Here is a 53,600-nt window from a genome sequence, read left to right on the forward strand (position 1 = left end):
TAACCTTTTAAGAACATTTTCCACACCTAAAATGCTATTTCTGCGATAATAGCAACCGTTTCGTGACAGGAATCACGGAGTTTTTTGTCAAATATGAATTTCTCCAGATACGTAAATCTATGAGCCTTGTCGCGGTTAACACCCCCAAAAAGACTTTACTATTCAGGCAATACATATTGGCTAAGGAGCAGTGAAATGCGCGTTAACAATGGTTTGACCCCGCAAGAACTCGAGGCTTATGGTATCAGTGACGTACATGATATCGTTTACAACCCAAGCTACGACCTGCTGTATCAGGAAGAGCTCGATCCGAGCCTGACAGGTTATGAGCGCGGGGTGTTAACTAATCTGGGTGCCGTTGCCGTCGATACCGGGATCTTCACCGGTCGTTCACCAAAAGATAAGTATATCGTCCGTGACGATACCACTCGCGATACTTTCTGGTGGGCAGACAAAGGCAAAGGTAAGAACGACAACAAACCTCTCTCTCCGGAAACCTGGCAGCATCTGAAAGGCCTGGTGACCAAACAGCTTTCCGGCAAACGTCTGTTCGTTGTCGACGCCTTCTGTGGTGCGAACCCGGATACTCGTCTTTCCGTCCGTTTCATCACCGAAGTGGCCTGGCAGGCGCATTTTGTCAAAAACATGTTTATTCGCCCGAGCGATGAAGAGCTGGCAGGTTTCAAACCAGACTTTATCGTTATGAACGGCGCGAAGTGCACTAACCCGCAGTGGAAAGAACAGGGTCTGAACTCCGAAAACTTCGTGGCGTTTAACCTGACCGAGCGCATGCAGCTGATTGGCGGCACCTGGTACGGCGGCGAAATGAAGAAAGGGATGTTCTCAATGATGAACTACCTGCTGCCGCTGAAAGGTATCGCTTCTATGCACTGCTCCGCCAACGTTGGCGAGAAAGGCGATGTTGCGGTGTTCTTCGGCCTTTCCGGCACCGGTAAAACCACCCTTTCCACCGACCCGAAACGTCGCCTGATTGGCGATGACGAACACGGCTGGGACGATGACGGTGTGTTTAACTTTGAAGGCGGCTGCTACGCAAAAACTATCAAGCTGTCGAAAGAAGCGGAACCTGAAATCTACAACGCTATCCGTCGTGATGCGCTGCTGGAAAACGTCACCGTGCGTGAAGATGGCACTATCGACTTTGATGATGGTTCAAAAACCGAGAACACCCGCGTTTCTTATCCGATCTATCACATCGAAAACATCGTTAAGCCGGTGTCCAAAGCGGGCCACGCAACTAAAGTTATCTTCCTGACCGCAGACGCCTTTGGTGTGCTGCCGCCGGTTTCTCGTCTGACTGCCGATCAAACCCAGTACCACTTCCTCTCTGGCTTCACCGCCAAACTGGCTGGTACAGAGCGCGGCATCACCGAACCGACGCCAACCTTCTCCGCCTGCTTCGGCGCGGCATTCCTGTCGCTGCACCCGACGCAGTACGCAGAAGTGCTGGTGAAACGTATGCAGGCGGCAGGCGCGCAGGCGTATCTGGTTAACACCGGCTGGAACGGCACTGGCAAACGTATCTCCATTAAAGATACCCGCGCTATTATCGACGCCATCCTCAACGGTTCGCTGGATAACGCAGAAACCTTCACTCTGCCGATGTTTAACCTGGCGATCCCAACCGAACTGCCGGGCGTAGACACCAGGATCCTCGATCCGCGTAACACCTACGCCTCTCCGGAACAGTGGCAGGAAAAAGCTGAAACGCTGGCGAAACTGTTTATCGACAACTTCGATAAATACACCGACACCCCTGCGGGTGCCGCGCTGGTAGCGGCTGGTCCGAAGCTGTAATCAGCTGAAATCTCATTGACCCCTTATCCAAACGGATAAGGGGTTTTTTTATATCTAATTAGCTACCAATATGTACACGGTACACTTATAATTATCAATAAACCGCAGGATGCATTATGTTCACGTTTATTGAACTACAAGGATTTAGCAAACGCCGCCAGTTATTGTTACCTGATGATGAGTTCCGGGCTTTTCAGGAACTACTCATTCAAGATCCCACTGCCGGTGACATTATCGCAGGCACAGGCAGTTTTAGAAAAATTCGCTGGAACCGTTCTGGAATGGGGAAACGGGGTGGCATTCGGATAATTTATTACAACGTAACACGCAATGGCCGAATTTATCTGGCGTTGATTTATCCTAAAAATGAACAGGATGATTTAACAGAAGAACAAAGAAAGGCATTGAAACTATTGTCCGAGAAGCTGCTTTAATGTTGAAGCTCCACAAATTCCACCATGGCCGAAATGCCAACGGAGGCATTGAAAACAGATGAAAGACGAATTATTTGCTGATCTTCTTGCCAGCGCAGAAGAAATGGTACGCATCGAAAAGGGTGAAGAAGCGCCTGAACCAGAGCACGTCCATACTTTTAGCGAAATCGATGTAAAAGCGATCCGTGAAGCAACGGGTTTACGTCAGCAAGATTTTGCTGTCGCCGTAGGGGTAAGTTATGACCTGGTCAAAAGCTGGGAAACCAAACGCCGTCAACCTACCGGAGCACCCCGAAAATTGCTCCTGCTTTTGCAAGCGAATCCTTTCATTATCAATCAATTGAAAACAATCTAAAAACAGGAGGCACCTTCGCCTCCCGTTTTATTTACCCTTCTTTTGTCGCACCCTGCGCCCGCGTTACCGGCACAGGCAGCCAGGCGCGAATGGAAAGCCCGCCCCGTTCGCTGGTGCCAAGCTCCAGCATCCCGTTATGGTTATCCACGATACGCTGCACAATCGCCAGCCCTAATCCCGTGCCGCTAATGGTGCGCGCACTGTCGCCGCGAACAAACGGCTGGAACAGGTGCTTACGTTGTTCCGGCGCAATTCCCGGACCGTCATCTTCCACCTGGAACCAGGCGCGATTCGGCTCCGTTCCGCTGCTGACTTTGATCCAGCCATTGCCGTAACGGGCGGCGTTGACCACCATATTCGCCACCGCACGTTTGATCGACAGCGGGTGCATTTTCACCTCAATGCTGCCGGGGTAAAGCGCGGTTTCAATTTCCCGCTCATAGCCACTTTCGGCGGCAATCACCTCACCGAGCACTGCGTTGAGATCCGCCATTTCCATCGGCATCTCCTGCCCGGTGCGCAGGTAGTCGATAAACTGCTCAATGATGGCGTTGCACTCTTCGATATCTTTATTGATCGATTCTGCCAGGTAGCCATCCTGCTCGCTCATCATCTCGGTAGCCAGGCGAATGCGCGTCAGCGGCGTACGCAGATCATGACTTACCCCCGCCATCAGCAGCGTGCGATCATCCGCCAGTTGCTTAACACCAGCCGCCATATGGTTAAAGGCGCGGGTAACGGAACGCACCTCGGACGCGCCATATTCACGCAGCGGCGGCGGAATAATCCCTTTACCCACCTGCAAGGCTGCGTGTTCGAGATCGACCAACGGTCGGTTCTGGATACGGATAAACAGCCACGCCCCGCCTATCGCCAATAGCATAATCGCCAGCGTATAGCGGAACAGCGGGGAGAAATCGCCCTGATGAATTTCGGTCAGCGGCACGCGCACCCAGATATTGGGCGACAGCCAGGTTTTCAGCCAGACGACAGGAGAACTTTTGTTGACCTCAACGCGCACTTCCGTCGGGCCGCCCAGTTGCTGCGCCATCTGATGGCTTAAGAATTCATAGTGTTGTGCCCAACGCAGACCGGCCTCTTCGGCAGCTTCGTTGGAATAGAGAGAGATCCCCAGCTCACGGTAGATCTCCCGACGGAAAGCGGGAGGCACAACCAACTGCGTGCCGTCCTCCAGTTGTAGTTTGTCGGTCATCAACATACGCACTTCGTATGCGAGGACTTTATTAAACTGCTGGAGGCTCGGCAAAATCGCGAAGTTCAGTACCACCAGATAAGTCGTCACCAGGCTGACGAACAGCAAGGTGACGATGAGCAATAACGTACGGGCAAATGAACTTCGTGGCGAGAAGCGCAATCGCCTCATGCTTTAGAACCGTCCGGTACAAAGACGTAGCCCAGACCCCAGACGGTCTGAATGTAACGCGGATGCGCCGGATCTTCTTCCACCATGCGGCGCAGACGCGAAATCTGCACGTCGATGGAACGTTCCATTGCGGAGTATTCACGGCCACGGGCAAGGTTCATCAGCTTATCGCGGGAGAGCGGCTCACGCGGATGGCTGACCAATGCCTTCAGTACCGCAAACTCACCGCTGGTGAGCGGCATCGGCTCATCTTCGCGGAACATTTCACGCGTACCGAGGTTAAGTTTGAACTTACCGAAAGCAATTACCGCCTCTTCCTGTGACGGCGCGCCCGGCAGTTCGTTGGCCTGACGACGCAGCACCGCACGAATGCGGGCCAGCAGTTCACGCGGGTTAAACGGTTTTGGAATGTAGTCGTCAGCGCCAATCTCCAGGCCAACGATACGGTCCACTTCTTCCCCTTTCGCCGTCACCATAATGATCGGCATCGGGTTGCTCTGGCTACGAAGACGTCGGCAAATCGACAAGCCATCTTCACCAGGTAACATCAAATCCAGTACCATAAGATGGAAAGATTCACGAGTCAGCAGGCGATCCATCTGTTCTGCATTAGCGACGCTTCGAACCTGGAAGCCTTGTTCGGTGAGATAACGTTCCAGCAGCGCGCGCAGGCGCATATCGTCATCGACCACCAGAATCTTGTAGTTCTCTTGCATTGTTTGTACTCCCAAAGGTTCGCAACAATTTGTAAGCGTGTATTCTTAAAAAAGCTCACGTTCGTCACCAGCTAAATCTGGTATGAATTTCAGCCTAAATTGTTACAAAGCATATTAAACAGCAGCTTAAGTATACAATTTATTCGGCGAAACATTATTGATTCTGTTGATATGATCACGTTATACCCAATGTGCGCATTATCAAACAGACAAAGGGAATCAACGAGATGAAAACGCCCCTGGTTACCCGGGAAGGGTATGAAAAACTCAAACAAGAGCTTAATTATCTCTGGCGTGAAGAACGCCCGGAGGTCACAAAAAAGGTGACCTGGGCCGCAAGTCTGGGCGACCGCAGCGAAAATGCTGACTATCAGTATAATAAAAAGCGCCTGCGTGAAATCGACCGTCGCGTGCGCTATCTCACTAAATGCATGGAAAATCTCAAAATCGTCGATTACTCCCCGCAGCAGGAAGGCAAAGTCTTTTTTGGCGCGTGGGTGGAGATTGAAAACGACGATGGCGTGACTCACCGTTTCCGTATTGTCGGCTACGATGAAATTTTTGGCCGTAAAGATTACATCTCTATCGATTCCCCGATGGCTCGCGCATTGCTGAAAAAAGAGGTGGGCGACCTGGCGGTGGTCAATACCCCTGCCGGGGAAGCGAGCTGGTATGTTAATGCTATCGAGTACGTGAAACCGTAAGGAAGAGTCTTAACCTCCTGCCGATGGCTGGCATTTTTGCCAGCCAGTCCGTATAACTATCCCCTGATTTTTGATCCGAAAAGATGAACTCAAACCATGATGAATGATTCGTTCTGCCGCATTATTGCGGGTGAAATTCAGGCGCGCCCGGAACAGGTTGACGCTGCCGTTCGCCTGCTTGACGAAGGGAATACCGTGCCGTTTATCGCACGTTATCGTAAGGAAATCACCGGCGGTCTGGATGACACGCGGCTGCGTAATCTGGAAACGCGTCTGAGCTATCTGCGCGAGCTGGAAGAGAGACGTCAGGCGATCCTCAAGTCCATTTCCGAGCAAGGCAAACTCACTGACGAGCTGGCGAATGCCATCAACGCCACACTAAGCAAAACCGAACTCGAAGACCTCTACCTGCCCTACAAACCTAAACGCCGCACCCGCGGGCAAATCGCCATTGAAGCAGGGCTTGAGCCGTTGGCCGATCTGCTGTGGAGCGATCCGTCACACACGCCAGAAGTCGCCGCTGCACAATATGTTGATGCCGATAAAGGCGTGGCAGATACCAAAGCCGCGCTGGACGGCGCGCGCTATATCCTGATGGAACGGTTTGCCGAAGATGCCGCGCTGCTGGCGAAAGTGCGTGATTATCTGTGGAAGAACGCGCATTTGGTTTCTACGGTGGTGAGCGGTAAAGAAGAGGAAGGGGCGAAATTCCGCGACTATTTCGATCATCACGAACCGCTGTCCACGGTGCCTTCTCACCGCGCGTTGGCGATGTTCCGTGGGCGTAACGAAGGCGTACTTCAGCTTTCGCTGAATGCCGATCCACAGTTCGATGAGCCGCCGAAAGAGAGCTATTGCGAGCAAATCATCATGGATCACCTTGGCCTGCGCCTGAACAATGCCCCGGCGGATAGCTGGCGCAAAGGCGTGGTGAGCTGGACGTGGCGCATCAAGGTGCTGATGCATCTGGAAACCGAACTGATGGGCACCGTGCGCGAACGCGCGGAAGATGAAGCAATCAACGTCTTTGCCCGTAACCTGCACGATCTGCTGATGGCGGCCCCAGCCGGACTGCGTGCAACGATGGGCCTCGATCCGGGCCTGCGTACCGGGGTAAAAGTAGCGGTGGTCGATGCCACTGGCAAACTGGTGGCGACCGATACCATTTACCCGCACACCGGACAAGCCGCAAAAGCAGCGATGACCGTTGCCGCCCTGTGTGAAAAGCATAATGTTGAACTGGTGGCGATCGGCAACGGTACAGCTTCCCGCGAAACTGAGCGTTTCTATCTCGACGTGCAGAAGCAGTTCCCGAAAGTGACCGCGCAGAAAGTGATCGTCAGCGAAGCTGGCGCGTCGGTTTACTCGGCTTCCGAGCTGGCAGCGCAGGAGTTCCCGGATCTCGACGTTTCGCTGCGTGGCGCGGTGTCTATCGCCCGTCGTTTGCAGGATCCGCTAGCGGAGCTGGTGAAAATCGATCCGAAATCTATCGGCGTAGGTCAGTATCAGCATGACGTCAGCCAGACGCAGTTGGCCCGCAAACTGGATGCAGTAGTAGAAGACTGCGTAAACGCCGTTGGCGTCGATCTCAACACTGCTTCTGTTCCGCTGTTAACTCGCGTGGCGGGCCTGACGCGCATGATGGCGCAAAACATCGTTGCCTGGCGCGATGAGAACGGGCAGTTCCAGAACCGTCAGCAACTGTTAAAAGTGAGCCGTCTGGGGCCGAAAGCCTTCGAACAGTGTGCGGGCTTCTTGCGCATTAACCATGGTGATAACCCGCTGGACGCCTCTACCGTTCACCCGGAAGCCTATCCGGTGGTGGAACGCATTCTGGCGGCGACGCAGCAGGCACTGAAAGATCTGATGGGTAACAGCAGCGAGCTGCGTAACCTGAAAGCGTCTGACTTTACTGATGAGAAATTCGGTGTGCCGACAGTAACTGACATCATCAAAGAGCTGGAAAAACCAGGTCGCGATCCGCGTCCGGAATTTAAAACCGCTCAGTTTGCCGATGGCGTCGAGACAATGAACGACCTGCAACCGGGGATGATCCTCGAAGGTGCGGTGACCAACGTCACCAATTTTGGTGCTTTTGTTGATATTGGCGTACATCAGGACGGCCTGGTTCACATCTCTTCATTGTCGAACAAGTTTGTGGAAGATCCGCATACCGTGGTGAAAGCGGGCGATATTGTGAAGGTGAAAGTGCTGGAAGTGGATCTTCAGCGTAAACGTATCGCCCTGACTATGCGTCTGGACGAGCAGCCTGGCGAAACCAACGCTCGTCGCGGCGGCGGGAATGAACGTCCGCAAAACAACCGCCCGGCAGCCAAACCGCGTGGGCGTGAAGCGCAGCCTGCCGGTAACAGCGCGATGATGGATGCGCTGGCGGCGGCAATGGGCAAAAAACGTTAAACGCCCTGATAGACAAACGTAAACCTGCCAGATAAGGCGTTCACGCCGCATCTGGCAACGAACGCCTTGCCTGACATAAAAGTGCCGGAGAATATCTCCGGCCTTTTTATTCCACAACCAAACTCTCAATATACCCCGTTAATATTTATCACTTCATTAACAACTGAAACCTTAATTAAACATTAACCAGTCCTGGTAATTCGCTATTCGAATTATATTTTCGCTGCGATATAACCTTGAGCCACATCAACATTGAGTCAGATTATTATTCAAACCAACATTCGCACACATTTTAAGTATTGCTGATAGAAACCATTCTCATTATCATTGTGTTGTTGATTATTTAATCTCCCCTTTGTTGGCAAATCATCTGGTCTCATGTCGCTGTCAAACGCCCCATGAGGTAGTTATCCAGTTAATGAGAAACAAGTAGGCACCTATGCAATACACTCCAGATACTGCGTGGAAAATCACTGGCTTTTCCCGTGAAATCAGCCCGGCATATCGCCAAAAACTGCTTTCTCTTGGCATGTTACCTGGCTCCTCTTTTAATGTGGTGCGCATCGCTCCACTCGGCGACCCCATTCATATCGAAACCCGTCGTGTGAGCCTGGTATTACGCAAAAAAGATCTGGCCTTATTAGAAGTGGAAGCGGTTTCCTGTTAATACGGTGATAACAACAATGAAAAAATTAACCATTGGCTTAATTGGTAATCCAAATTCTGGCAAGACAACCTTATTTAACCAGCTCACTGGTGCACGTCAGCGTGTAGGTAACTGGGCTGGCGTTACCGTCGAACGTAAAGAAGGGCAATTCTCCACCACCGATCATCAGGTCACGCTGGTGGACCTGCCCGGCACCTATTCTCTGACCACCATCTCATCGCAGACCTCGCTCGATGAGCAAATCGCCTGTCACTATATTCTGAGTGGCGACGCCGACCTGCTGATTAACGTGGTGGATGCGTCTAACCTTGAGCGTAACCTGTACCTGACGCTGCAACTGCTGGAACTCGGCATTCCCTGCATCGTGGCACTGAACATGCTCGACATTGCCGAGAAGCAAAATATTCGTATTGAAATTGATGCTCTGTCGGCGCGTCTTGGCTGCCCGGTGATCCCGCTGGTTTCAACCCGTGGTCGCGGTATTGAAGCGCTCAAGCTGGCGATTGATCGCTATAAAGCTAACGAGAATGTGGAACTGGTGCATTACGCACAGCCGCTACTCAACGAAGCAGATTCACTGGCAAAAGTGATGCCTTCCGACATCCCGCTGAAACAACGTCGCTGGCTGGGCCTGCAAATGCTGGAAGGCGATATCTACAGCCGCGCCTACGCCGGTGAAGCGTCGCAGCATCTGGATGCCGCCCTCGCCCGTCTGCGTAATGAGATGGACGATCCGGCGCTGCACATTGCCGATGCGCGTTACCAGTGCATTGCTGCCATCTGTGATGTGGTAAGCAACACCCTGACGGCAGAACCCAGCCGTTTCACCACTGCGGTAGATAAAATCGTGCTCAACCGTTTCCTCGGTCTGCCGATTTTCCTCTTTGTGATGTACCTGATGTTCCTGCTGGCTATCAACATCGGCGGGGCGTTACAGCCGCTGTTTGATGTCGGTTCCGTGGCGCTGTTTGTGCATGGTATTCAGTGGATTGGCTACACGCTCCACTTCCCGGACTGGCTGACTATCTTCCTCGCCCAGGGCCTGGGTGGCGGTATTAACACAGTGCTGCCACTGGTGCCGCAGATCGGCATGATGTACCTGTTCCTCTCCTTCCTTGAGGACTCCGGCTATATGGCGCGTGCGGCGTTTGTGATGGACCGCCTGATGCAGGCGCTGGGCTTGCCGGGGAAATCCTTTGTACCGCTGATCGTCGGCTTCGGTTGTAACGTACCATCGGTAATGGGCGCACGTACGCTTGATGCACCGCGTGAACGCCTGATGACCATCATGATGGCACCGTTTATGTCCTGCGGCGCGCGTCTGGCTATCTTCGCAGTATTCGCGGCTGCCTTCTTCGGGCAGAACGGTGCGCTGGCGGTCTTCTCGCTGTATATGCTCGGTATTGTGATGGCGGTGCTGACTGGCCTGATGCTCAAGTACACCATCATGCGCGGTGAAGCGACGCCGTTTGTCATGGAGCTGCCGGTCTACCATGTACCACACGTTAAAAGCCTGATTATCCAGACCTGGCAGCGTCTGAAAGGCTTCGTTCTGCGTGCTGGTAAAGTGATTATCATCGTCAGCATTTTCCTGAGTGCTTTCAACAGCTTCTCTCTGAGCGGGAAAATCGTCGATAACATCAACGACTCGGCGCTGGCTTCCGTCAGCCGGGTGATCACCCCAGTCTTCAAGCCGATTGGCGTGCATGAAGATAACTGGCAGGCAACGGTTGGCCTGTTTACAGGCGCAATGGCGAAAGAAGTGGTGGTGGGTACGCTCAACACCCTCTACACCGCAGAAAATATTCAGGACGAAGAGTTCAATCCGGCGGAATTTAACCTCGGTGAAGAGCTGTTCAGTGCGGTAGATGAAACCTGGCAGAGCCTGAAAGACACCTTCAGCCTTAGCGTACTGATGAACCCGATTGAAGCGAGCAAAGGCGACGGCGAAATGGGTACCGGGGCGATGGGTGTGATGGATCAGAAATTCGGTAGCGCAGCTGCCGCATACAGCTACCTGATTTTCGTCCTGCTGTACGTACCGTGCATCTCGGTGATGGGTGCTATCGCCCGTGAATCAAGCCGTGGCTGGATGGGCTTCTCCATCCTGTGGGGGCTGAATATCGCTTACTCGCTGGCAACATTGTTCTATCAAGTCGCCAGCTACAGCCAGCATCCAACTTACAGCCTGGTGTGCATTCTGGCGGTTATCCTGTTTAACATCGTGGTTATCGGTTTGCTGCGTCGCGCGCGTAGCCGGGTGGATATCGAACTGCTGGCAACGCGCAAGTCGGTAAGCAGTTGCTGCGCAGCCAACACCACCGGTGATTGCCATTAATGGCTTCACTTATTCAGGTGCGTGATTTGCTGGCGTTACGGGGCCGTATGGAAGCGGCCCAGATAAGCCAGACATTGAACACCCCGCAGCCAATGATTAACGCCATGCTGCAACAGCTGGAAAGCATGGGCAAAGCCGTGCGGATTCAGGAAGAACCTGACGGCTGCCTCTCTGGCAATTGTAAAAGCTGCCCGGAAGGCAAAGCCTGCCTGCGCGAGTGGTGGGCGCTGCGTTAACCATACTCCATCACCTGTTTTGAAAAGCCCGGTATGCGTTTGCATCCGGGCTTTTTTGCGTGCGACTTTCCATAAAAATGTAACCCTTGCAGCACGGCGCAAGTTCCTCTGAAAGCGTCTCGCAGGGATGAAAACTCGCTAATGCACAGGTGTGGAGTGGCGCGTAGAGTCGCGGCATTCAAACAACAGGTGAAGGAACGCCATGAGCAAAAAGCAGAGTTCCACCCCACACGATGCGCTGTTCAAACTCTTTTTACGCCAACCGGAGACGGCGCGCGATTTTCTTGCGTTCCATTTACCGGCACCTATTCACGCGCTCTGTGATATGAAAACCCTCAAGCTGGAGTCGAGCAGCTTTATTGATGACGATCTGCGTGAAAGCTATTCCGACGTGCTGTGGTCGGTGAAAACGGAACAAGGACCAGGATACATCTATTGTCTGATTGAACATCAAAGCACCTCAAACAAACTGATCGCATTTCGCATGATGCGCTACGCCATTGCCGCAATGCAAAATCACCTGGATGCCGGATACAAAACCTTGCCGATGGTGGTGCCATTGTTGTTTTACCACGGTATTGAAAGCCCCTATCCCTATTCGCTGTGTTGGCTTGATTGTTTCGCCGATCCCAACCTGGCAAGGCAGCTTTATGCCTCTGCATTTCCGCTGATTGATGTCACCGTCATGCCTGATGATGAAATCATGCAGCACCGACGTATGGCACTGCTGGAGTTAATTCAAAAACATATTCGTCAACGCGACCTGATGGGGCTGGTAGAGCAAATGGCCTGCTTATTAAGTAGTGGATACGCTAATGACAGACAAATCAAAGGGCTGTTTAATTACATACTGCAAACTGGCGATGCGGTACGTTTTAACGATTTTATCGACGGTGTGGCCGAACGTTCACCGAAACACAAGGAGAGTTTAATGACTATTGCGGAAAGATTGCGGCAGGAGGGGTTTCAGAAAGGTATACGTACCAACGCCCTAAATATTGCCAAAACCATGCTGGATGCCGGAGTCTCTCTTGAGGACGTTTTGCGATTTACCAGCCTGACGGTTGAAGACCTTGCTGAAATAAATCATCAATAACGTAAAGGATGGTTTTAATGACAGATGCAGAAAGAGAATATCTTATTAGTTACCTGATTGGTTATTTATTGGGTCGACGCCTGGAAGCCCTGGATATCGCCAAAAGAATGCTGTAATCCGGAGTCCCTCTTGCGGACATCATGCGTTTTACCGGGGTGTCAGAAGAAGAGTTGGCTGCGGCGAGTCAGTAAAATTCTGTCTCGCCATTTCAAAAGCTGCCTACACCCTCTGCTTCAACGCCACCAGCACGTGACGAAACTCGACTGGATGCGAAATAAACGGCGCATGGGCCGCTTTGGCGAAAATGTACGACTCGCTGTGCGGCCAGAGTTTATCCAGCATCGGCACCACTTTGCGCGGCACCAGACCATCGAGATAACCATACAATCGCAAAAACGGCATGGACACGTTTTGCAGCGACTGACGGAGATCGACCGTTTTCAGGATTTCCAGCCCGCCATTAAGCACGTCAACCTCCGGCATCGGTAACGCCAGAACGGTTTTCTTCAGCGCCCGCGCATCCTGGCGGGCCGTTTCAGTACCCATGGTTTGTAACGCCAGGAACCGTTCCACTGTACGCTGAAAATCATCACTGAGTTGCTGCTGAAATCCCGCCAGCACGTCCGGTTTTATCCCCGGCCACTCGTCACGAGCACTAAAACAAGGTGACGACGCCACGGTGACCAGTGCCTGAACACGCTCGGGATGGGTTAACGCAATCTGGCTTGCCACCAGCCCGCCCAGACTCCAGCCTAACCAAATGGCTTTATCAGGTGCCTGTCGCAGCACGGCTTCGGCCATATCAGCAAGTGACATCGCACCAAATCCCCGACTGCGCCCGAAACCGGGCAGATCAACAAGGTGCAGCGTAAAATGCGAGCTAAGTTCCTCGTCAATGCAACGCCACACTTCGGCATTCAGTCCCCATCCGTGCAGCAGCACAAGATGAACATTCCCCTGACCTTTGGTCTGCCACCAGATGTTATTCATCCGCTATTGTTCTCTTTTGACTTACAAGGATGAACATATGCTAACAGTACCGGGATTATGCTGGCTATGCCGAATGCCACTGGCGTTAGGTCATTGGGGGATTTGTTCGGTCTGTTCACGCGCCGCCCGTACAGATAAAACGTTATGCCCACAATGTGGATTACCCGCCACACACACCCATCTTCCCTGCGGTCGCTGCCTGCATAAACCACCGCCCTGGCAAAGACTGGTCACGGTTGCCGACTATGCGCCGCCGTTAAGTCCGCTTATCCACCAGCTTAAGTTTTCCCGGCGCAGCGAAATCGCCAGCGCCCTGTCACGTCTGTTACTATTGGAAGTCTTACACGCTCGTCGCACCACCGGGTTGCAATTGCCGGATCGCATCATCAGCGTTCCGTTATGGCAGCGACGTCACTGGCGTCGGGGATTTAATCAGAGCGATTTGCTGTGTCAGCCGTTATCACGCTGGTTGCACTGCCGATGGGATAGCGAAGCCGTCACACGAACACGGGCCACTGCGACCCAGCATTTTCTCAGTGCCCGGCTGCGCAAGCGCAACCTGAAAAATGCCTTTCGCCTTGAATTGCCTGTGCAAGGTCGCCATATGGTGATTGTGGATGATGTCGTCACCACCGGAAGTACCGTCGCAGAGATTGCGCAGTTGCTTTTACGCAATGGTGCGGCGACTGTCCAGGTCTGGTGCCTTTGTCGAACCTTGTAGAGCCTCGATGATGGGCGTATTATAACCAACTAAAATAGTCAACTATTAGGCCATTACTATGATCCGTATTTCCGATGCTGCACAAGCGCACTTTGCCAAACTGCTGGCAAATCAGGAAGAAGGGACACAAATCCGCGTATTTGTGATTAACCCTGGCACGCCTAACGCTGAATGTGGCGTTTCTTATTGTCCGCCGGACGCTGTAGAAGCCACCGACACTGCCCTGAAATTTGACCTGCTGACCGCGTATGTTGATGAGTTAAGCGCTCCTTACCTGGAAGATGCAGAGATCGATTTTGTTACCGACCAGTTGGGTTCTCAGCTAACGCTGAAAGCGCCTAATGCCAAAATGCGTAAAGTAGCAGACGATGCACCGCTGATGGAGCGCGTGGAGTATATGCTGCAGTCGCAGATCAACCCACAGCTTGCTGGTCACGGTGGTCGCGTTTCGCTGATGGAAATCACCGAAGACGGTTACGCCATTCTGCAATTTGGCGGCGGCTGTAACGGTTGTTCCATGGTCGATGTGACGCTGAAAGAAGGGATCGAGAAGCAGCTGCTAAACGAATTCCCGGAGCTGAAAGGTGTGCGCGATCTCACCGAACACCAGCGCGGCGAACACTCCTACTACTAAGTTATCCCCTCTTTTGTAGATTGCCCGATGCGACGCTAAAGCGTCATTTCGGGCCTACGTTGAACATGTGCCAGACGTTGGCGCAGCATTGCTTTGGCAAATCCCTCTCTTCGTTTCCTCGCGATAATATGACCAACCTCTCATAATTTAAATTTACCCCGCTCTGGTGATTCTCAAACGCCAGATGTTACCCGTATCATTCACATGGGTACCAAACATACTCCTGACATCTGACTACAATAATTAGTTTTAGTGGGTATCAGTCGTGGTGCCGCAATATCTCTGTTCCCGATTGGGATAATTAGAGTTTGTCGTCAGAAAATTGACGTTACCCATAACAAATGAAAGGCCAGGTAAATCATGCCATTAGTCATTGTTGCTATCGGTGTAATCTTGTTGTTGCTCCTGATGATCCGCTTCAAAATGAACGGCTTCATCGCTCTCGTCCTCGTGGCGCTTGCTGTTGGATTAATGCAAGGAATGCCGCTGGATAAAGTTATTGGCTCCATCAAAGCCGGTGTCGGCGGGACGCTCGGTAGCCTTGCCCTGATCATGGGTTTTGGCGCAATGCTGGGCAAAATGCTGGCAGACTGTGGTGGCGCACAACGTATCGCCACCACGCTGATTGCTAAATTTGGTAAAAAACACATCCAGTGGGCGGTGGTACTGACCGGTTTTACCGTTGGTTTTGCCCTGTTCTATGAAGTGGGTTTCGTGCTGATGCTGCCGCTGGTGTTTACCATCGCGGCTTCCGCGAATATTCCACTGCTGTATGTTGGTGTACCAATGGCGGCTGCACTGTCTGTGACCCACGGCTTCCTGCCACCGCATCCGGGTCCGACTGCGATTGCCACCATTTTCAATGCCGATATGGGTAAAACTCTGCTGTACGGTACTATTCTGGCAATCCCGACCGTGATTCTCGCCGGTCCGGTTTACGCTCGCGTGCTGAAAGGTATCGATAAGCCGATCCCGGAAGGTCTGTACAGCGCGAAAACCTTCAGCGAAGAAGAGATGCCGAGTTTTGGCGTAAGCGTCTGGACCTCTCTGGTCCCGGTTGTGCTGATGGCGATGCGTGCGATTGCCGAAATGATCCTGCCGAAAGGTCACGCTTTCCTGCCGGTAGCGGAGTTCCTCGGTGACCCGGTAATGGCTACGCTGATTGCCGTACTGATTGCGATGTTCACCTTTGGTCTGAACCGTGGTCGTTCAATGGATCAGATTAACGACACGCTGGTTTCTTCCATCAAAATCATTGCGATGATGCTGTTGATTATCGGTGGTGGCGGTGCGTTCAAGCAGGTGCTGGTAGACAGCGGCGTGGACAAATACATTGCTTCCATGATGCACGAAACCAACATTTCTCCGCTGCTGATGGCCTGGTCGATTGCTGCCGTACTGCGTATCGCGCTGGGTTCCGCAACCGTTGCGGCAATCACTGCGGGTGGTATCGCGGCACCGCTGATTGCAACGACGGGTGTTAGCCCGGAGCTGATGGTTATTGCGGTTGGTTCCGGTAGTGTGATTTTCTCTCACGTGAACGATCCGGGCTTCTGGCTGTTCAAAGAGTACTTTAACCTGACTATCGGCGAGACCATCAAGTCCTGGTCGATGCTGGAAACCATTATCTCGGTGTGCGGTCTGGTAGGCTGTCTGCTGCTGAATATGGTGATTTGATAACACCGACTGCCGGATGCATCGCATCCGGCATCAACCGCACCCTACTACTTCTTCGCTGCCGCTCTGCGCCGTCTGTCCAAATCCTTCAGCAACTTGTTCACGCCATCATCGGCAAACATCGCCTCAAGCGTTGCAGAGAGCTTGCGCCGCCAGTTTTTATACTGGTAACTGGTGCCGGGAATATTTACCGGTTCCGCCATATCCAGCCAGTCTTCTGGCTGTAGCCCTAACAGGGCACTGTTACTGTCAGCGATATAACGTTGCAAACCACGATTCAGCGTCGGCGTCATCGACATCAACGATGCCTTATGCCCGGCACGTTTTGGCAGGCAACCATATTTATGCAGAGCATCCAGCAGTCCTTGCTTCGCCAGTTCGCGATCCTGATACAGACCGCGCAGTACCACTTCATCCGGATACAACCCCAGCGTTTTGCCCAGCGTTAGATCCCCGCTCTCCCAGTAGCCGCGTAGCGTAGGCAGGTCGTGTGTCGCCGCAACCGCCATCGACTGCTCTGGGTACGCTTTCGGTGAGCGGAATGTCTTCTCGTGGTCGTTTTCGAAATAGAGCACTTTGTAGGAGTACACACCGCTGCTGCGCAGCTTACCGACAATCTCTACCGGTACGGTACCGAGATCTTCACCAATCACCATGCAGCGATGACGTTTACTTTCGAGTGCCAGAATCGAGAGCAGATCATCCACCGGATAGTGTACATACGCGCCCTGATCCGCCGTCTCGCCATACGGTATCCACCACAAACGCAGCATCGACATCACATGGTCAATTCGTAATGCGCCGCAGTTTTGCATATTGGCACGCAACAGCTCGATAAACGGTTCATAGGCACGCGCGGTGATGATATGCGGGTCCATTGGCGGCAATCCCCAGTTCTGCCCCAACGGGCCGAGGATATCCGGCGGTGCGCCTACCGACGCTTTCAGGCAATACAGTTCACGGTCGCACCAGGTTTCCGCCCCACCTTCCGCTACGCCAACCGCCAGATCACGATACAAGCCAATCGGCATTTCATAGCCCTGGCTTATCTCCCAGCAGTCGGCAAACTGGCTGTAAGCCAGCCACTGCAACCAGAGATAAAAATCGACGTCATCACGATGTTCTTCGCAGAACTGGTGCACTTCTGGTGAATCCACGTTCTGATACATCTCTGGCCATGCAGGCCAGCCCCAGCGCATTTCGTCCTCTTTCACTTGCTGGGCATGTAGTGCGTCAAACGCCGCCTGCCAGAACAGGCTGTCGCCTTGCTCGGCAACAAACTGGCGAAACGCGGTCATCTGTTCATCATCACGTTGCGCGAAACCTTTCCACGCCATTCGTAATGCTGTCATTTTTAGGGCGGTAACCGTGGAGTAATCAACCCAGTCGGCATCCCGCGCCTGTTGCAGCGTCTGTTGCGTGGTCGGCAACTTCCACCAGGCCTGAGCCTCTTCGCTAAGATGGAAATCTTCGACGGCGTTAACGTCGATATAAATCACATTCAGCCAACGGCGAGAAGACGGGCTATACGGGCTGGCACTTTCCGGATTTGCCGGATAGAGCGCATGAATCGGGTTCAGACCGATGAACGACCCGCCACGTTTTGCCACATCCTCAAGCATCGCTTTGAGATCGCCAAAATCCCCAATACCCCAGTTTTTTTCCGATCGCAGCGTATAAAGCTGAACGCAGGCACCCCACAGCTTTTGTTTATTCAGCAACGCCTGCGGTTCGTAACAGCGTTTCGGTGCCACAATCACCCGGCAATGCGCGCGCTGGTCGTCCTGGGTGAGTGTCAGCGTGTGATAACCTTCCGGCAGCTTCGTCGGTAGATTGAACGCTTTGCCCCCCGTTACATGGCCTTTGTACTGCGTTCCTTCTTCGGTGGTCAGCAGCCAGCTATATTCGCCGCTGCCCTCCACCACCATCGGCATTTTTTTGCCGCTGGTATAAACCATGACATTCGGGACTGGCGTTACCGCCACTTTCGTGGCGGTACGTTGATGCATCGCGTCAAGCAAACGCCGTTTGGTTTCGGCGCTAATCGACTGCGGTTTACCGTGGGCATTGATGTAATTGGGGCTAATCCCCGCCGCCAGCGCGGCATTATCCAGACGTTTGCTTTCCATCGAGCTTCCTTAGCGTTTTGCCTGCCAGATACGAGCCTGATAATCGCGAATAGAGCGATCCGAGCTAAACATACCGCAGCGGGCGGTATTGAGGATCGCCGCGCGGGTCCAGGCCTCCTGGTCGCGGTACAGCACATCCACCTGCTTTTGTGCCTCTACATAAGCGGCGAAATCTGCCATCACCAGATACGGATCGCCGCCCTGTTTGCCGATACTGTGCAGCATCTGGTCGAAGGCATGCTTATCGCCGTCGCTGTATTTACCGCTTTCCAGCTCTTTCAATACTGCGTCCAGCACCTTATCTTTCTTCCGCCATTTCACCGGGTCGTAGCCTTTGGCCAGAATTGCCTTCACTTGTTCCACGGTATGACCAAAAATAAAGATATTTTCTTCACCGACTTTCTCAGCGATTTCAACGTTCGCACCATCCAGCGTACCGACAGTAAGCGCACCATTGAGCGCCAGTTTCATATTGCCGGTACCGGAAGCTTCTTTACCTGCCGTCGAAATTTGTTCGGAGATATCCGCCGCCGGGATCAGTTTTTCCGCCGCCGAAACACAATAATCCGGCAAGAACACCACCTTCAACTTGTCGCCAACCAGCGGATCGTTGTTGATCACGTCAGCCACTTTGTTGATCGCAAAGATAATGTTTTTCGCCAGGTAGTAGCCCGGTGCCGCTTTCGCGCCAAAGAGGAAGACGCGCGGTACGCGATCAGCCTGCGGGTTTTCACGAATTTCTTTGTACAACGCCAGAATATGCAGCAGATTCAGGTGCTGGCGTTTGTACTCATGCAGACGTTTGATCTGAATATCGAAAATCGCCTGTGGATTGATCTCAATACCGGTACGAACTTTCACAAACTCTGCCAGACGGACTTTATTCGCCTGCTTGATCTCGCGATATTGCTGACGGAATTTCGCATCATCAGCGAATTTTTCCAGATTGATCAGTTGATCGAGATCGTTAGCCCACTCTTTTTTCAGTGATTTATCCAACAGAGCCGCCAGTGCCGGGTTGCACTGTTTGATCCAGCGACGTGGGGTAATACCGTTGGTGACGTTATGGAATTTGTTCGGCCATAGCTGGTGATATTCCGGGAACAGATCTTTCACTACCAGATCCGAGTGCAGCGCCGCAACACCGTTTACCGCGAAACCGCCAACTACACACAGGTTCGCCATATGCACTTGTTTGTCGTGTACCACCGCCAGTTTGGCCCATACTTTCTCATCGCCCGGCCAGGTTTTTTCCACCAGCGTTTTAAAGCGTGTATTAATTTCGTTAATAATCTGCATGTGGCGCGGCAGTAAGCCTTTCACCAGTTTCACATCCCAGCGTTCCAGCGCTTCTGGCATCAGGGTATGGTTGGTGTAAGCGAATGTTTTGCTGGTAATGGCCCAGGCGTCATCCCAGCTCATCTGGTGCTCATCGATCAGCACGCGCAGCAGTTCTGGAATCGCGATAGTTGGGTGGGTATCGTTCAGCTGAATAACTTCATAATCCGCCAGTTCGTGCAGTTTACGCCCCGCCAGATGATGGCGACGCAAAATATCCGCTACCGAGCAGGCACACTGGAAGTATTGCTGCATCAGGCGCAGCTTTTTACCGGCAGTATGGTTGTCGTTTGGATAGAGAACTTTGGTCAGTTTTTCCGCGTTGATGCCCTGCTGTTCGGCACGCAGGAAATCACCGTCATTAAATTTAGTCAGATCAAACGGATGTGCATGCATCGCCTGCCACAGACGCAGCGGCTGCGCCACGCCATTACGATAGCCGACAACGGGGAGATCCCACGCTTGACCGGTAATGGTAAACTCCGGCTCCCAGCGTCCGTCTTTCGTCACTTTACCGCCAATCCCTACCTGCACATCCAGTGCTTCGTTGTGGCGGAACCACGGGTAGTTACTGCGATGCCAGTCATCCGGCGCTTCAACCTGTTTGCCATCGACAAAAGACTGGCGGAACAAACCATATTGATAGTTCAGACCGTAACCCGTCGCAGACTGACCGACAGTTGCCATTGAGTCGAGGAAGCACGCCGCCAGACGTCCCAGACCACCGTTACCCAGCGCCGGGTCAATCTCTTCTTCCAGCAAGTCAGTCAGGTTGATGTCATAAGCCTTCAACGAATCCTGTACATCCTGATACCAGCCGAGATTCAACAGGTTGTTGCCCGTCAGGCGACCAATCAAAAACTCCATTGAGATGTAGTTAACATGCCGCTGATTCGCCACCGGTTTGGCAAATGGCTGAGCACGCAGCATTTCGGCCAGTGCTTCGCTCACTGCCAGCCACCACTGACGAGGGGTCATTTCAGCCGCAGAATTTAAGCCATAACGCTGCCACTGACGTGAAAGCGCTTCCTGAAATTGCTTATCGTTAAAAATAGGTTGTGACATAGGAGTTCCACTTTTCTTAGATTTTCAACACAACGTTATCGCTAGTTTGCCAGGCTCGATGTTGACCTTCCTCATCCTGCGGGGGATTAGGCAGGGAGGAGTTGCGGGGATGAGCAAGGAAATGTGATCTCGACCACTTAAAGCTAGTGCAAACCACAGGATTAGCAGCAAATCAATGCCATACAGCGCAGAAAATCTGTATCTAAGTGCAAAAAATGGCCGTTGCGTATTTTCAAAAAGCGGAAGGTAACTCTATAAATTAAGTAAAGGAGTGAAACAGTTTCATAAGTAAAATATCAAGTGTGCTCCATCTCATTCTTAATAGATTTATTAAGATCATCTTTTTAGATGGCACTTTCATCAGGGATAAAGAAAAAACCCTTGCTTAAATGAAACTGATGAACATAAGGGAAATACCGTACAACCCAGCATTCACGCTGTATCAGCGTCGTTTTAGGTGAGTCATTAATAAAGATTTGGAATTGTGACAGAGTGCAAATTCAGACACATAAAAAAACGTCATCGCTTGCATTAGAAAGGTTTCTGGCCGACCTTATAACCATTAATTACGAAGCGCAAAAAAAATAATATTTCCTCATTTTCCACAGTGAAGTGATTAACTATGCTGATTCCGTCAAAATTAAGTCGTCCGGTTCGACTCGACCATACCGTGGTTCGTGAGCGCCTGCTGGCTAAACTTTCCGGCGCGAACAACTTCCGGCTGGCGCTGATCACAAGTCCTGCGGGCTACGGAAAGACCACGCTCATTTCCCAGTGGGCGGCAGGCAAAAACGATATCGGCTGGTACTCGCTGGATGAAGGTGATAACCAGCAAGAGCGTTTCGCCAGCTATCTCATTGCCGCCGTGCAGCAGGCAACCAACGGTCACTGTGCGATATGTGAGACGATGGCGCAAAAACGGCAATATGCCAGTCTGACGTCACTCTTCGCCCAGCTTTTCATTGAGCTGGCGGAATGGCATAGCCCACTTTATCTGGTCATCGATGACTATCATCTAATCACTAATCCAGTGATCCACGAGTCAATGCGCTTCTTTATTCGCCATCAACCAGAAAATCTCACCCTGGTGGTGTTGTCACGCAACCTTCCGCAACTGGGCATTGCCAATCTGCGTGTTCGTGACCAACTGCTGGAAATTGGCAGTCAGCAACTGGCATTTACCCATCAGGAAGCGAAGCAGTTTTTTGATTGCCGTCTGTCATCGCCGATTGAAGCCGCAGAAAGCAGTCGGATTTGTGATGACGTTTCCGGTTGGGCGACGGCACTGCAGCTAATCGCCCTCTCCGCCCGGCAGAATACCCACTCAGCCCATAAGTCGGCACGCCGCCTGGCGGGAATCAATGCCAGCCATCTTTCGGATTATCTGGTCGATGAGGTTTTGGATAACGTCGATCTCGCAACGCGCCATTTTCTGTTGAAAAGCGCCATTTTGCGCTCAATGAACGATGCACTCATCACCCGTGTGACCGGCGAAGAAAACGGGCAAATGCGCCTCGAAGAGATTGAGCGTCAGGGGCTGTTTTTACAGCGGATGGATGATACCGGCGAGTGGTTCTGCTATCACCCGCTGTTTGGTAACTTCCTGCGCCAGCGCTGCCAGTGGGAACTGGCGGCGGAGCTGCCGGAAATCCACCGTGCCGCCGCAGAAAGCTGGATGGCCCAGGGATTTCCCAGCGAAGCGATTCATCATGCGTTGGCGGCAGGCGATGCGCTGATGCTGCGCGATATTCTGCTTAATCACGCCTGGAGTCTGTTCAACCATAGCGAACTGTCGCTGCTGGAAGAGTCGCTTAAGGCCCTGCCGTGGGACAGTTTGCTGGAAAATCCGCAGTTAGTGTTATTGCAGGCGTGGCTGATGCAAAGCCAACATCGCTACGGCGAAGTTAACACCCTGCTAGCCCGTGCTGAACATGAAATCAAGGACATCAGAGAAGGCACCATGCACGCAGAATTTAACGCTCTGCGCGCCCAGGTAGCGATTAACGATGGTAATCCGGATGAAGCGGAACGGCTGGCAAAACTGGCACTGGAAGAACTGCCTCCGGGCTGGTTCTATAGCCGCATTGTAGCAACCTCAGTGCTGGGTGAAGTATTGCACTGCAAAGGCGAATTGACCCGTTCACTGGCGTTAATGCAGCAAACCGAACAGATGGCGCGCCAGCACGATGTCTGGCACTACGCCTTATGGAGTTTAATCCAGCAAAGTGAAATTCTGTTTGCCCAAGGGTTCCTGCAAACCGCGTGGGAAACGCAGGAAAAAGCGTTCCAGCTGATCAACGAGCAGCATCTGGAACAGCTGCCAATGCATGAGTTTCTGGTGCGCATTCGTGCGCAGCTGTTATGGGCCTGGGCGCGGCTGGATGAAGCCGAAGCGTCGGCGCGTAGCGGGATTGAAGTCTTGTCGTCTTATCAGCCACAGCAACAGCTTCAGTGCCTGGCAATGTTGATTCAATGCTCGCTGGCCCGTGGTGATTTAGATAACGCCCGTAGCCAGCTTAACCGTCTGGAAAACCTGCTGGGGAATGGCAAATATCACAGCGACTGGATCTCTAACGCCAACAAAGTCCGGGTGATTTACTGGCAAATGACCGGCGATAAAGCCGCCGCTGCCAACTGGTTGCGCCATACGGCTAAACCGGAGTTTGCGAACAACCACTTCCTGCAAGGTCAATGGCGCAACATTGCCCGTGCACAAATCTTGCTGGGCGAGTTTGAACCGGCAGAAATTGTTCTCGAAGAACTCAATGAAAACGCCCGCAGTCTGCGGTTGATGAGCGATCTCAACCGTAACCTGTTGCTGCTTAATCAACTGTACTGGCAGGCCGGACGTAAAAGTGACGCTCAGCGCGTGTTGCTGGACGCATTAAAACTGGCAAATCGCACCGGATTTATCAGCCATTTTGTGATTGAAGGCGAAGCGATGGCGCAACAACTGCGCCAGCTGATTCAACTCAATACGCTGCCGGAACTGGAACAGCATCGCGCACAGCGTATTCTGCGAGAAATCAATCAACATCATCGGCATAAATTCGCCCATTTCGATGAGAATTTCGTTGAACGTCTGCTAAATCATCCGGAAGTGCCAGAACTGATCCGCACCAGCCCGTTGACCCAACGTGAATGGCAGGTACTGGGGCTGATTTACTCCGGTTACAGCAACGAGCAAATTGCAGGCGAGCTGGAAGTGGCGGCAACCACCATCAAAACGCATATCCGCAATCTGTACCAAAAACTCGGTGTCGCCCACCGTCAGGCCGCGGTACAACACGCGCAGAAACTGCTGAAGATGATGGGATATGGGGTATGAGTTCAGCCGGATATTACGTCGGATCCGGCTTACATCTTTATATCATTCAATGCTCACCCGCGTTACGCCATCAGCCTCCACCAGACTAAACCGCACTGGCAAGAAACGCTCCACCACCGCGATATTGGTCAGCAGATGGCATGAGGGATGGGCGACCGTAAATTCTCCCGCGCCCGCCAGCGCCATCGGTAGCACCAGCTGGTCGGCGAGATATTCCCCCACTGCCGCCGGGCTTGCCAGGTAGCGTTTCACCTCTTTCACTAACTGCGCGGCTACCACTTCGGCACTGACGCGCTTTTCACCGACGACGAAAAAGCGTTCAGTGATATTTTCACTTTCGACTTCCAGCGAGACGGTATTACCCGGCCCCTGGTCGCGCGGCAGGCTATGAATATTCTGCTCATGCAGGGAAAAACTTGCCACCAGCGTAGCGATTTCACGCTCAGCAACATGCCTCGGCACGCCAGCTAATAGCACCTCTCCACGCATCTGCACAATGTTCCCGCGCTCGCCAAGTTGCAAGGTGTTAAACAATGCCACGGGCGAGACTTCCGCTGCCACCACCCCGCCTCCAGCAGGATAAAAACCGTGGCGTAATAATGTGGTTTGCTGATGAATGCCCATTTTCGCCAGCAGCGGCTCCAGCACCCGACAGATAAAATCCGCAGGCGGTGCCGACGGGTTATCGGTGCCACCGCTCACTTCAACACGCGAAGGTCCATCAGCAAACCACAGCGCGGGCAGCACCGTTTGCAGTACCAGCGTACAACTTCCGGCGCTACCGATAGCAAAGCGGTAATCGCCGCCGTGCACGGTACCTGGCCGGAAGACCAGACGCTGCGACCCTAGCTCCGCGCCTTCCACCGTTGCCCTACAAATTTCCGCAGCCGCTTTTACCGCGGTCAGATGCTGGCGCAACAGCCCCGGTTTCGCCCGCCCGGCACGAATGCCAGTGATGGTAAATGGCTGGCCAGTTATCATCGACAGGCTCAGCGCCGAGCGCAGGATCTGCCCGCCGCCTTCGCCCTGTGCGCCATCCAGCGCAATCATCCTTTTCATCATTTATCCTTTTACGCACACCACCTGACGCAGGGTATAGATAACTTCCACCAGATCGCTTTGTGCCGCCATCACCGCATCAATATCTTTATACGCCATCGGGATTTCGTCGATCACTTCGGCATCTTTACGGCATTCCACATGCGCGGTGGCACGAATTTGATCTTCCACGCTGAACAGTTTTTTCGCTTTGGTACGGCTCATTACCCGCCCGGCACCGTGGCTGCACGAACAGAACGATTCTTCATTTCCCAGCCCACGGACGATAAAGCTTTTCGCTCCCATCGACCCTGGAATAATTCCATATTGACCCGCACGCGCAGACACCGCGCCTTTACGCGTCACGTAGATCTCTTCACCAAAGTGCTGTTCTTTTTGCACATAGTTGTGATGACAGTTGATCTCTTCCATCGCCAGCGTTTGTGGCTGTCTTACCGTTTTCTGCGTAACGCTCTGCAACGCCGTTACCACGTTTTCCATCATCGCATCGCGGTTAAGGCTGGCAAAAAGCTGCGCCCAGGCCACGGCTTTCAGGTAATCATCAAAGTATTCCGTACCTTCCATAAAGTACGCCAGATCACGCGACGGCAACGTCTCAAGTTGGTCCTGCATCTCTTTTTGCGCCAGATCGATAAAGTAAGTCCCGATGGCGTTACCAATTCCGCGTGAACCGGAGTGCAGCATAATCCACACCTGGTCCGACTCATCAAGGCAGATTTCAATAAAGTGGTTACCCGTTCCCAGCGTTCCCAGGTGTTTATAGTTATTAGTGTTAAGGAAACGCGGATATTTTTGCGTTAACCACTGATAACCGACTTCCAGCTCAGTCCATTTCGCATCGACGTTAACAGGCGGGTTTTCCCATGCGCCTTTATCACGTTTACAACGGCCAGTAGTACGTCCGTGCGGCACGGCCGTTTCAATCGCCTGACGCAGCTCCGCCAGGTTTTCAGGCAGGTCTGCCGCCGTTAACGCGGTACGCAGCGCGTTCATTCCACAACCGATATCCACGCCCACCGCCGCCGGAATAATCGCCCCTTTGGTCGGGATCACGCTACCAATGGTGGAACCTTTACCCAGGTGTACATCAGGCATTACCGCAATATGTTTGAAAATAAACGGCATCTTCGCCGTATTAATAAGTTGCTGACGCGCATCGGCCTCTACCGGCACGCCTTTGGTCCACATTTTTACCGGGGCATTTTCAGTGGTCAGTAATTCGTAATTCATTTTGTTTTTCTCTTTTCGTTGTTTGCTGTCCTGATAATTGCAACCGTCGTGCCAGAAAATTAATTAAGCAGCTTAATTTTTTAATTCATTGTTTTTAATAGATTAAATCTTTACGTCCGTAAACGGAGATTTCCCGCAAAGCCAATTTACCGATAATGAAATATCGTCTTTTATAAGGATATCTAAGATGCGTAAAACAGTGGCTTTTGGTTTTGTCGGAACGGTGCTGGATTATGCCGGGCGCGGCAGTCAGCGCTGGTCAAAATGGCGTCCGACACTCTGTCTATGCCAGCAAGAATCGTTAGTTATCGATCGGCTGGAATTATTGCACGACGCCCGCTCGCGCTCGCTATTCGAAACGCTTAAACGCGATATCGCCAGCGTTTCGTCAGAAACAGAAGTGGTGGGCGTTGAGATAGAACTGCATAACCCGTGGGATTTCGAAGAGGTTTACGCCTGCCTGCATGATTTCGCCCGTGGTTACGCGTTCCAGCCAGAAAAAGAAGACTATTTAATTCACATCACCACCGGTACCCACGTCGCGCAGATTTGCTGGTTTCTGCTGGCAGAAGCGCGTTATCTACCCGCCCGGTTGATACAATCTTCACCACCGCGCAAAAAAGAACAACCGCGCGGCGCAGGTGAAGTGACGATTATCGATCTCGATTTAAGCCGTTATAACGCCATCGCCAGCCGCTTTGCCGAGGAACGCCAGCAAACCCTCGACTTCCTCAAATCCGGCATTGCCACACGCAACCCCCACTTCAACCGCATGATTGAGCAGATCGAAAAAGTGGCGATCAAATCCCGCGCACCGATCCTGCTTAACGGCCCAACCGGTGCGGGCAAGTCGTTTCTGGCACGACGCATCTTTGAATTGAAACAGGCGCGGCATCAGTTTAGCGGCGCATTTGTAGAAGTGAACTGCGCCACCCTGCGCGGCGATACCGCCATGTCGACGCTGTTTGGTCATGTGAAAGGCGCGTTCACCGGGGCGCGGGAATCTCGTGAAGGATTATTACGCAGCGCCAACGGTGGCATGTTGTTTCTTGATGAGATTGGCGAACTGGGCGCAGACGAACAGGCGATGTTGCTGAAAGCCATTGAAGAGAAAACCTTTTATCCGTTTGGCAGCGATCGCCAGGTGAGTAGCGACTTTCAGCTTATCGCCGGAACGGTGCGCGATTTGCGTCAGCTGGTTGCCGAAGGCAAATTCCGCGAAGATCTGTACGCGCGGATCAATCTCTGGACCTTCACCCTGCCGGGTCTACTCCAGCGCCAGGAAGATATTGAACCGAACCTGGATTATGAAGTGGAGCGCCACGCCTCACTCACTGGCGACAGCGTGCGTTTTAACACCGAAGCGCGGCGCGCCTGGCTGGCTTTTGCGACCTCTCCCCAGGCAACATGGCGCGGTAACTTTCGCGAACTTTCTGCCAGCGTCACGCGGATGGCAACCTTTGCCACTAGCGGACGCATCACTCGGGAAGTGGTGGAAGATGAGATAAACCGTCTGCGCTATAACTGGCAGGAGAGTCGCCCCTCCGCGATTACGGCGTTGCTGGGCGCAGAGGCAGAAAACATCGATCTCTTCGACCGTATGCAACTGGAACACGTTATCGCTATCTGCCGCCAGGCAAAGTCGCTTTCTGCTGCCGGACGACAGCTTTTTGATGTTTCGCGCCAGGGCAAAGCCAGCGTCAATGACGCGGATCGGCTACGCAAATACCTGGCGCGTTTTGGTCTGACGTGGGAAGCCGTGCAGGATCAGCACAGCTCCAGTTGAATATGATGGTCCGTCAGCACCTGCATCACGCTTACTGGCGGCGGGGCGTCGGTGTAGACGGCATCTACCATGCTGATACTGCCCATATTGACCATCGCGTTACGGCCAAATTTCGAGTGATCGACAACCAGCATAACGTGGCGCGAGTTCTCAATAATGGCGCGTTTGGTGCGAACTTCGTGGTAATCGAACTCCAGCAGCGAGCCGTCGCTATCGATGCCACTAATCCCCAGAATGCCGAAATCAAGGCGGAACTGGGAGATAAAATCGAGCGTCGCTTCGCCTATGATCCCACCATCGCGGCTACGTAATTCGCCACCGGCGAGAATAATGCGAAAATCTTCTTTTACCATCAACGTGTTAGCGACGTTGAGATTGTTGGTGACAATGCGCAAATTGCTGTGATTAAGCAGCGCGTGCGCCACCGCTTCCGGGGTGGTGCCGATATCGATAAACAGCGTCGAGCCGTTGGGGATTTGCTCCGCCACTTTGCGGGCAATACGCTCTTTTTCTTCGGTCTGGGTGGCTTTGCGATCGTGCCACGGCGTGTTAACCGAACTGGAAGGTAGCGCCGCGCCGCCATGATGGCGCAGGATCAGGTTTTGCTCCGCCAGCTCGTTGAGGTCGCGACGAATAGTCTGCGGGCTGACGGAGAAGTGCTCCACCAGTTCCTCGGTACTGACATAACCTTGCTGTTTAACCAGTTCGATAATACCGTTGTGACGTTGTGTTTGTTTCATTTATAAATCCCTGGAATTATTTTCGTTTTCGCGCATTGAGCGAATCAACAAAAGCCATCGCTAAACCCACGGCTAACCCGGCGATGTGTGCTCCGTTCGCCATCGACATCCCAAACAAATCAAACCATCCGGCGACAATCCAGATCAGCGCAAAGATAATTAACCCACGTTGCAGGTAAATGCCACTTTGCGGATCGCGTTCGCCACGTAGCCAGACGTAGCCCATCAGCGCATACACCACGCCAGAAAGCCCGCCAAACCACGGCCCGCTGAATTTTTGCTGCACATAGCCGCTTAACAGGGCGCTAATGAGAGTAATGACAATTAGCTTACCGCTACCGAGGCGTTTTTCCACCGCTCCGCCGAGATACCACCACCAGAGCAGGTTAAAGAGGATATGCATCAGCGAGAAGTGCATTAACGCGTGGGTGAAGTAACGCCAGAACTCAAATTTCAGTGTCGGATCGAATGGCCAGGCCAGCCATAACATCACTTCCTGATCGCCGAGAATTTGCATGGCAATAAACACCACCACGCAGGCGATCATCATCACCCAGGTTACCGGGCCTGCGCGTTCACGCAAGGCAGCAAAGAAAGGATAACGGCGATAATGCAGGCCACTGCCGGTATGGCCCGCCTGCCAGCTGGCCGCCAGATAACGCGGATCTGCCGGGTTTTCGAGAAAACGCACCAGCTCCGCCCGCACGCGCTCGGCCTGGGACTCATCCGCCAGCCAGACATCGCTTTGGTTATGTTGTTGAATCGTGAGGATAACACCCTGCGTCGCCATGTAATCAACAAACGCCTGCGCCACGCGGGGGTTAGCAAAAGAGGTAATCATCAACATCGTTGCTGTCGCTTATTCCACACAAAAGGGGACAGTATAAAGCGTTACGCGCCGTACGCCACCTCTGCGGGAAACTGACGCTGCCAGGCTTCAAAGCCGCCGTCAATGCTATAGACCACATCGTAGCCCTGTTGCAGCAGATACTGCGCCGCACCTTTGCTGCTATTGCCGTGGTAACACATCACCATCACCGGAGTGTCAAAGTCGTTATCACGCATAAACGCGCCCAGCGTGTCGTTAGTCAAATGGAAAGCCTGCACCGCATGCCCCATAGCGAAACTCTGTGGATCGCGAATATCGACCAGCACCGCCTCTTTTTCCTGCAACTTCTGGTGCGCGTCGGCAACGTTAATACATTCGAACTGATCCATGCGTCTCTCTTTCTTTACAAACAAGTGGGCAAATTTACCGCACAGTTTACGTCGAAGCGGCAGATAAACGCCATAATGTTATACATATCACTCTAAAATGTTTTTTCAATGTTACCTAAAGCGCGATTCTTTGCTAATATGTTCGATAACGAACATTTGTGAGCTTTAACGAAAGTGAATGAGGGCAGCATGGAAACCAAAGATCTGATTGTGATAGGTGGCGGCATCAATGGTGCTGGTATCGCGGCAGACGCCGCTGGACGCGGTTTATCCGTGCTGATGCTGGAGGCGCAGGATCTCGCTTGTGCGACCTCTTCCGCCAGTTCAAAACTCATTCACGGTGGCCTGCGCTACCTTGAGCACTATGAATTCCGCCTGGTCAGCGAGGCGCTGGCTGAACGTGAAGTGCTACTGAAAATGGCCCCGCATATCGCCTTCCCGATGCGTTTTCGCCTGCCGCATCGTCCGCATCTGCGCCCGGCGTGGATGATTCGGATTGGTCTGTTTATGTACGATCATCTGGGTAAACGCACCAGCCTACCGGGATCAACCGGTTTGCGTTTTGGCACAAATTCAGTATTAAAACCGGAAATTAAGCGCGGATTCGAATATTCCGACTGTTGGGTAGACGACGCTCGTCTGGTACTCGCCAACGCCCAGATGGTGGTGCGTAAAGGCGGTGAAGTGCTTACCCGTACTCGTGCCACTTCTGCTCGCCGCGAAAACGGCCTGTGGATTGTGGAAGCGGAAGATATCGATACCGGCAAAAAATATAGCTGGCAAGCGCGCGGCCTCGTGAACGCCACCGGCCCGTGGGTGAAACAGTTCTTCGACGAGGGGATGCATCTGCCTTCGCCTTATGGCATTCGCCTGATCAAAGGCAGCCATATTGTAGTGCCACGCGTACATACCCAGAAGCAAGCCTACATTCTGCAAAACGAAGATAAACGTATTGTGTTCGTGATCCCGTGGATGGACGAGTTTTCCATCATCGGCACCACCGATGTGGAATACAAAGGTGATCCGAAAGCCGTGAAGATTGAAGAGAGTGAAATCAATTACCTGCTGAAAGTGTATAACACGCACTTTAAAAAGCAGTTAAGCCGGGACGATATCGTCTGGACCTACTCCGGCGTGCGTCCGCTATGTGATGATGAGTCCGACTCGCCGCAGGCTATTACTCGTGATTACACGCTTGATATCCATGATGAAAACGGTAAAGCGCCGCTGCTGTCGGTATTCGGCGGTAAGCTGACCACCTACCGCAAACTGGCGGAACATGCGCTGGAAAAACTGACGCCGTATTATCAGGGCATTGGTCCGGCGTGGACGAAAGAGAGCGTGCTACCGGGCGGAGCCATTGAAGGCGACCGCGACGATTACGCCGCGCGTCTGCGCCGCCGTTACCCATTCCTGACCGAATCGCTGGCACGTCACTACGCGCGCACTTACGGCAGCAACAGCGAGCTTCTGCTCGGCAATGCCGGGGCGATAGGCGATCTCGGGGAAGATTTCGGACATGAGTTCTACGAAGCGGAGCTGAAATACCTGGTGGATCACGAATGGGTCCGCCGCGCCGACGATGCCCTGTGGCGTCGCACAAAACAAGGCATGTGGCTGAATGCGGAACAACAATCTCGTGTGAGTCAGTGGCTGGTGGAGTATACGCAGCAGAAGTTGTCGCTGGCTTCGTAAGGATGATGCCCGGTTGTGAAGTGCAACCGGGCTATTTGGATTCTTAGACTATTCATTGTAAATAATTGAATAACGGCCCCTGAGCTAAAATCGCCAAACTTAAGCACGTTACCCACTCACCCCACTTCTGCCTCTGGCTTCTATTTTTTCTGCACCAATGGCAATAATATCCCAATGCAAAACCAAGCTGTGCACTAATCGGGCCGACAAAATCAGTCCACGGCTGCGGCCAAAAAGGGGAAAAATTCAGGGGAGGCCAGACAAACGTAAGAAAGAAATTTCGGATATTTTCCTGCAACGCTGATTTCTCTGGAGAAATATAAAGAATGAAATTCGAGAGAATTAACCAGAAATAGACCGGAGAAAAGACCAGTCAGCAATGCAGTCTGTTTTTTAATTCAGGAGGCGTTCTGCGGGAGAATTGCCAACCGATGCCACCCATTACACTGAAAAAAAGTGCATATTCAACCATTAACTCAAGTTGTAATTCCTGAAGAGAAATACGCACAACCAGGAGCGGAAAGGAAAATATTATTTCTGCCAGAAAAGTTAACGTGAATATAAGTACGGCTAAGACAATAACCGTCGGCCATACCAATAATGGCACGATAACAAAACCGAGAATTACAGGGGGAATATAAAGCCGGAATTTAATCATTTTTATTTTCCTGGTGATTCGGATGATGCGTCATACATCGCGCATAAACACTCATCAATCATCCAGTCGTCTTCCCAGACCTGATAATGTGTGCCCTGTTCGGGCTGATTAAGCGGGTTCTCAATCGCCTGCCGCGCGCGTTCTTTCAGGATAGATTGATTATTACTAGCCCAAGTATTAGTTTGAGTGGTAATGGCTTTATCGATATCGTCCTGGTTATCTCTGATATAACCGTCACGATACGTATTCAATAAACAGGCAAGAGACGCTGCCGACCAAAAGCCGGGAACTGAAATAATGGCATCAAGCAATGGTGAAAGAGCGATATCGGCACGGAAAAACATTTCCAGCATGTACTGTAATTCGACAATTTCATCGCCGGATACCCAATCAGTCATATACTGGCAAGCAAATTGCTGCAATATTGCCCGTTCATCCTCACGCCAGTTTTCTTTACTGGCAAGATTTATACGCCGTAGAGAAAATACTTCGTGAATATTGTCAAATTGCCCCTGTGCAACAAACTCCAGTAAACGAGGAAGAAAATAACGAACCTCATCGCTGTTTTGCGGATCAGGTCCTGGACTACTATTCCAGGCATTGATTAAGGAATAAGGAATCGCTCGCAACGATGTATTCCGTAATGCTTTTTGTTCCTGTTGACTCAGGCAATATTCACAACAAACCACAAATTTCTGCGGCACCGGATAACGACGAAAAATATGATAAACCTGCTCAATTACTGCCTGCATAGCGGGGCTGGGTTGCATAATTACCCCCTCGCCCGCTGATCGTGCATAAACGGCTGATAGATAAAAAGGGCATTCGCCGCGTTCAGGAAAATATTAATGATATCCATATTGTAATCCTGCTTAATGCAACGTTTTATACAGCGGCACATATCCCACATCTTCTACCGGACTCTGCCCCTGCGGCGTTAAAAACCATTCGACCAGTTTTTGTGTTTCTGACGTTGTATTTTCTCTCGTCACCATAAATGCATCGACGATGTACGCATATTTGCCGTTGCGAATGTTTTCCGCCGTCGGTGTAATACCGTTAATCGCTAGCAATTTTATATTTTTATCAGCATTCATTTGCGTCGCGTAATAGCGGAAGGTATAGCCTATTGCGTTGTTTGTATTACGGTATTCGGCAACGACTTTAATCATTCCCTCCATCACGCTTGCCACTTCCGTTTCCTGCGGCGAGATCATGCGGACATTTTTCATGACCTGTGATTGCATCACTGTCTGGCTGCCAGAGTCTTCCGGGCGCTGCCAGGTCTGGATCTCCTGATCGTTACCGCCAACAGTACGCCAGTTGGTAATTGCACCACTGAAAATGTCACGCACCTGTTGTTCAGTCAGGGAATTAACCGGATTATCCGCATTGACGATGAAAACGAATGCTTCACGGGCAAAGGGGGTGTACAGCAAAGTGACACCAGATTCCTTTGCACGTTTTTTCTGCCCACCGGAAAGTTGCGCCACGAAAATAATATCAGCATCGCCCTTAACGATTTTGTTATATGCTTCTGGCGTACGAGAGTTATTCAGATAATCCCAAACGTGAAAATCCTCTGGTATTATGCTTAACGCATAAAAGGCAGAAGCTTAAATTGGGTACGCCGCCGTGGCACCATCGATTCGCGGCCAGTTTTGCGTAAACTGAATTTGCGGTTTGCCACGCAGCGGCGTCAGTCGATTATTGAGTTTATCGGGTCGCCAGGCCCAGATATCAATATTTTCACGTACACCAACACCAGGGTTTTGCTGCTTATATAAATGGGCCTGATACCCAGCGACAATACCAAGTAAGAGAAGTAGAAACAGGAGTAAGTTACGGCAACGTAGCCCGGACGTGCCGGTTAAAGGATGCCTTGTCGGCCAGCCGTATCCCAGCGAAAAACTGATATGCGTTCCAACGGGAATAATGACTATCCACCAGTACTCACCACCGAATAATGAGACTAACAAAACACCCAGCCAGGGAAGCATAAGATCTGCCAACCAACCTGAAACCATCTGGCGAAATTGATAATCTGCCAGATGTAGCGCGATTATCCAGCCAACCAGGATTAATAAAGCGGGAACTAAAAAAAGACATTGTCGCCAGGCGGCTATTTCTCTGTTTTCTGGTGCGCTATCACCCGCCCACACTCGCCCAGAGAAAAATAGCAGTAATGCGCCCAGCGTCAGCATAAAGACGTTGAGTAGAAGATAAATTGTTGGCGTAAAGAGTAAATTGCAAAACTCAAGAATAGCGGCAAGCCCGGCCCCCAGCATGGCAATAACCGCCGCCAAAAACTGCGCCAGAATGGGGATGCCGAAAAAAGTCATTACCAGCGAGGTCAAAATCCATTTTCTGTTTTGCATTATTCTTTCCATTCTTTCTGAATGGCGAAATTATACTCCCCGAGTCCCCTTGCCCCTTCTGGACACTTTTCCGAAATGATGGCGAAAAAAACGGGACCCTTTGGCCCCGTTCTATTTATTAGTGAAATTACAATCTCACCGGATCGATATGCCAGATATGATCAGCGTACTCTTTGATCGTACGGTCAGAAGAGAAGTAGCCCATATTGGCAATGTTTAGCATCGCTTTTGCGGTCCACTCTTCCTGACGCTCGTAGAGTTCGTCGACTTTATCCTGACAATCGACATAGCTGCGATAATCCGCCAGTACCTGGTAGTGATCGCCGAAGTTGATCAGCGAATCAACCAGATCGCGATAGCGACCCGGATCTTCCGGACTGAATACACCGCTGCCGATTTGCGTCAGCACCTGATGCAGCTCCTCATCTTTCTCGTAGTATTCACGCGGTTTGTAGCCCTGACGACGCAGTTCTTCCACTTCTTCCGCTGTATTACCAAAGATAAAGATATTGTCAGCACCGACATGATCCAGCATCTCGACATTCGCACCGTCCAGCGTACCGATGGTCAGCGCGCCGTTAAGCGCAAACTTCATGTTACTGGTGCCGGAAGCTTCCGTCCCCGCCAGCGAAATCTGTTCAGACAGATCGGCCGCCGGAATGATCAACTGCGCCAGGCTAACGCTGTAGTTCGGGATGAACACGACTTTCAGCTTGTCGCCAATCTGCGGATCGTTGTTGATCACTTTCGCTACGTCATTGATCAAATGAATAATGTGCTTCGCCATGTAATAGGCTGAAGCCGCCTTACCGCCAAAAATATTCACGCGCGGTACCCACTTCGCATCCGGGTCGGCCTTGATGCGGTTATAGCGGGTGATCACGTGCAACACATTCATCAATTGACGTTTGTATTCGTGAATACGTTTAATTTGCACATCGAACAGCGCTTTCGGATTTACCACCACATTCAGCTGCTGGGCGATATACTCCGCCAGACGCTTTTTGTTCTCCAGCTTCGCCTGATGCACAGCGTGATTAACCATTGGGAAATCACAGTGTTGTTGCAGCTCATTAAGCAGGCTAAGGTCGGTGCGCCAGTTACGGCCCAGGTGTTCGTCCAGCACGGCTGAAAGCGATGGGTTCGCAACCGCCAGCCAGCGACGCGGCGTCACACCGTTGGTGACGTTGGTGAAACGACCCGGGAAGATTTTCGCAAAGTCGGCAAACAACGATTGCACCATCAGGTTAGAGTGCAGTTCCGATACACCGTTAACTTTGTGGCTCACCACAACCGCCAGCCAGGCCATACGCACACGACGACCGTTGGATTCATCAATGATCGACGCCCGTCCCAGCAGATCGGTATCGTTCGGATACTGTTCCTGCAAGGTTTTCAGGAAATAGTCGTTAATTTCAAAGATGATCTGCAGATGACGCGGCAGAATTTTACCCAGCATATCAACCGGCCAGGTTTCCAACGCTTCGCTCATCAGCGTGTGGTTGGTGTAAGAGAAAACCTCGCAACAGACCCCAAACGCGTCGTCCCAACTAAATTGGTGCTCATCAATCAGCAGGCGCATCAACTCAGGAATCGACAGCACCGGATGGGTATCGTTGAGATGAATCGCGATTTTATCCGCCAGGTTATCGTAGGTTTTATGCAACTGATAATGGCGGCTTAAAATGTCCTGAATGGTCGAGGAAACCAGGAAGTATTCCTGACGCAGGCGCAGCTCACGCCCGGAGTAGGTGGAGTCGTCTGGATACAGTACGCGAGATACGTTCTCGGAGTGGTTTTTATCTTCCACTGCCGCGAAGTAGTCACCCTGGTTGAATTTACCGAGGTTAATTTCGCTACTGGCTTGCGCACTCCACAAACGCAGCGTGTTGGTCGCGTCAGTGTCGTAACCCGGGATAATCTGATCGTAAGCTACGCCCAGAATCTCTTCGGTTTCAATCCAGCGCGTTTTTTTACCTTCCTGCTGAATGCGACCGCCAAAACGGACTTTATAGCGCGTGTTGTGGCGTTTGAATTCCCACGGGTTACCGTATTCCAGCCAGTAGTCAGGTGACTCTTTCTGGCTACCGTTAACGATGTTCTGCTTGAACATACCGTAGTCATAGCGGATGCCGTAACCGCGCCCCGGCAACCCTAACGTCGCCAGAGAATCAAGGAAGCAAGCCGCCAGACGTCCCAGGCCACCATTACCGAGGCCCGGGTCATTTTCTTCATCAATCAGCTCTTCGAGATTTAACCCCATCGCTTCCAGTGCGCCCTGTACATCTTCGTAAATTCCTAGCGACAACATGGCGTTGGAAAGCGTACGGCCAATCAAAAACTCCATCGACAGGTAGTAAACCTGACGAGTTTCTTGCGACAACTGGGCACGGTTTGAACGTAACCAGCGCTCCACGAGACGATCGCGCACAGCAAATAACGTTGCGTTCAGCCATTCATGTTTATTGGCGACGACCGGGTCCTTTCCAATCGTAAACATCAGCTTGTAAGCGATAGAGTGCTTAAGAGCTTCTACGCTAAGCGTGGGCGATGAATATGTAAACGGAGCATTCATATAGGCGTTTCCTGAAAACTATTTCAAGCGATAGTAAAGCTCACGGTACGACTTCGCCGCGACCTGCCAGCTAAAATCCATTGCCATAGCCTGACGTTGCACAAACCGCCACAGTGAAGGACGGGACCACAGTACAAAAGCACGTCGAATAGCCCGTAACAGCGACCAGGCATTACTATCTTCAAAGACAAACCCACTGGCGACGCCATCTGCAAGGTTCTCAAGAGAACAGTCAGAAACCGTATCAGCAAGCCCACCGGTGCGCCGCACTAACGGCAGCGTACCGTACTTCAATCCATAAAGTTGCGTTAAGCCGCACGGTTCAAAACGGCTGGGCACCAGAATGACGTCCGCGCCGCCCATAATGCGATGCGAAAATGCTTCGTGATAGCCAATCTGAACGCCCACCTGGCCGGGGTATTCCGCTGCCGCCGCAAGGAAACCTTCCTGCAGCACAGGATCGCCCGCGCCGAGTAGCGCCAGTTGCCCGCCCTGCTCCAGAAGACCCGGTAAGGCCTCCAGCACCAGGTCGAGACCTTTCTGGCTGGTCAGACGGCTCACCACTGCAAAAAGCGGCACTTTATCGTCAACCTTAAGCCCCATTGCGATTTGTAACTGGCGCTTATTTTCCGCTTTATCTTCCAACGTATCGCGGGTGTAACGCGAGGCCAACAGTAAGTCCGTCTCTGGACTCCAGATTTTCTCGTCCACGCCGTTCAGTACGCCGGAAAGACGCCCTTCACGGTGACGCTGTTGCAACAGACCTTCCATACCGTAGGCAAACTGCGGTTCGGTGATCTCGCGAGCGTAGGTTGGACTGACTGCCGTAATGTGATCGGCATAGTACAGACCGGCCTTCAGAAAAGAGATTTGTCCGTTGAATTCCAGCCCATGAATATTAAAGAATGACCATGGCAATTGGATGTCATTCATGTGATGTGCATAAAACATGCCTTGATAGGCCAGGTTGTGCACAGTAAACACCGACTTCGCAGGACGCCCGCGCGCCGCCAGATACGCAGGCGCAAGGCCTGCATGCCAGTCGTGCGCATGCACCACATCAGGACGCCAGAATGGGTCAAGCCCGCTAGCCATTTCTGCCCCAACCCACCCCAGCAGCGCAAAACGCAATACGTTGTCGGTATAGGCAAATAAGTTGGTATCGTGATACGGGCTTCCCGGACGATCATAGAGATGCGGCGCGTCAATCAGGTAAATGCCAACCCCGTTGTAATGACCGAACAACAGCGTGATATGTCCGGCGAAGGTATCACGACGGGATACTACCTGCGCATCGGTCACGCCACGGCGAATATCGGGAAATGCAGGCAACAGTACGCGAGCGTCAACGCCATCTGCGATTTGTGCTGCGGGTAATGCCCCAATAACATCAGCCAGACCGCCGGTTTTAAGCAGCGGGAACATCTCTGAACATACATGTAAAACCTGCATTATCGCTCCTGTTTATGCCCTAACTTCCGTAGCATTTCGCGCGTTACCAGCACGATGCCTTCTTCTGAACGATAGAAACGACGTGCATCTTCCTCTGCGTTTTCACCAATCACCATGCCTTCCGGAATAACACAAGCACGATCGATGACGCAGCGGCGCAGACGGCACGAGCGACCTACCCATACTTCCGGTAACAATACGGCGGAATCAATGTTGCAGAATGAATTCACGCGAACGCGCGAGAACAGAACGGACTGCACCACCACCGAACCGGAGATCACACAACCGCCGGATACCAGTGAGTTAAGGGTCATCCCGTGGCTACCGGAGCGATCCTGCACGAATTTCGCTGGCGGTAATGATTCATTGTAGGTGCGAATTGGCCAATTGCGATCGTACATATCCAGTTCCGGCACCACAGAGGCCAGATCGAGGTTCGCTTTCCAGTAAGCTTCCAGCGTACCCACATCGCGCCAGTACGGCTCGGCATCCGGGTCGGATTGTACGCAAGAGAGCGGGAACGGGTGCGCATAGGCCAGACCGGCTTCGGTGATCTTGGGAATCAAATCTTTGCCAAAGTCGTGGCTGGAGTTCTCATCGCGATCGTCTTCTTCCAGCAGTTCATACAGATAGTCGGCGTCAAAGACGTAGATACCCATACTCGCCAGAGATTTGCTCGGATCGTTCGGCATTGACGGCGGGTTAGCTGGTTTTTCAACGAATTCGATAATTTTATCGTTCTCATCAACCGCCATAACGCCAAATGCGGAGGCTTCTTCAATCGGTACTGGCATACAAGCAACGGTGCAACGTGCGCCTTTTTCGACGTGGTCGATAAGCATACGCGAGTAGTCTTGCTTGTAGATATGGTCGCCCGCCAGGATCACCACGTATTCCGCTTTATAACGGCGGATAATGTCGAGGTTTTGGGTAACTGCATCTGCGGTGCCGCGATACCAGTTTTCCCCTTTCATTCTCTGCTGTGCTGGCAGCAGATCGACAAACTCGTTCATTTCTTCATTGAAGAATGACCAGCCGCGCTGAATGTGCTGCACCAGAGTGTGGGACTGGTACTGGGTGATCACGCCCATACGACGGATACCGGAGTTGATGCAGTTAGACAGCGCAAAGTCGATAATGCGGAACTTACCGCCGAAGTGTACGGCCGGTTTTGCTCGCTTATTGGTTAAATCCTTCAGGCGGGTACCACGTCCTCCCGCCAGTATCAGGGCAACAGATTTCAATGGCAGCTGGCGCGCCAACATTAAGTGATCGTTCTTCTCTAAACTAACCATGACTAACTCCTTTTTTATCATCTCTGGAACACACACAATCCGTGTGCAGGTCCCTGCCAGACAGCCGTAATCACTGGGTTATCCTCTCCAGCGAATGGGGGAATGGCGTGCCACTCCCCAGCAGGTAAAACAATCTCTGTTACCTCAAGCGTGGCGTTAATTGCGATCAAAAAGCGATCCGAGAGCAGAATTTGCAGCTGTTTCGGCCCGTTTTGCCACTCATCCGTGCTTAAAGGTTGAGCATATCGATTTAGCCAACGGACATTGCCGTCGCCTTCTTCCCACCAGCGATTCTCCACCAAAGCGGGAATGCGCTTGCGCAGATGGATTAACGCGGCGGTAAATGCGGTTAAACCACTGCTTGCCTGCGACCAGTCCAACCAGGTTAATTGGTTATCCTGACAGTAGGCATTGTTATTGCCATGCTGGCTGTGACCATGTTCGTCACCGGCCAGTAACATCGGCGTACCCTGGGAGAGCAACAACGTTGTTAACAGGGCGTGAATGCTGTCGCGACGCCGTTCAACCAGGTCAAGAGTACCGCCTAACCCTTCTTTACCATGATTGTTACTGTAATTGTTGTTGGTCCCGTCGCGATTTTCTTCTCCGTTTGCTTCATTGTGTTTATGGTTGAAGCAAACGCAGTCGCGAAGCGTAAAACCGTCATGCGCGGTGACGAGATTAATCGCGGCACTCGGCAGACGACCATTACGTTTAAAAACATCGCTGGAGGCAGCAAAACGCCCGGCAAACGCCCCCAGAGGCAAATCATAATGAAGCCAGAAACGACGGGCAGCATCGCGGAAATGATCGTTCCACTCGGCAAACAGCGGCGGGAAATTTCCCACCTGATAACCACCAGGAGCAATATCCCACGGTTCAGCAATTAACTTCACCTGCGAGAGCACCGGGCAGTTCTGGATAGCGGTAAACAACGGCGCATCCTGACGGAACTCTGGCGTACGGCCCATGACTGCCGCCAGATCAAAGCGGAAACCATCGACGTGGCAGGTTTCTACCCAATAACGCAGGCAGGCGCTGGCATAATCCACCACCGCCGGATGACTCAAATTGAGCGTGTTGCCACAACCGGTCCAGTTGTGATAATCGCCGTCTTCTCTTATCCAATAATAGCTACGGTTGTCGATCCCACGCAGAGAGAATAACGGGCCGTCGAGGTCCAGTTCCGCACTATGGTTGAGCACGATATCAAGAATGACTTCGATACCCGCTTTATGCAGTGCTTTGATTGCATCGCGAAACTCATCCAGCGCCGTTTCTGGGGAGCAGGCATACGCCGGATGCAGCGCAAACATCGCCACCGGGTTATAACCCCAGTAGTTACTTAGACCCATACGTTGCAGGCGTGGTTCGCTGGCAAACTGCGCCACCGGCAGCAGTTCCAGCGCGGTAATGCCCAACTGTTTCAAATAGTTGATCATCACCGGATGCCCCAGGGCTTTATAAGTGCCACGGATCTCGACCGGGATCTCCGGGTGCAGGTACGTTAATCCTTTGACATGGGCTTCATAAATGATGGTACTGCCCCACGGCGTGCGCGGCGGAGCATCATCCTCCCAGTCATAGTGATCAACCACCACTACGCATTTCGGCGCAATGGCGGCGTTGTCGCGATAGTCAGGTTCATTATGACCGGCGTGCAGCAGCGGGTTATCTTTAAATTCCCCGTCAATTTGCCGCGCGCAAGGATCAATCAACAACTTCGCCGGGTTAAAGCGATGCCCCTCGGCGGGTTGCCAGGGGCCATGAACGCGATAACCATAACGCAAACCCGGACGCGCATCCGGCAGATAACCGTGCCAAATGTCGCCACTGTGCCCTGGCAAGTCATAGCGATGTTCCTGGCCATTGGCGTCAAAGATACACAGTTCTACCCGCTCGGCATGAGCGGAGAAAAGTGTGAAGTTGACGCCCTGACCGTCGTAATGCGCGCCGAGGGGTGCGGGTTTGCCAATGGCGAGTTGTGTCATTCTGCCTCCCGAACCAGCCAGATAGTGGCCAGCGGTGGTAGTGTCAGGCTTAGTGAATGCTGACGACCGTGGCTGGCAATCTCATCGCTGTGTACCGTGCCGCCATTGCCGGCATTACTGCCGTGATAGTGCATGGAATCGGTATTGAGGATTTCACGCCATTTGCCCGGCTGGTTAATGCCGAAGCGATAATCATGACGCGGCACCGGAGTAAAGTTACTGGCAACGATGATTTCGTTACCCTCTTTATCGCGACGCACAAAGATCAGCACCGAGCGTTCTTTGTCATCCACCACCAGCCATTCAAAGCCGTACGGGTCAAAATCCAGTTCATGCATTGCTTTATGGTGGCGGTAGGTGAGGTTCAGATCGCGCACCAGACGCTGGACACCGTGGTGCCAGTTATCGCCGCCTTCCAACAGATGCCAGTCGAGGCTGGCGTCATGGTTCCACTCGCGGCCCTGGGCAAATTCATTCCCCATGAACAGCAATTTCTTGCCCGGGAATGCCCACATCCAGCCGTAGTAGGCGCGCAGGTTAGCGAATTTCTGCCATGCGTCGCCCGGCATCCGGTCGAGAATCGATTTTTTACCGTGGACCACTTCATCATGCGACAACGGCAGAACGAAGTTTTCAGTGTAGTTGTAGAGCATCCCGAAGGTCAGTTTATCGTGATGATACTGACGATAAACCGGGTCGAGCTTCATGTAGTCCAGGGTGTCATGCATCCAGCCTAGGTTCCACTTGTACCAGAAGCCCAGACCGCCCATGTCCTGCGGACGAGAAACGCCAGGGAAATCGGTAGACTCCTCCGCCATTGTCACCGCACCGGAAACCTGCTCACCAAGAATACGGTTGGTATTACGCAAGAATTCAATCGCTTCAAGATTCTCGCGCCCGCCAAATTCGTTCGGGATCCACTCCCCCTCTTTACGGCTGTAGTCACGATAAATCATTGACGCCACCGCATCGACGCGCAGCGCATCAATACCAAAACGTTCGATCCAGTAAAGCGCGTTACCGACAAGGAAGTTACTGACTTCACGGCGACCATAGTTGTAGATCAGCGTATTCCAGTCCTGATGATAGCCTTCGCGCGGATCGCTGTGTTCATACAAGTTCGTGCCATCAAATTCGGCAAGCGCAAAGTCATCGGTCGGGAAGTGGCCTGGCACCCAGTCGAGAATCACGTTCAGACCAGCTGCGTGTGCGGCATCAATGAAATAACGGAAGTCGTCGCGGGTACCAAAACGGCGGGTCGGTGCATACAGGCCGGTTGGCTGATAACCCCAACTGCCATCGAACGGATGCTCGTTAATGGGCAGCAGTTCGAGGTGGGTAAAGCCCATCCATTTAGCATAAGGCACCAGTTGATCGGCCAGCTCGCGGTAGCTTAACCAGAAATTGTTGTCGGTGTGGCGACGCCAGGAGCCCAGGTGAACTTCATAAATAGAGATTGGCGCATCAAACTGATTCGCTTTTTTGCGCTCTTCAGTCTGCACAACCTTTTCCGGTAGCCCGCAAATAAGAGACGCGGTTTCCGGGCGCATTTGCGCTTCGAAGGCATAAGGGTCGGACTTCAGACGCAAGTTGCCATTGGCATCAATCATCTCGTATTTATAGAGCTGACCGTTATGCGCCCCAGGGATAAACAGTTCCCAGATGCCGCTCTCTTTACGCAGACGCATCGGGTGACGGCGACCGTCCCAGTAGTTGAATTGCCCAACCACCGAGACCCGACGGGCGTTTGGAGCCCAGACAGAGAAACGCGTACCTGTGACGCCATCCATAGTATCTGCATGCGCGCCTAAGGTTTCATACGGGCGCAGGTGAGTACCTTCAGATAATAGCCAGGCATCCATTTCCTGGATTAGCGGACCAAAACGGTAAGGATCATCTATCAGGTTTTGCTGACCATGCCAGACAACAGCCAACTGATAGCGGAAAAAATTCTTACGTCGCGGAATGACACCGCTAAAGAATCCACGGGAGTCGAGACACTCCAGTTTTGCGAGTTTGCGCCCGGTTTTCGGTTCAATCACCCACACATCGGTAGCGTCGGGTAAAAGGGCACGGACTTCCAGTCCCGCGGTGGTTTTATGCATCCCCAGTACGGAAAAAGGATCCGCAAAATGGCCTGCAATTAGCGCGTTAATCACGTCTCTATCGATACGATCGGACATGCTTGTCTTCCTGTTTTATTGTGTCACCCCATCCAACTGGATTTTTGACTTCTGGTTGTGACATTTTTTTGACCTGAACGGCGCAGCACTCTGTGCATCCTCTCTGCGTCGTCCTCACTTCAGGTAAGGCTGTGAATACTCATGTATTCAGCCACCCTTAAAGAATAGCCAATGCTCTATTTAACTCCCGGTAAATCATGAAACATCTGCGCTTACTCCTGTATTACGCACTAACAGGGGCGGCATCGCGCCCCAGATTTAATGAATAAAGATTACGCCAGTTGACGAAGCATCCGACGCAGCGGCTCCGCGGCCCCCCACAGCAGCTGGTCGCCCACGGTAAAGGCTGACAGGAACTCTGGTCCCATATTCAGCTTACGCAGGCGGCCTACCGGCGTGGTCAGCGTGCCGGTAACGGCAGCTGGGGTTAGCTCACGCATAGTGATTTCCCGATCGTTCGGAACGACTTTCGCCCACGGATTGTGTGCAGCCAGCAGTTCTTCCACGGTCGGAATAGACACATCTTTTTTCAATTTAATAGTGAATGCCTGGCTGTGGCAGCGCAATGCCCCGACACGCACACATAAACCATCTACCGGAATTACGGAAGATGTGTTGAGGATCTTGTTGGTTTCCGCCTGCCCTTTCCACTCTTCGCGGCTCTGACCGTTATCGAGCTGTTTGTCGATCCACGGAATCAGGCTACCCGCCAGCGGCACGCCAAAGTTATCCACCGGCAGCTCACCGCTACGGGTTAAGGTTGTGACTTTGCGTTCGATATCGAGAATAGCAGAGGACGGGGTCGCGAGTTCATCTGCCACATGGCCATACAGATGGCCCATCTGGGTTAATAACTCACGCATATGTCGCGCACCACCGCCGGAAGCGGCCTGGTAGGTTGCAACGGACACCCAATCAACAAGATCATTGGCGAATAAACCACCCAACGACATCAACATCAGGCTTACGGTACAGTTGCCGCCAACAAAAGTCCTGATGCCATTATTTAATCCGTCGGTAATGACGTCCTGATTGACGGGGTCAAGAATGATGATGGCGTCATCTTTCATGCGCAGAGATGATGCTGCGTCAATCCAGTAACCTTGCCATCCGCTTTCACGAAGCTTTGGATAGATTTCGTTGGTATAATCGCCGCCCTGACAGGTCACAATGATATCGAGGGCCTTTAGCGCCTCCAGATCAAAGGCATCCTGAAGTGTGCCAGTGGTTCCGCCAAAAGACGGCGCAGCCTGACCAAGCTGAGAAGTAGAAAAGAAGACAGGGCGAATGGCGTCGAAGTCGCGCTCTTCAACCATGCGTTGCATGAGAACGGAGCCGACCATACCGCGCCAGCCGATAAAACCAACATTTTTCATAAGCGTTTTTTCCTGCAAAGATGTGTGCTGTATAAATGTGCCGGTCTCCTCTTGGCACATCTTTCACCATACAAAAAGCAGCCAAAGTCGCAAGTGAAATTAATCAATGATAGCGAAGCCATCAGTAATGCGACTTATCCTGCTTTGTTAGCACGCAGAAAGTCCGCGGCAATTATCAGGGAATTTGAGTTATGAATGAAATCATTTCTGCAGCAGTTTTATTGATCCTGATTATGGATCCGCTCGGAAACCTACCTATTTTCATGTCCGTACTGAAACATACTGAACCGAAAAGACGGCGGGCAATCATGGTGCGAGAGTTGCTTATTGCTCTCCTGGTGATGCTGGTGTTCCTGTTTGCGGGTGAGAAAATTCTGGCATTTCTTAGCCTGCGGGCAGAAACCGTCTCCATTTCTGGCGGCATCATTCTGTTTCTGATCGCCATTAAGATGATTTTCCCCAGTGCTTCAGGAAATAGCAGCGGGCTTCCGGCAGGTGAAGAGCCGTTTATCGTGCCGTTGGCAATTCCGTTAGTCGCCGGGCCGACTATTCTCGCCACGCTGATGTTGTTGTCTCATCAGTACCCGAATCAGATGGGACATCTGGTAATTGCTCTGCTACTGGCCTGGGGCGGCACCTTTGTCATCCTGCTACAGTCTTCGCTATTTTTACGTCTGCTGGGCGAGAAAGGGGTGAACGCACTTGAACGCCTGATGGGATTGATTCTGGTGATGATGGCAACTCAGATGTTCCTCGACGGCATTCGAATGTGGATGAAGGGGTAACGAGGAGAGTTTTTCGAAAAGAGCCCGGTAGCGTCACAACTACCGGGCGAACAAACTTAACTCAACAGCTGGAAAGCAATCATCCCAACGATGGCACCAACAGTGCCGAGGATGGTTTCCATCATGGTCCAGGTTTTCAGCGTTTCGGCTTCGGTCGCGCCGGTAAATTTACCGAACAACCAGAAACCGGCGTCGTTAACGTGGCTGACAACAATCGAACCACCGGCGATACAAATCGACAGCGCCGCCATTTGCGCACCGGAGTAGTTCAGTTGTTCAATAACCGGCATCACCAGTCCCACCGCCGTTAAACAGGCAACGGTGGCAGAACCCTGAATGATACGCACCGCCGCAGCCAGCACAAAGCAGGTGATGGCAATCGGCAGGCCCATGCCGGTTAACGCTTCGCCCAGTGCCGGACCTACGCCAGAGTCAACCAGCACCTGTTTGAACACGCCGCCTGCACCAATCACCAGCAGAATGATCCCCGCCGGTTGCAGCGCGTGACCGCAAATCTCCATCACTTTGTCTTTTGGCATGCCCTGACGCATTGCCAGGCCATAAATCGCTACCAGACAAGCAACCAGAATCGCGGTAAACGGATGACCAATAAACTCGAACCATTCGTAAGCGGTAGAGCCTTCTGGCACAAAACGCGCGGCAATGGTTTTCAGCCCTACCAGCACCAGCGGCAACAGGATCAGCGACAGGCTGAATCCGAAAGATGGCATTTTGCCTTCGCCGAGATGCGGTTCGCTGATGTCGTCAGGAATATGCAACTCCACGTAGCGGCTGATGAAATTACCCCACAGCGGCCCGGCAATAATCATTCCCGGAATTGCCGCACACAGGCCAATCAGGATCATCCAGCCAAAGTCGGCGTTCATCTGCGATGCCAGCAGCATTGGCGCTGGCCCCGGTACCAGGAACGCAGCCGCGGCCGCCACGCCTGCGAATAATGGGATTACCAGTTTCACCAGGTTCGTACCGGTGTGGCGCGCCATTGAGAAAGCAACGCTAATCAGCAGAACAATCGCCACTTCAAAGAACAGCGGTAGCGCACAAACCAGCCCCGCAAGGCCGATGGCATAATGTGCTCGGCTGTGACCGAAGGATTTGAGCATTTTGACGGCAATCTGATCGACTGCGCCAGTTTCATGTAAGATCTTGCCAAACATAGCTCCCAGGGCGACAACCACCGCCAGGAAGCCGAGGGTGCCTCCCATCCCTTTTTCCATCGTCGCTGCGATTTTATCGAGCGGCATACCGGAAAAAAGGCCAGCCCCCATGGACACCACCATCAAAGCCAGGAAAGCGTGCATACGCGCCTTCATGACTAAAAACAGCAGCAGTAAAACAGACCCTACTGCTGTTAAAACAAGCGTTAATGTAGTCACTACTTATTTGCCTTTTTTAATAACCTCAATGGTGCTTGCCACAACACCTTCCAGCGGTTGATCGATATCCACCACCAGTACATCGGTTTCGTCCGCACCCGGCTCCTGCAGCGTTTCAAACTGCGTCACCAACATTTGGGTTTTAAAGAAATGGCCTTTGCGCGCTTTCAGGCGGCTTTCAATCACATCAAAATCGCCTTTCAGGTAGATGAACGAGAGATTCGGATTACCTTCACGCAGCAAGTCGCGATAGTGTTTTTTCAGTGCAGAACAGACGATCAGCGACACTTTATTGGTGCGCTGCATAGCAAACGCGGCGTCGTTCAGCGCCTGCAACCACGGTTTGCGATCGTCGTCATTCAGCGGTTCACCAGACGCCATTTTTTCGATATTGCGCCTTGGATGGAGGAAATCGCCATCAAGAAACGCGGCATGAAGTTGATGCGCCACTTCACTGGCGACCGCAGATTTGCCGCTGCCCGATACGCCCATCAAGACGTAAATGTGGTGATCATGGTTAGTCGTGCTCAAAGTGGTGCCCCCACAATACAAGAAATAAAAATGTTACGGGTAACTGTTATCGGTAACATTGTCCGGCCGGACAATATCAGAAGCAATATCCATCCGTGCCTTAAGTGTATAAGTGTGAGCTACTTCAAATTTGTGGGCTTAAATAGATCCGCCCGGTGACAAGGTGAAACCTAAATCTAACATTTTCGGTGTCACAGATTCGCCACGAATACGCGCCAGCAGGCGTTCAGCGCCAATACTGCCCATCCGCTCACGCGGCGTCAGTACGCTCGCCAACCGTGGTTCCATCACCTGACCAATGTCATGACCATGGAAACCGGCAATCGCCATATCGTCAGGAACTTTCAACCCCAGACGCTGGCATTCAAACGCCGCGCCGACCGCCAGGTCATCATTAGTACAGAACACGCCATCCAGCTGCGGATATTCCCGCCTCGCCTGGCGAATCAGTTCAATACCGGAAGAGTAAGAAGAAGATTGCTCAACCATCACGCTATACGGCACCAGGCCTGCATCCAGCATCGCCTGTTCGTATCCCTTCTGTTTGATGATAGTACGTTCGTCGAGACGTGCGCCGAGATAGGCAATGTGGCGATGCCCGCGAGCAATAATGGCGGTGGTCATCTGGCGTGCCGCTTCAAAGTTATCAAAACCGACGGCAATATCGAGGCACGGCGACTTGCTGTCCATCAACTCCACCACCGGAATCCCCGCCACTTCAATCATCTTTAAGGTGCGCGGCGTGTGGGTACGTTCGGTGAGGATCAGTCCGTCGATATTCCATGAGAGCATTGATTCGAGGCGTTCTTGCTCCATTTCCGGTTTATAACCGTAGTGGGCCAGCATGGTCTGATAACCGTGCGCGTCGGTGACGCTTTCGATTCCGCGTAATACTTCCGCGAAAACCTGGTTGGTGAGAGAAGGTAACAGGACGCCAATCGCCCGGCTGGTGGCGTTAGAGAGGATATCGGGCGCGCGATTGGGAATATAACCCAGTTCATCAAGAGCGGCGGCAATCTTGCCGCGTAGAGCGACGGAAACCTGCTCCGGGTTACGCAAAAAGCGGCTGACCGTCATTTTGGTCACGCCTACACGGTCAGCCACATCCTGAAGTACGGGTCTTTTCTTTTTCATCGTCCTGAAGGTACAAAAGAGATAGATTCTCTTAGTTTAACACGGACGCATCAGAACCTTCCCGGGGAAAACAGTGCTTGTTTACAATTATTAGATATACACTAAATCAATTGCATCGCATTGTGCTAACGACGCGGCAAAACCCCGGAAGCGTACATCAGCACGCGACCGGAGCGAGCGAGGAAGCCTGCAAAAAGGCAGGCTTCAAAGATGCCGTTGAGTTTTAAACCGGCGGCAGATCGAACAGTAACACTTCGCTGTCGCTATCCGCATGAATGGAGATTGCCTGCTCATCCCAGATTGCCAGACCATCACTGGTCGAGGCTTTCACGCCGTTAATGGTGACATTGCCTTTCACCACCTGGATCCAGACGCGGCGTTCAGCGGCAATCTGATGCACCGACTGCTCATCTTTCAGCAATGCCCAACGATACAGTTCCATATCCTGATGCACTTTCAGCGAACCATCTCGCGCATCCGGCGAGAGCACCAGCTGTTTGCCCTGTACGGCATCGAAGCGACGCTGTTCATAACGCGGCGTAATACCGTTTTCTTCCGGCATGATCCAGATTTGATACAGATGCAGACGCTCGGTGCTGCTTGGGTTGTACTCTGAGTGACGAATACCCGTACCCGCACTCATAATCTGGAACTCACCCGCCGGAACCTGCTCTTTATTGCCCATGCTGTCCTGATGCTCAACAGTACCTTCCAGCACGTAGGTCAAAATTTCCATATCTTTATGCGGGTGAGTGCCGAAGCCCTGCCCTGCTTCAATCACGTCGTCGTTAATCACGCGCAGCGCGGAGAAGCCCATAAAGTTCGGATCGTAATAGTTGGCAAAAGAGAAAGTATGCCAGGAGTCCAGCCAGCCATGATTTGCATGACCACGTTCATTTGCTTTGCGTAAGTAGATCATTTTTATTCGCCCCCTGAATGATTTCGATGGGCTTAGTGTGGACCCGATCCGCCTGGGATGATAGAGGGTGAAAATTGACCCCTCTGTTCAAAAAAATTGAACTATTCGAGGGGCCATCAAACTTACTTCGCGAGAGTCACTGTGGAGGGAGAGGCTTGCTCAAATCCTCGTTCAAGGATTTCCAGATTGGTAAGAACTTCAGATTCCTTGACGTAATTTGGCGCACCGTTGGTGATGGTTTGATACAACGCATCATAAACGCGCCCGTAATCGCCCATCTCCGGCTTCATCTCTTCTCTGACCGTCACACCCTCGTCATTGACATACTCCAGCACACCGACCGAATCATCCGCTGCGAATCCCGGTTCGCCCGGCATAATATTAGCCTTGAGGCTGGTTTCCTGCTGGTCGATACCGTATTTAATAAACGAACCTTTCTTACCGTGAACGATAAATTTCGGATAATCGATTTTCACCAGATGGCTGGTTTTGACGATGGCTTTCAGGTCGCCATAAAACAGCTGCGCTTCAAAGGTGTCGTCAGGATTGGCTTTATTACGCAGGCTGCGGATGTCATAAGCGACGTGATCCGGGCGACCGAACAGAGAAATAATCTGGTCCATCGTATGCACACCAAGACCATAGAACGCGCCATCCTGCGGCAGCCCAGGTTTGGTTTCTGCCACCGGGCGGTAATAGTCAAAATGGCTTTCCACTTCGACAATCTCTCCCAACTTGCCACTTTCAATCGCTTTTTTCGCTGTCAGGAAGCAGGAATCAAAACGACGATTCTGATACGGCGTGACGGTCAGTCCTTTGCTTTTCGCCAGCGCAAACAGCTCCTTCGCCTGGGCAAGCGTCGGGGTGAACGGTTTTTCGACCAGCACATTTTTCCCGGCTTCCAGCGCGCGCTTCGCGTACTCGAAGTGGCTGTCTGCATGGGTGTAGACCACAACCAGCTTAACATCGGGATCGTTTAGTACTTCGTCGAGATCGCTGGTGAAATGGATATGAGAGTAAATGGGGGCCTGTTCTTCCGGCTTCGCATGGCGGCGAAAAATATGCGCGACATGCCAGCTATCCTTGCGGTTAAGTACATACGGCAGATGGTAACGGGTGGTGCTTTTGCCGAAGCCAATAAAGGCGCAGTTGATGACCATGATTTCGTCCTTTTTAAGGTGATTATTTACACCTTAGCGCAAAGCGGACGTGGTTCCTACCGGAGTGCGCATAACGAACACAAGCACTTCCCGTGGATAAATTGAAAACGAAAGATCAAAAAAAAAGCCAGCACCCGGCTGGCTAAGTAATACTGGAAGCAATGTGAGCAATGTCGTGCTTTCAGGTTCTCCGCGAGGGTCTTCCTGATCGCAAGACAATAATAATCATTCTCATTCGCACTTGTCCAACACTTTTTGCAAAAAAAATGCATTTGACTCACATTTGAAAGTCAATGATGTTGAAAGGGACATTTACCCCAAAGAGGACAAAGGAATGAGTGAGATAGTGATACGCCATGCTGAAACGCGCGATTACGAGGCCATCAGGCAGATTCACGCCCAGCCGGAGGTGTATTGCAACACGCTACAGGTGCCTCATCCTTCCGATCATATGTGGCAGGAGCGACTCGCCGATCGTCCCGGCATCAAGCAACTCGTCGCCTGTATTGATGGAGACGTCGTGGGCCATCTCACCATTGACGTGCAACAGCGCCCACGCCGCAGTCATGTTGCAGATTTTGGTATTTGTGTCGACTCCCGTTGGAAGAATCGCGGCGTCGCCAGCGCCCTGATGCGAGAGATGATTGAAATGTGCGACAACTGGTTGCGGGTAGATCGTATTGAGCTAACGGTGTTCATCGATAACGCGCCAGCAATTAAGGTCTATAAAAAATTTGGATTTGAGATTGAAGGGACTGGCAAGAAGTACGCATTACGTAATGGTGAATATGTCGATGCGTATTATATGGCGCGGGTGAAGTAAGATAGTGCCCTTTTTCTGAGATGGAAAAAGGGTGTCATTCAAAATCGGCATACCTTCCTTTAATGTATTTATTTTCCCAATAAATATATAAGATTTACCTCATAATTACGTCCTAAAGTGTAATATTTTATTATTAATATATACGCCTACAATTTCCTGGAGTAAATAAATAACAATTAACAAGCATAATAGTGCCATTAATAAAATAGCATGCCATAAAAGGACTTTTCAGGGATGAGTAATATTGTTTACCTGACAGTAACGGGAGAACAACAAGGAAACATCTCCGCAGGTTGTGGGACTACTGAATCTATAGGTAATCGCTGGCAGAGTGGGCATGAGGATGAAATATTTACATTCTCACTCGCAAATAGAATTACTAATACGGGACTTGGTTCACAGTTACAGGGTATGACATTTTGTAAATTAATTGATAAAAGCACTCCATTACTTATTAATTCCATTAACAATAATGAGCAATTATTTATGGAATTTGACTTTTATAGAATCAATAGATTTGGTAGATGGGAAAAGTATTATTATATACAACTAAGAGGCGCTTTTTTATCGGCTATTCATCATCAGATCATTCAAAATCAACTGGATACAGAAACAATAACTGTTAGTTATGAATTTATCCTCTGTCAACATCTTATCGCAAATACCGAGTTCAGCTATTTGGCACTCCCTGAAAATTATAACCGTTTGTTTTTACCAAATTCAAAAAACCAAACAAATAATCGTTTCAAAACGTTAAACAGCAAAGCTATTGGCAGGCTACTTGCTGCTGGTGGCGTATACAATGGGAACATTGAAGGATTCAGAGATACTGCGGAAAAACTGGGTGGAGATGCAATAAAAGGCTATGATCAAATACTAAATGAAAAAACAGCGGGCATAGCGATAGCAACAGCATCTATTCTTTTAACAAAGCGTTCTAATGTTAATACATATACAGAAATAAATAGTTACTTAGGCAAACTTAGAGGTCAACAAAAACTTCTTGATGGTATAGACATAATAGAAATAATATACATTAAGAGACCTTCAAAAGACTTAGGGAAGGTGCGAATAAGCGGGGAAATACTTCTCGGCTGACTCAGTCATTTCATTTCTTCATGTTTGAGCCGATTTTTTCTCCCGTAAATGCCTTGAATCAGCCTATTT

The 53,600-nt window shown here is 51.8% G+C and carries 39 protein-coding genes and 3 pseudogenes; 18 read left to right on the forward strand and 24 right to left on the reverse strand.

Annotation, left to right across the window (positions count from 1 at the left end; all coding sequences use genetic code 11):
* Positions 1-195: 195 nt before the first annotated feature.
* From pckA to nadS, 3 genes are all read left to right on the forward strand, one after another.
* Positions 196-1,818 (forward strand): phosphoenolpyruvate carboxykinase (ATP), encoded by a 1,623-nt coding sequence (gene pckA / locus ACJHWK_RS15780; protein ID WP_001521469.1) that lies wholly within the window; start codon positions 196-198, stop codon positions 1,816-1,818.
* 116 nt (positions 1,819-1,934) lie between these two features.
* Positions 1,935-2,252, forward strand: coding sequence for a type II toxin-antitoxin system RelE/ParE family toxin (locus ACJHWK_RS15785; RefSeq protein WP_000493756.1), 318 nt, complete (start codon positions 1,935-1,937; stop codon positions 2,250-2,252).
* 58 nt (positions 2,253-2,310) lie between these two features.
* The gene (gene nadS / locus ACJHWK_RS15790; protein WP_000650973.1) at positions 2,311-2,607 is read left to right on the forward strand and encodes a NadS family protein; all 297 of its coding nucleotides are present in this window, start codon (positions 2,311-2,313) and stop codon (positions 2,605-2,607) included.
* Between the two features lie 31 nt (positions 2,608-2,638).
* Here nadS and envZ read toward each other — a convergent pair whose 3' ends face one another.
* Both envZ and ompR read right to left on the reverse strand, forming a co-directional pair.
* A complete protein-coding gene (gene envZ / locus ACJHWK_RS15795) occupies positions 2,639-3,991 on the reverse strand; it encodes a two-component system sensor histidine kinase EnvZ (protein ID WP_001253707.1) in 1,353 nt (450 codons plus the stop codon).
* Complete coding sequence (gene ompR, locus ACJHWK_RS15800; RefSeq protein WP_001157751.1) at positions 3,988-4,707, reverse strand: two-component system response regulator OmpR; 720 nt, start codon at positions 4,705-4,707, stop codon at positions 3,988-3,990. The genes envZ and ompR overlap by 4 nt, the downstream gene beginning before the upstream one ends.
* A 227-nt stretch (positions 4,708-4,934) precedes the next feature.
* Between ompR and greB the strand changes: the two genes are divergently transcribed.
* The 6 genes from greB (at position 4,935) to rpnA (ending at position 12,166) form a co-directional block, all read left to right on the forward strand.
* Positions 4,935-5,411, forward strand: a complete 477-nt coding sequence (gene greB, locus ACJHWK_RS15805; protein ID WP_000856744.1) for a transcription elongation factor GreB — start codon at positions 4,935-4,937, stop codon at positions 5,409-5,411.
* A 96-nt stretch (positions 5,412-5,507) separates the two neighbouring features.
* Entirely contained in the window at positions 5,508-7,829 is a 2,322-nt protein-coding gene (locus tag ACJHWK_RS15810) for a Tex family protein (protein WP_170886100.1), read from the forward strand.
* A 439-nt stretch (positions 7,830-8,268) separates the two neighbouring features.
* Positions 8,269-8,496, forward strand: a complete 228-nt coding sequence (gene feoA, locus ACJHWK_RS15815; protein WP_094336404.1) for a ferrous iron transporter A — start codon at positions 8,269-8,271, stop codon at positions 8,494-8,496.
* 16 nt (positions 8,497-8,512) lie between these two features.
* Positions 8,513-10,834: a Fe(2+) transporter permease subunit FeoB gene (gene feoB / locus ACJHWK_RS15820; protein ID WP_001521473.1), complete on the forward strand. Its 2,322-nt coding sequence runs from the start codon at positions 8,513-8,515 to the stop codon at positions 10,832-10,834.
* Positions 10,834-11,070, forward strand: coding sequence for a [Fe-S]-dependent transcriptional repressor FeoC (gene feoC / locus ACJHWK_RS15825; protein WP_001490566.1), 237 nt, complete (start codon positions 10,834-10,836; stop codon positions 11,068-11,070). Before feoB ends, feoC begins: the two co-directional genes overlap by 1 nt.
* A 202-nt stretch (positions 11,071-11,272) precedes the next feature.
* Positions 11,273-12,166, forward strand: coding sequence for a recombination-promoting nuclease RpnA (rpnA, locus tag ACJHWK_RS15830; protein WP_000039100.1), 894 nt, complete (start codon positions 11,273-11,275; stop codon positions 12,164-12,166).
* Positions 12,167-12,385: 219 nt separating this feature from the next.
* Here rpnA and bioH read toward each other — a convergent pair whose 3' ends face one another.
* Positions 12,386-13,156: a pimeloyl-ACP methyl ester esterase BioH gene (gene bioH / locus ACJHWK_RS15835; RefSeq protein ID WP_001521474.1), complete on the reverse strand. Its 771-nt coding sequence runs from the start codon at positions 13,154-13,156 to the stop codon at positions 12,386-12,388.
* Between the two features lie 37 nt (positions 13,157-13,193).
* Here bioH and gntX point away from each other — a divergent pair, with 37 nt between their 5' ends.
* From gntX to gntT, 3 genes are all read left to right on the forward strand, one after another.
* A complete protein-coding gene (gene gntX, locus ACJHWK_RS15840) occupies positions 13,194-13,877 on the forward strand; it encodes a DNA utilization protein GntX (protein WP_001521475.1) in 684 nt (227 codons plus the stop codon).
* 58 nt (positions 13,878-13,935) lie between these two features.
* Positions 13,936-14,511: a Fe-S biogenesis protein NfuA gene (gene nfuA, locus ACJHWK_RS15845; protein ID WP_000619389.1), complete on the forward strand. Its 576-nt coding sequence runs from the start codon at positions 13,936-13,938 to the stop codon at positions 14,509-14,511.
* Positions 14,512-14,871: 360 nt separating this feature from the next.
* Positions 14,872-16,188: a gluconate transporter gene (gene gntT / locus ACJHWK_RS15850; RefSeq protein ID WP_001131758.1), complete on the forward strand. Its 1,317-nt coding sequence runs from the start codon at positions 14,872-14,874 to the stop codon at positions 16,186-16,188.
* 47 nt (positions 16,189-16,235) lie between these two features.
* Here gntT and malQ read toward each other — a convergent pair whose 3' ends face one another.
* Positions 16,236-18,317, reverse strand: a complete 2,082-nt coding sequence (gene malQ / locus ACJHWK_RS15855) for a 4-alpha-glucanotransferase (protein WP_410234868.1) — start codon at positions 18,315-18,317, stop codon at positions 16,236-16,238.
* Positions 18,318-18,326: 9 nt separating this feature from the next.
* Positions 18,327-20,720: a maltodextrin phosphorylase gene (gene malP, locus ACJHWK_RS15860; protein ID WP_001521478.1), complete on the reverse strand. Its 2,394-nt coding sequence runs from the start codon at positions 20,718-20,720 to the stop codon at positions 18,327-18,329.
* A gap of 622 nt (positions 20,721-21,342) precedes the next feature.
* Here malP and malT point away from each other — a divergent pair.
* Positions 21,343-24,048, forward strand: a complete 2,706-nt coding sequence (malT, locus tag ACJHWK_RS15865; RefSeq protein WP_000906970.1) for an HTH-type transcriptional regulator MalT — start codon at positions 21,343-21,345, stop codon at positions 24,046-24,048.
* A gap of 42 nt (positions 24,049-24,090) precedes the next feature.
* On the opposite strand, the gene rtcA is transcribed toward malT, so the two are convergent.
* Positions 24,091-25,107, reverse strand: a complete 1,017-nt coding sequence (gene rtcA, locus ACJHWK_RS15870; protein ID WP_001521479.1) for an RNA 3'-terminal phosphate cyclase — start codon at positions 25,105-25,107, stop codon at positions 24,091-24,093.
* Between the two features lie 3 nt (positions 25,108-25,110).
* On the reverse strand, positions 25,111-26,337 hold the full coding sequence (gene rtcB, locus ACJHWK_RS15875) for an RNA-splicing ligase RtcB (protein WP_001521480.1): 1,227 nt from the start codon (positions 26,335-26,337) through the stop codon (positions 25,111-25,113).
* A 187-nt stretch (positions 26,338-26,524) separates the two neighbouring features.
* Here rtcB and rtcR point away from each other — a divergent pair, with 187 nt between their 5' ends.
* Complete coding sequence (gene rtcR, locus ACJHWK_RS15880; RefSeq protein ID WP_001521481.1) at positions 26,525-28,123, forward strand: DNA-binding transcriptional regulator RtcR; 1,599 nt, start codon at positions 26,525-26,527, stop codon at positions 28,121-28,123.
* Here rtcR and ACJHWK_RS15885 read toward each other — a convergent pair.
* Genes ACJHWK_RS15885 through glpE form a run of 3 tightly spaced genes read right to left on the reverse strand, consistent with a single transcriptional unit; the run spans position 28,105 to position 30,081 of the window.
* Positions 28,105-28,863: a DeoR/GlpR family transcriptional regulator gene (locus ACJHWK_RS15885; protein WP_000815099.1), complete on the reverse strand. Its 759-nt coding sequence runs from the start codon at positions 28,861-28,863 to the stop codon at positions 28,105-28,107. The genes rtcR and ACJHWK_RS15885 overlap by 19 nt on opposite strands.
* A gap of 16 nt (positions 28,864-28,879) precedes the next feature.
* Positions 28,880-29,710 carry a rhomboid family intramembrane serine protease GlpG gene (gene glpG, locus ACJHWK_RS15890; RefSeq protein ID WP_001521483.1) on the reverse strand — a complete coding sequence of 277 codons (831 nt, stop codon included), beginning with the start codon at positions 29,708-29,710 and terminating at the stop codon, positions 28,880-28,882.
* A 44-nt stretch (positions 29,711-29,754) separates the two neighbouring features.
* Positions 29,755-30,081 (reverse strand): thiosulfate sulfurtransferase GlpE, encoded by a 327-nt coding sequence (glpE, locus tag ACJHWK_RS15895; RefSeq protein WP_000371928.1) that lies wholly within the window; start codon positions 30,079-30,081, stop codon positions 29,755-29,757.
* A gap of 189 nt (positions 30,082-30,270) precedes the next feature.
* On the opposite strand from glpE, the gene glpD reads away from it, so the two are divergent.
* Entirely contained in the window at positions 30,271-31,776 is a 1,506-nt protein-coding gene (gene glpD, locus ACJHWK_RS15900) for a glycerol-3-phosphate dehydrogenase (RefSeq protein WP_001521484.1), read from the forward strand.
* 52 nt (positions 31,777-31,828) lie between these two features.
* Here the strand turns inward: glpD and ACJHWK_RS15905 are convergent.
* From ACJHWK_RS15905 to asd, 9 genes and pseudogenes are all read right to left on the reverse strand, one after another.
* Positions 31,829-32,434, reverse strand: a pseudogene (locus tag ACJHWK_RS15905) (hypothetical protein).
* A 2-nt stretch (positions 32,435-32,436) separates the two neighbouring features.
* On the reverse strand, positions 32,437-33,204 hold the full coding sequence (locus tag ACJHWK_RS15910) for a hypothetical protein (protein WP_001521486.1): 768 nt from the start codon (positions 33,202-33,204) through the stop codon (positions 32,437-32,439).
* 102 nt (positions 33,205-33,306) lie between these two features.
* A pseudogene (locus ACJHWK_RS15915) lies at positions 33,307-34,815 on the reverse strand (PstS family phosphate ABC transporter substrate-binding protein).
* A gap of 124 nt (positions 34,816-34,939) precedes the next feature.
* On the reverse strand, positions 34,940-37,387 hold the full coding sequence (gene glgP, locus ACJHWK_RS15920) for a glycogen phosphorylase (RefSeq protein WP_000993442.1): 2,448 nt from the start codon (positions 37,385-37,387) through the stop codon (positions 34,940-34,942).
* 18 nt (positions 37,388-37,405) lie between these two features.
* Positions 37,406-38,839, reverse strand: coding sequence for a glycogen synthase GlgA (glgA, locus tag ACJHWK_RS15925; protein ID WP_001197646.1), 1,434 nt, complete (start codon positions 38,837-38,839; stop codon positions 37,406-37,408).
* Positions 38,839-40,134: a glucose-1-phosphate adenylyltransferase gene (glgC, locus tag ACJHWK_RS15930; RefSeq protein WP_000253975.1), complete on the reverse strand. Its 1,296-nt coding sequence runs from the start codon at positions 40,132-40,134 to the stop codon at positions 38,839-38,841. Before glgC ends, glgA begins: the two co-directional genes overlap by 1 nt.
* A 17-nt stretch (positions 40,135-40,151) precedes the next feature.
* A complete protein-coding gene (glgX, locus tag ACJHWK_RS15935) occupies positions 40,152-42,125 on the reverse strand; it encodes a glycogen debranching protein GlgX (protein ID WP_000192508.1) in 1,974 nt (657 codons plus the stop codon).
* Positions 42,122-44,308, reverse strand: coding sequence for a 1,4-alpha-glucan branching enzyme (glgB, locus tag ACJHWK_RS15940; protein WP_001283726.1), 2,187 nt, complete (start codon positions 44,306-44,308; stop codon positions 42,122-42,124). The genes glgX and glgB overlap by 4 nt, the downstream gene beginning before the upstream one ends.
* A gap of 272 nt (positions 44,309-44,580) precedes the next feature.
* Positions 44,581-45,684, reverse strand: coding sequence for an aspartate-semialdehyde dehydrogenase (gene asd, locus ACJHWK_RS15945; protein WP_000799956.1), 1,104 nt, complete (start codon positions 45,682-45,684; stop codon positions 44,581-44,583).
* Positions 45,685-45,875: 191 nt separating this feature from the next.
* On the opposite strand from asd, the gene yhgN reads away from it, so the two are divergent.
* Entirely contained in the window at positions 45,876-46,469 is a 594-nt protein-coding gene (gene yhgN / locus ACJHWK_RS15950; protein ID WP_001002544.1) for an NAAT family transporter YhgN, read from the forward strand.
* 56 nt (positions 46,470-46,525) lie between these two features.
* Here the strand turns inward: yhgN and gntU are convergent, their stop codons facing one another.
* From gntU to ACJHWK_RS15975, 5 genes are all read right to left on the reverse strand, one after another.
* A complete protein-coding gene (gntU, locus tag ACJHWK_RS15955; RefSeq protein ID WP_000210111.1) occupies positions 46,526-47,866 on the reverse strand; it encodes a gluconate transporter in 1,341 nt (446 codons plus the stop codon).
* Between the two features lie 3 nt (positions 47,867-47,869).
* Positions 47,870-48,397 (reverse strand): gluconokinase, encoded by a 528-nt coding sequence (gene gntK / locus ACJHWK_RS15960; protein WP_000108330.1) that lies wholly within the window; start codon positions 48,395-48,397, stop codon positions 47,870-47,872.
* Positions 48,398-48,535: 138 nt separating this feature from the next.
* Positions 48,536-49,531, reverse strand: coding sequence for a gluconate operon transcriptional repressor GntR (gntR, locus tag ACJHWK_RS15965; protein WP_000730252.1), 996 nt, complete (start codon positions 49,529-49,531; stop codon positions 48,536-48,538).
* Positions 49,532-49,754: 223 nt separating this feature from the next.
* On the reverse strand, positions 49,755-50,450 hold the full coding sequence (gene yhhW / locus ACJHWK_RS15970; protein ID WP_000639811.1) for a quercetin 2,3-dioxygenase: 696 nt from the start codon (positions 50,448-50,450) through the stop codon (positions 49,755-49,757).
* A 122-nt stretch (positions 50,451-50,572) separates the two neighbouring features.
* Positions 50,573-51,610 carry an oxidoreductase gene (locus ACJHWK_RS15975; RefSeq protein ID WP_170886099.1) on the reverse strand — a complete coding sequence of 346 codons (1,038 nt, stop codon included), beginning with the start codon at positions 51,608-51,610 and terminating at the stop codon, positions 50,573-50,575.
* A gap of 334 nt (positions 51,611-51,944) precedes the next feature.
* Here ACJHWK_RS15975 and yhhY point away from each other — a divergent pair, with 334 nt between their 5' ends.
* Together yhhY and tssD are read left to right on the forward strand one after the other, a co-directional pair.
* Positions 51,945-52,433: an N-acetyltransferase gene (yhhY, locus tag ACJHWK_RS15980; RefSeq protein ID WP_001445779.1), complete on the forward strand. Its 489-nt coding sequence runs from the start codon at positions 51,945-51,947 to the stop codon at positions 52,431-52,433.
* Between the two features lie 234 nt (positions 52,434-52,667).
* Positions 52,668-53,504: pseudogene (gene tssD, locus ACJHWK_RS15985) on the forward strand (type VI secretion system tube protein TssD); the annotation flags it as partial.
* Positions 53,505-53,600: the final 96 nt, after the last annotated feature.

The sequence above is a fragment of the Escherichia sp. WS547 genome (genome assembly GCF_046486065.1).
In the GTDB taxonomy this organism is placed as follows: domain Bacteria; phylum Pseudomonadota; class Gammaproteobacteria; order Enterobacterales; family Enterobacteriaceae; genus Escherichia; species Escherichia coli.

Bases quoted from the DNA above. Each gene is read 5' to 3' on its own strand.
- pckA (WP_001521469.1), top strand. From the start codon at position 196: ATGCGCGTTAACAATGGTTTGACCCCGCAAGAACTCGAGGCTTATGGT.
- ACJHWK_RS15785 (WP_000493756.1), top strand. From the start codon at position 1,935: ATGTTCACGTTTATTGAACTACAAGGATTTAGCAAACGCCGCCAGTTA.
- nadS (WP_000650973.1), top strand. From the start codon at position 2,311: ATGAAAGACGAATTATTTGCTGATCTTCTTGCCAGCGCAGAAGAAATG.
- envZ (WP_001253707.1), bottom strand. From the start codon at position 3,991: ATGAGGCGATTGCGCTTCTCGCCACGAAGTTCATTTGCCCGTACGTTA.
- ompR (WP_001157751.1), bottom strand. From the start codon at position 4,707: ATGCAAGAGAACTACAAGATTCTGGTGGTCGATGACGATATGCGCCTG.
- greB (WP_000856744.1), top strand. From the start codon at position 4,935: ATGAAAACGCCCCTGGTTACCCGGGAAGGGTATGAAAAACTCAAACAA.
- ACJHWK_RS15810 (WP_170886100.1), top strand. From the start codon at position 5,508: ATGATGAATGATTCGTTCTGCCGCATTATTGCGGGTGAAATTCAGGCG.
- feoA (WP_094336404.1), top strand. From the start codon at position 8,269: ATGCAATACACTCCAGATACTGCGTGGAAAATCACTGGCTTTTCCCGT.
- feoB (WP_001521473.1), top strand. From the start codon at position 8,513: ATGAAAAAATTAACCATTGGCTTAATTGGTAATCCAAATTCTGGCAAG.
- feoC (WP_001490566.1), top strand. From the start codon at position 10,834: ATGGCTTCACTTATTCAGGTGCGTGATTTGCTGGCGTTACGGGGCCGT.
- rpnA (WP_000039100.1), top strand. From the start codon at position 11,273: ATGAGCAAAAAGCAGAGTTCCACCCCACACGATGCGCTGTTCAAACTC.
- bioH (WP_001521474.1), bottom strand. From the start codon at position 13,156: ATGAATAACATCTGGTGGCAGACCAAAGGTCAGGGGAATGTTCATCTT.
- gntX (WP_001521475.1), top strand. From the start codon at position 13,194: ATGCTAACAGTACCGGGATTATGCTGGCTATGCCGAATGCCACTGGCG.
- nfuA (WP_000619389.1), top strand. From the start codon at position 13,936: ATGATCCGTATTTCCGATGCTGCACAAGCGCACTTTGCCAAACTGCTG.
- gntT (WP_001131758.1), top strand. From the start codon at position 14,872: ATGCCATTAGTCATTGTTGCTATCGGTGTAATCTTGTTGTTGCTCCTG.
- malQ (WP_410234868.1), bottom strand. From the start codon at position 18,317: ATGGAAAGCAAACGTCTGGATAATGCCGCGCTGGCGGCGGGGATTAGC.
- malP (WP_001521478.1), bottom strand. From the start codon at position 20,720: ATGTCACAACCTATTTTTAACGATAAGCAATTTCAGGAAGCGCTTTCA.
- malT (WP_000906970.1), top strand. From the start codon at position 21,343: ATGCTGATTCCGTCAAAATTAAGTCGTCCGGTTCGACTCGACCATACC.
- rtcA (WP_001521479.1), bottom strand. From the start codon at position 25,107: ATGAAAAGGATGATTGCGCTGGATGGCGCACAGGGCGAAGGCGGCGGG.
- rtcB (WP_001521480.1), bottom strand. From the start codon at position 26,337: ATGAATTACGAATTACTGACCACTGAAAATGCCCCGGTAAAAATGTGG.
- rtcR (WP_001521481.1), top strand. From the start codon at position 26,525: ATGCGTAAAACAGTGGCTTTTGGTTTTGTCGGAACGGTGCTGGATTAT.
- ACJHWK_RS15885 (WP_000815099.1), bottom strand. From the start codon at position 28,863: ATGAAACAAACACAACGTCACAACGGTATTATCGAACTGGTTAAACAG.
- glpG (WP_001521483.1), bottom strand. From the start codon at position 29,710: ATGTTGATGATTACCTCTTTTGCTAACCCCCGCGTGGCGCAGGCGTTT.
- glpE (WP_000371928.1), bottom strand. From the start codon at position 30,081: ATGGATCAGTTCGAATGTATTAACGTTGCCGACGCGCACCAGAAGTTG.
- glpD (WP_001521484.1), top strand. From the start codon at position 30,271: ATGGAAACCAAAGATCTGATTGTGATAGGTGGCGGCATCAATGGTGCT.
- ACJHWK_RS15910 (WP_001521486.1), bottom strand. From the start codon at position 33,204: ATGCAACCCAGCCCCGCTATGCAGGCAGTAATTGAGCAGGTTTATCAT.
- glgP (WP_000993442.1), bottom strand. From the start codon at position 37,387: ATGAATGCTCCGTTTACATATTCATCGCCCACGCTTAGCGTAGAAGCT.
- glgA (WP_001197646.1), bottom strand. From the start codon at position 38,839: ATGCAGGTTTTACATGTATGTTCAGAGATGTTCCCGCTGCTTAAAACC.
- glgC (WP_000253975.1), bottom strand. From the start codon at position 40,134: ATGGTTAGTTTAGAGAAGAACGATCACTTAATGTTGGCGCGCCAGCTG.
- glgX (WP_000192508.1), bottom strand. From the start codon at position 42,125: ATGACACAACTCGCCATTGGCAAACCCGCACCCCTCGGCGCGCATTAC.
- glgB (WP_001283726.1), bottom strand. From the start codon at position 44,308: ATGTCCGATCGTATCGATAGAGACGTGATTAACGCGCTAATTGCAGGC.
- asd (WP_000799956.1), bottom strand. From the start codon at position 45,684: ATGAAAAATGTTGGTTTTATCGGCTGGCGCGGTATGGTCGGCTCCGTT.
- yhgN (WP_001002544.1), top strand. From the start codon at position 45,876: ATGAATGAAATCATTTCTGCAGCAGTTTTATTGATCCTGATTATGGAT.
- gntR (WP_000730252.1), bottom strand. From the start codon at position 49,531: ATGAAAAAGAAAAGACCCGTACTTCAGGATGTGGCTGACCGTGTAGGC.
- yhhW (WP_000639811.1), bottom strand. From the start codon at position 50,450: ATGATCTACTTACGCAAAGCAAATGAACGTGGTCATGCAAATCATGGC.
- ACJHWK_RS15975 (WP_170886099.1), bottom strand. From the start codon at position 51,610: ATGGTCATCAACTGCGCCTTTATTGGCTTCGGCAAAAGCACCACCCGT.
- yhhY (WP_001445779.1), top strand. From the start codon at position 51,945: ATGAGTGAGATAGTGATACGCCATGCTGAAACGCGCGATTACGAGGCC.